The 57,671-nt window shown below is 60.0% G+C and carries 46 protein-coding genes and 4 riboswitches (2 of these 50 cut by a window edge); of the genes, 30 read left to right on the top strand and 16 right to left on the bottom strand.

The window, feature by feature from the left end:
• Together BAD_RS05190 and BAD_RS05185 are read right to left on the bottom strand one after the other, a co-directional pair.
• Positions 1-987, bottom strand: the 5' portion of a protein-coding gene (locus tag BAD_RS05190; RefSeq protein WP_011743336.1) for an ABC transporter substrate-binding protein. Its footprint begins 381 nt before the window's first position; the window shows 987 of its 1,368 coding nt (coding positions 1-987); its start codon is at positions 985-987; its stop codon lies beyond the left edge, outside the window.
• Positions 988-1,040: 53 nt separating this feature from the next.
• Positions 1,041-2,816, bottom strand: coding sequence for a glycoside hydrolase family 13 protein (locus BAD_RS05185; protein ID WP_011743335.1), 1,776 nt, complete (start codon positions 2,814-2,816; stop codon positions 1,041-1,043).
• A 256-nt stretch (positions 2,817-3,072) separates the two neighbouring features.
• Here BAD_RS05185 and BAD_RS05180 point away from each other — a divergent pair, with 256 nt between their 5' ends.
• From BAD_RS05180 to BAD_RS05160, 5 genes are all read left to right on the top strand, one after another.
• The gene (locus tag BAD_RS05180; protein WP_011743334.1) at positions 3,073-4,116 is read left to right on the top strand and encodes a LacI family DNA-binding transcriptional regulator; all 1,044 of its coding nucleotides are present in this window, start codon (positions 3,073-3,075) and stop codon (positions 4,114-4,116) included.
• 157 nt (positions 4,117-4,273) lie between these two features.
• On the top strand, positions 4,274-4,945 hold the full coding sequence (locus tag BAD_RS05175; RefSeq protein WP_011743333.1) for a hypothetical protein: 672 nt from the start codon (positions 4,274-4,276) through the stop codon (positions 4,943-4,945).
• A 17-nt stretch (positions 4,946-4,962) separates the two neighbouring features.
• Complete coding sequence (gene dtd, locus BAD_RS05170; protein WP_011743332.1) at positions 4,963-5,442, top strand: D-aminoacyl-tRNA deacylase; 480 nt, start codon at positions 4,963-4,965, stop codon at positions 5,440-5,442.
• A gap of 40 nt (positions 5,443-5,482) precedes the next feature.
• Entirely contained in the window at positions 5,483-6,475 is a 993-nt protein-coding gene (locus BAD_RS05165; protein ID WP_011743331.1) for a D-2-hydroxyacid dehydrogenase, read from the top strand.
• A 195-nt stretch (positions 6,476-6,670) separates the two neighbouring features.
• The gene (locus tag BAD_RS05160) at positions 6,671-7,396 is read left to right on the top strand and encodes a potassium channel family protein (RefSeq protein WP_041777338.1); all 726 of its coding nucleotides are present in this window, start codon (positions 6,671-6,673) and stop codon (positions 7,394-7,396) included.
• A gap of 139 nt (positions 7,397-7,535) precedes the next feature.
• Here BAD_RS05160 and BAD_RS05155 read toward each other — a convergent pair whose 3' ends face one another.
• Positions 7,536-8,501, bottom strand: coding sequence for a GmrSD restriction endonuclease domain-containing protein (locus BAD_RS05155; protein WP_011743329.1), 966 nt, complete (start codon positions 8,499-8,501; stop codon positions 7,536-7,538).
• Positions 8,502-8,662: 161 nt separating this feature from the next.
• Here BAD_RS05155 and BAD_RS05150 point away from each other — a divergent pair, with 161 nt between their 5' ends.
• The 5 genes from BAD_RS05150 to BAD_RS05130 all read left to right on the top strand — a co-directional run bounded on the left by BAD_RS05150 (position 8,663) and on the right by BAD_RS05130 (position 17,705).
• A complete protein-coding gene (locus tag BAD_RS05150; protein ID WP_011743328.1) occupies positions 8,663-10,078 on the top strand; it encodes a C1 family peptidase in 1,416 nt (471 codons plus the stop codon).
• Positions 10,079-10,154: 76 nt separating this feature from the next.
• Positions 10,155-13,994 carry a DEAD/DEAH box helicase gene (locus BAD_RS05145; RefSeq protein ID WP_011743327.1) on the top strand — a complete coding sequence of 1,280 codons (3,840 nt, stop codon included), beginning with the start codon at positions 10,155-10,157 and terminating at the stop codon, positions 13,992-13,994.
• 99 nt (positions 13,995-14,093) lie between these two features.
• Positions 14,094-14,246, top strand: a riboswitch (FMN riboswitch).
• A gap of 5 nt (positions 14,247-14,251) precedes the next feature.
• Positions 14,252-14,878: an ECF transporter S component gene (locus BAD_RS05140; protein ID WP_021913684.1), complete on the top strand. Its 627-nt coding sequence runs from the start codon at positions 14,252-14,254 to the stop codon at positions 14,876-14,878.
• A gap of 112 nt (positions 14,879-14,990) precedes the next feature.
• A complete protein-coding gene (locus tag BAD_RS05135) occupies positions 14,991-17,318 on the top strand; it encodes an energy-coupling factor transporter ATPase (protein WP_011743325.1) in 2,328 nt (775 codons plus the stop codon).
• A gap of 81 nt (positions 17,319-17,399) precedes the next feature.
• Positions 17,400-17,705, top strand: coding sequence for a YhbY family RNA-binding protein (locus tag BAD_RS05130; RefSeq protein ID WP_041777336.1), 306 nt, complete (start codon positions 17,400-17,402; stop codon positions 17,703-17,705).
• Between the two features lie 100 nt (positions 17,706-17,805).
• On the opposite strand, the gene tenA is transcribed toward BAD_RS05130, so the two are convergent.
• Positions 17,806-18,573: a thiaminase II gene (gene tenA / locus BAD_RS05125; protein WP_050731458.1), complete on the bottom strand. Its 768-nt coding sequence runs from the start codon at positions 18,571-18,573 to the stop codon at positions 17,806-17,808.
• Positions 18,567-18,673: riboswitch (TPP riboswitch) on the bottom strand. It overlaps the preceding gene by 7 nt.
• A 127-nt stretch (positions 18,674-18,800) precedes the next feature.
• On the opposite strand from tenA, the gene BAD_RS05120 reads away from it, so the two are divergent.
• From BAD_RS05120 to BAD_RS05110, 3 genes are all read left to right on the top strand, one after another.
• Positions 18,801-19,814, top strand: coding sequence for a glycosyltransferase family 2 protein (locus BAD_RS05120; protein WP_011743322.1), 1,014 nt, complete (start codon positions 18,801-18,803; stop codon positions 19,812-19,814).
• Between the two features lie 254 nt (positions 19,815-20,068).
• Complete coding sequence (gene ppgK, locus BAD_RS05115) at positions 20,069-20,836, top strand: polyphosphate--glucose phosphotransferase (RefSeq protein ID WP_011743321.1); 768 nt, start codon at positions 20,069-20,071, stop codon at positions 20,834-20,836.
• 111 nt (positions 20,837-20,947) lie between these two features.
• Entirely contained in the window at positions 20,948-22,114 is a 1,167-nt protein-coding gene (locus BAD_RS05110) for a pyridoxal phosphate-dependent aminotransferase (protein ID WP_041777335.1), read from the top strand.
• Between the two features lie 26 nt (positions 22,115-22,140).
• On the opposite strand, the gene BAD_RS05105 is transcribed toward BAD_RS05110, so the two are convergent.
• From BAD_RS05105 to BAD_RS05095, 3 genes are all read right to left on the bottom strand, one after another.
• A complete protein-coding gene (locus BAD_RS05105; protein WP_041777334.1) occupies positions 22,141-22,950 on the bottom strand; it encodes an ATP-binding cassette domain-containing protein in 810 nt (269 codons plus the stop codon).
• Complete coding sequence (locus BAD_RS09280; protein ID WP_050731457.1) at positions 22,919-23,260, bottom strand: hypothetical protein; 342 nt, start codon at positions 23,258-23,260, stop codon at positions 22,919-22,921. The genes BAD_RS05105 and BAD_RS09280 overlap by 32 nt, the downstream gene beginning before the upstream one ends.
• A gap of 117 nt (positions 23,261-23,377) precedes the next feature.
• Positions 23,378-25,516: a hypothetical protein gene (locus BAD_RS05095; protein WP_011743318.1), complete on the bottom strand. Its 2,139-nt coding sequence runs from the start codon at positions 25,514-25,516 to the stop codon at positions 23,378-23,380.
• 143 nt (positions 25,517-25,659) lie between these two features.
• Between BAD_RS05095 and BAD_RS05090 the strand changes: the two genes are divergently transcribed.
• From BAD_RS05090 to BAD_RS05065, 6 genes are all read left to right on the top strand, one after another.
• Positions 25,660-28,980 (top strand): tetratricopeptide repeat protein, encoded by a 3,321-nt coding sequence (locus BAD_RS05090; RefSeq protein WP_011743317.1) that lies wholly within the window; start codon positions 25,660-25,662, stop codon positions 28,978-28,980.
• 84 nt (positions 28,981-29,064) lie between these two features.
• Complete coding sequence (gene ligA / locus BAD_RS05085) at positions 29,065-31,737, top strand: NAD-dependent DNA ligase LigA (protein WP_041777333.1); 2,673 nt, start codon at positions 29,065-29,067, stop codon at positions 31,735-31,737.
• Positions 31,738-31,802: 65 nt separating this feature from the next.
• Positions 31,803-32,924 (top strand): P-loop NTPase, encoded by a 1,122-nt coding sequence (locus BAD_RS05080; protein ID WP_011743315.1) that lies wholly within the window; start codon positions 31,803-31,805, stop codon positions 32,922-32,924.
• A 118-nt stretch (positions 32,925-33,042) separates the two neighbouring features.
• Positions 33,043-33,145, top strand: a riboswitch (TPP riboswitch).
• A 31-nt stretch (positions 33,146-33,176) separates the two neighbouring features.
• Positions 33,177-33,791 carry an ECF transporter S component gene (locus tag BAD_RS05075; protein ID WP_011743314.1) on the top strand — a complete coding sequence of 205 codons (615 nt, stop codon included), beginning with the start codon at positions 33,177-33,179 and terminating at the stop codon, positions 33,789-33,791.
• 120 nt (positions 33,792-33,911) lie between these two features.
• A complete protein-coding gene (locus tag BAD_RS05070; RefSeq protein ID WP_011743313.1) occupies positions 33,912-35,405 on the top strand; it encodes an ABC transporter ATP-binding protein in 1,494 nt (497 codons plus the stop codon).
• A 1-nt stretch (position 35,406) separates the two neighbouring features.
• Complete coding sequence (locus BAD_RS05065) at positions 35,407-36,285, top strand: energy-coupling factor transporter transmembrane component T family protein (protein WP_003810327.1); 879 nt, start codon at positions 35,407-35,409, stop codon at positions 36,283-36,285.
• A 113-nt stretch (positions 36,286-36,398) separates the two neighbouring features.
• On the opposite strand, the gene BAD_RS05060 is transcribed toward BAD_RS05065, so the two are convergent.
• The gene (locus tag BAD_RS05060) at positions 36,399-37,766 is read right to left on the bottom strand and encodes a dipeptidase (protein ID WP_011743312.1); all 1,368 of its coding nucleotides are present in this window, start codon (positions 37,764-37,766) and stop codon (positions 36,399-36,401) included.
• Positions 37,767-37,948: 182 nt separating this feature from the next.
• On the opposite strand from BAD_RS05060, the gene BAD_RS05055 reads away from it, so the two are divergent.
• The 7 genes from BAD_RS05055 (at position 37,949) to BAD_RS05025 (ending at position 45,292) form a co-directional block, all read left to right on the top strand.
• Entirely contained in the window at positions 37,949-38,551 is a 603-nt protein-coding gene (locus BAD_RS05055; protein WP_041777332.1) for a DUF3043 domain-containing protein, read from the top strand.
• A 149-nt stretch (positions 38,552-38,700) separates the two neighbouring features.
• Complete coding sequence (locus tag BAD_RS05050; RefSeq protein ID WP_033499877.1) at positions 38,701-40,182, top strand: FAD-dependent oxidoreductase; 1,482 nt, start codon at positions 38,701-38,703, stop codon at positions 40,180-40,182.
• 95 nt (positions 40,183-40,277) lie between these two features.
• On the top strand, positions 40,278-41,066 hold the full coding sequence (locus BAD_RS05045) for a DUF4191 domain-containing protein (RefSeq protein ID WP_003810317.1): 789 nt from the start codon (positions 40,278-40,280) through the stop codon (positions 41,064-41,066).
• A gap of 262 nt (positions 41,067-41,328) precedes the next feature.
• Entirely contained in the window at positions 41,329-42,765 is a 1,437-nt protein-coding gene (gene glnA, locus BAD_RS05040) for a type I glutamate--ammonia ligase (RefSeq protein WP_003810315.1), read from the top strand.
• A gap of 606 nt (positions 42,766-43,371) precedes the next feature.
• Positions 43,372-43,806, top strand: coding sequence for a zeta toxin family protein (locus BAD_RS09275; RefSeq protein WP_231836948.1), 435 nt, complete (start codon positions 43,372-43,374; stop codon positions 43,804-43,806).
• An 815-nt stretch (positions 43,807-44,621) separates the two neighbouring features.
• Complete coding sequence (locus BAD_RS05030; protein WP_041777330.1) at positions 44,622-44,987, top strand: type II toxin-antitoxin system RelE/ParE family toxin; 366 nt, start codon at positions 44,622-44,624, stop codon at positions 44,985-44,987.
• Positions 44,984-45,292 carry a helix-turn-helix domain-containing protein gene (locus tag BAD_RS05025; RefSeq protein ID WP_041777329.1) on the top strand — a complete coding sequence of 103 codons (309 nt, stop codon included), beginning with the start codon at positions 44,984-44,986 and terminating at the stop codon, positions 45,290-45,292. The genes BAD_RS05030 and BAD_RS05025 overlap by 4 nt, the downstream gene beginning before the upstream one ends.
• Before the next feature lie 120 nt (positions 45,293-45,412).
• Here the strand turns inward: BAD_RS05025 and BAD_RS05020 are convergent, their stop codons facing one another.
• Positions 45,413-46,720, bottom strand: a complete 1,308-nt coding sequence (locus BAD_RS05020) for a tyrosine-type recombinase/integrase (protein ID WP_011743295.1) — start codon at positions 46,718-46,720, stop codon at positions 45,413-45,415.
• A gap of 120 nt (positions 46,721-46,840) precedes the next feature.
• Between BAD_RS05020 and BAD_RS05015 the strand changes: the two genes are divergently transcribed.
• Both BAD_RS05015 and BAD_RS05010 read left to right on the top strand, forming a co-directional pair.
• Entirely contained in the window at positions 46,841-47,167 is a 327-nt protein-coding gene (locus tag BAD_RS05015) for a Fic family protein (RefSeq protein WP_217268744.1), read from the top strand.
• Positions 47,168-47,519: 352 nt separating this feature from the next.
• Positions 47,520-48,449, top strand: coding sequence for an AEC family transporter (locus tag BAD_RS05010; protein WP_011743293.1), 930 nt, complete (start codon positions 47,520-47,522; stop codon positions 48,447-48,449).
• A gap of 13 nt (positions 48,450-48,462) precedes the next feature.
• Here the strand turns inward: BAD_RS05010 and BAD_RS05005 are convergent, their stop codons facing one another.
• From BAD_RS05005 to BAD_RS04975, 7 genes are all read right to left on the bottom strand, one after another.
• Positions 48,463-49,005: a TIGR00730 family Rossman fold protein gene (locus tag BAD_RS05005; protein WP_041777327.1), complete on the bottom strand. Its 543-nt coding sequence runs from the start codon at positions 49,003-49,005 to the stop codon at positions 48,463-48,465.
• Positions 49,006-49,064: 59 nt separating this feature from the next.
• Positions 49,065-49,859 carry an SDR family oxidoreductase gene (locus tag BAD_RS05000; RefSeq protein WP_011743291.1) on the bottom strand — a complete coding sequence of 265 codons (795 nt, stop codon included), beginning with the start codon at positions 49,857-49,859 and terminating at the stop codon, positions 49,065-49,067.
• Positions 49,860-49,913: 54 nt separating this feature from the next.
• The gene (locus BAD_RS04995; RefSeq protein WP_011743290.1) at positions 49,914-51,428 is read right to left on the bottom strand and encodes an acyl-CoA reductase; all 1,515 of its coding nucleotides are present in this window, start codon (positions 51,426-51,428) and stop codon (positions 49,914-49,916) included.
• A complete protein-coding gene (locus BAD_RS04990; RefSeq protein ID WP_011743289.1) occupies positions 51,425-52,567 on the bottom strand; it encodes a coenzyme F390 synthetase in 1,143 nt (380 codons plus the stop codon). Before BAD_RS04990 ends, BAD_RS04995 begins: the two co-directional genes overlap by 4 nt.
• A 49-nt stretch (positions 52,568-52,616) precedes the next feature.
• Positions 52,617-54,011: a solute carrier family 23 protein gene (locus BAD_RS04985; RefSeq protein WP_011743288.1), complete on the bottom strand. Its 1,395-nt coding sequence runs from the start codon at positions 54,009-54,011 to the stop codon at positions 52,617-52,619.
• Between the two features lie 73 nt (positions 54,012-54,084).
• A riboswitch (TPP riboswitch) is annotated at positions 54,085-54,187 on the bottom strand.
• A gap of 107 nt (positions 54,188-54,294) precedes the next feature.
• Positions 54,295-55,044 (bottom strand): ABC transporter ATP-binding protein, encoded by a 750-nt coding sequence (locus BAD_RS04980; RefSeq protein ID WP_231836936.1) that lies wholly within the window; start codon positions 55,042-55,044, stop codon positions 54,295-54,297.
• A 37-nt stretch (positions 55,045-55,081) separates the two neighbouring features.
• The gene (locus BAD_RS04975) at positions 55,082-55,813 is read right to left on the bottom strand and encodes a hypothetical protein (RefSeq protein WP_011743286.1); all 732 of its coding nucleotides are present in this window, start codon (positions 55,811-55,813) and stop codon (positions 55,082-55,084) included.
• Positions 55,814-56,024: 211 nt separating this feature from the next.
• Here BAD_RS04975 and BAD_RS04970 point away from each other — a divergent pair, with 211 nt between their 5' ends.
• Together BAD_RS04970 and pheS are read left to right on the top strand one after the other, a co-directional pair.
• A complete protein-coding gene (locus tag BAD_RS04970) occupies positions 56,025-56,897 on the top strand; it encodes a TrmH family RNA methyltransferase (protein ID WP_011743285.1) in 873 nt (290 codons plus the stop codon).
• A gap of 66 nt (positions 56,898-56,963) precedes the next feature.
• Positions 56,964-57,671: the 5' portion of a phenylalanine--tRNA ligase subunit alpha gene (pheS, locus tag BAD_RS04965; RefSeq protein ID WP_003810298.1), read on the top strand. Its footprint extends 360 nt past the window's final position; the window shows 708 of its 1,068 coding nt (coding positions 1-708); the start codon lies at positions 56,964-56,966; the stop codon falls past the right edge of the window.

Here is a 57,671-nt window from a genome sequence, read left to right as displayed (position 1 = left end):
GGCGTTCTTGTTCACCGCCCAGCTCGCGTCATACACTCCTACGGGGCCGCAATCCTCCTCGCCCTTGATGCCCATGTAGTAGGGGAGCATGCCCAGGTCCTCATCGGCCACGTCATTGCCCTTGATCTGCGAATACGCCCACACGCCGTTCGGGTAGAACGCCACCTGGCCGAGCGCGAATTCGGAGGTCACGTCATCGTAGGTCTTGGAGCTCACCATGCTTGCCTCGGTTGGGCTGGTCTTGAGCTGCAGGTCGAACATGTCCTTGTAGTTCTTGAGATACGTGCCCTTGATGGTCTTCGAGAACGTGGTGTTCGCGTCCCGATACTCGTAGTAGAGCGGCAGACGCGTCATATGCGCAGCGAATCGGTACGTGTCGGAGGCATCCAAGCCCGGGGTGGCGAACGCGCCGTCGACGCCGAGGTCGTCCTTGTGCTGCTCGATGGATTCCGCCACCTGCTTCAAGGTCTTGTAGTCCTTGATGTCATCGGCGGACTTGATCACCGCGTAGCTCTTGGCGCAATAATCCTTGATGATCTTCTTGTTGTAGATGATGCCGTACCATTCGGCGGCGTACGGCAGGGTGTACGAATTGCCGTCGATGGTGTACGAGTAAGCCTTGCCGGTATCGTTGAGCAGTTTGAACACGTCGGTGTCCTGCAGCGGTTCGACGTACTTCTGGTACTTGGCGAACTGGTCGAAGCCGGCGACGTTGAACATGGTTGGTGCGTTGTCCTTGGCCAATTCGGATTTCATGGTGGCATCGTATGTGCCGGCGGCTCCGGTCTGGATGTCCACCTGCACGCCGGTCTTCTTGGTGTACATGCTGGCCAGTTCCTTGTACTGGTCCACGACCTCGGCCTTGTTGTTCATGAAATACACGTGGCCCTTGCTGGAATCGGCGCTGCTGCCGCCGCAGGCCGCCAGCGATGTTCCCATGGCGAGTGTCGCCGCGATGGCGACGATTCGTGTGATGTTGCGGTTCATGATGTGCTCCTTTGTTTGGTTGTTGAATGCGAATTGCGGTTGATGGGGTCCGGTCAGCCGAGCGCGATCCACGCGGTGGTGTCCTGCGGCAGACGGCCGTCGTCGGTGAGGGGTCCGGAGACGAGCAGGATATCGCCTGCCGGCAGTTCGGCCGGTTCCGCACCGAAGTTGGTGACGCTGGCCCAGCCGTTGGCCCTACGGAAGGCGATGGTGCCGCCGGTGTGCCCCTCGGCGCCGTCCGGCTTGCCGGAGGACCGGTCGCAGTCGAGCCAGGTCAGGGTCGTGTCGGCCGTCATCCATTCGTGACGCAGTCCGAGCGCCTTGCGGTATAGGTTGAGCATGGAGCCGGAGTCCGTGTCCTCCCTGTCTACGGCGTAGTCGGCGAACCATTGCGGTTGCGGAAGATGCGGCTTCTCGCACGGATCGCCCGCCTGGCTCGCGTCCACGCCGGCGCCTTCATGCTTGGTGGCGGGGGAGAAGCCGAAGGTCGGCGTCCCGGCCTTCCAAGGCAGCGGGACGCGGCAGCCGTCGCGGCCCTTTTCGATCTGGTCTCGGACGCGGTTGAACGCGGTCGGATCCTCCAACTCGTCCCACGGGATGTCGGCGACCTCTGGCAGGCCGAGCTCCTCACCCTGGTAGATATAAGCGGAACCTGGTAGCGCGAGCTCCATCAGGATGGCCGCACGCGCACGCTTCGTGCCGAGCTCGCGATCCTCATGGTAAGAGGTACCGTTGCGCAGCAGCCAATCCTTGGCAAGTTGGTGGTGGGCTGCAGCCGGCACCTGCGGCAGCCCATAGCGGCTGACGTGGCGGGGGATGTCGTGGTTGCTCATTACCCATGTGGAGGTGGAGCCGGAGCGTTCCGCAGCGGCGATGCCTTCTTCGATGGCGAGGTGCATGTCGTTGCGAATCCAGTCTTTCTTGGCGAATTCGAAGTTGAACACTTGGCCGAGTTCTTCGGGCGAGGCATACCGGTATTGATGCTCCGGAGGTACCCAGGCTTCGGCGACGGCGAATGCCGGCGGATCATACTCGTTGAACACCTTGCGCCATTCGCGATAGATGTCGTGCACTTCGTTCCTGTCATACAGCGGATGCGTGCCGTCGGCGCAATGCATCTCGCCTCCGATGATTTTGAAATCATCGAGATCGTCACGGTCGAGATCCTTAGCCAGGCCGTGCGCCACATCCACGCGGAAGCCGTCCGCTCCATGGTCGAGCCAGAAGTGCAAGGTCTTGATGAAATCGGCGCGCACGTCCGGATTCTTCCAATTCCAATCGGGCTGTTCGACGGTAAACATGTGCAGATACCATTGTCCGTCGGGCACTCGAGTCCAAGCGGATCCACCGAAGCTGGCAATCCAGTTGGTGGGTGGCTCGTCGCCGTTCGGTCCTTTGCCGTCACGGAAAATATAACGGTCTCGCTCCGGTGAGCCGGGGCCTGCGGCAAGCGCGGCCTTGAACCATTTATGCTGGTTGGACGAGTGGTTCGGTACGATGTCGACGACTATTTTGATGCCTGCCGCATGTGCGGTTTTGGTGAGATGGTCGAAGTCGTCCATGGTGCCGAGTTTCGGGTCGACGTTGCGGTAGTCGTCCACATCGTATCCGCCGTCTGCCAGTTGAGACGGATAGAACGGGCTGAGCCAGATGGCGTCCACGCCGAGTCTTTTTAGATATGGGATTTGTTGTGCGACTCCTGCGATGTCTCCGAGGCCCGACCCGGTTGTGTCTTTGAACGAACGCGGGTAGACCTGATAGACGACCGCCTGCTTCCACCAGAGTGATGGATCGTCAGCGATGTGCCGCTCGTTGGCTTCGTTGCTCATTGGGTTGTCTTCCTTCATTGGATGCATTGTGATTTTGTTATGGCTTTTTATGGAAGCGTTTTCACTAGTTCATTCTGTTGAGAACGCTCTGTTTTGACGATTAGAATCACTTCGTTCTCGTCTTCGTATTGCTTAAAATGATAGCGCTTTCATTCTGTGAATGCAATAATTGTTTTGTTATGGCGTGTCTGCTTGTGAAATCAACGATTCTGCTAATATGAAAGCGCTGGATAAACAATGGGAAACTGGAGTGGATATGGCACGAGCCACCATCGCCGAAGTAGCGGAACTGGCGGGAGTATCTCAGGCGACGGTTTCGCGGGCATTGCGAGGTGTTGGCAAGGTCGCTCCGAAAACGCGTGCCAAAGTTGAGGCAGCTGCGGACCGGTTGGGCTTTACCTTATCTAAAAGCGCATCGTCTTTGGCGTCCGGGAAAACCATGCGGGTTGTCCTGCTGTTTTCCGGCAAACTCAACGAATGGTTCAACGCCAACGTGTTGCAGGGCGTGTGCGAAGTGTTGGAACCGGAAGGCTACGACGTGTCGCCCACATTTGTCACAGGCAGACAGGAGACGGAGCGTTACTTCGCACAATTGCCTAAAAATCGCAATGCTGACGCGATCATCATTTCGTCGTTCCAACTCGACGAATCCGCACGTGAGAAACTGCGTGTCACCGATATGCCGACGGTCGGTGTGAACATTCCAGCCGAATCGTTCTGCGACGCAGCCATCGGTGTTGACAACTACGATGGCATGTCCAAGGCGGTGCGTCTGCTCAAATCGCTTGGACACCAGCGCATCGCTTTCGTCGTTGATTACATTCCCGACGACATGGTCTACAGCACCAGCCAGCGTATGGAAGCGTTCTTGGAAGCGGCTGAACAAAACGGTTACGACGATGAGTATGCCTACGTCATAACCGCGGACGAGCATGATGCGCCATTGTCGAAAGCGGACCTTGCTGCGCAACTGGTGGCGAAATTACTGTCATTGCCACACATGCCAACCGCCATCTGTGCCGAAACCGATCAAGTGGCAATCGCAGTCATCAAGGAACTCGGCAAGCAACAATTGCATGTTCCTGAAGATATCTCCGTCATAGGGTTCGATGATGCCGACATCGCACAGGCGGCGAATCTGACCACCGTTCGACAGAATCCGCTGGAAATGGGACGCAACGCCGCCCGTAAGACGTTGTCCCTTCTGCGTGGACAGACGCCAGACGCATCCTATGAATCGCAGGAGGCCACGCTGATGTTGCGTGACACCACCAGACGCGTGGCGACCGACCGTTCGTGACGGTTCTTCCGTATTCTCCGAACGGAATGAACGCAATATGGAAGGATATGGGCCCATGTAGCCTATGTGCCCTATGATGCGTTGAAGGAAACCGGTCTTCGGAAAACCGAGACGGTGGTCGAACCATACGAAGACATCGAAAGACATTCGGCAGGGCATGGGCAAAATCAACGAAAACAGCGCAAAGTCAACGAAAACGAAGAATGTGACGCCCGCGGTCACGCCATGGGGCAAGAACCGTGTGAAGAACACCGAAACAGGCAAGCACGTACTCATCATGCCGGGCATTGGATACACCGTAGACCGACCGCTGCTGTACTGGGCAGCGCAGGCGCTTGCGGCCAACGGATGGTTCGTGGACCGGCTCGACCTGAAACTGACGGAAAGCGTCGAGTTTCCGGAAATGATCGCCTGCATGGAACGCGTGGTCGACGAATGGCGCAAGGCGGCACTCGAACATGCTGCCGAATCGGGTGAGGAGCCGCATTTGCTGGTCGTCACCAAATCGCTCTCCACACTCTCATATCCGCATTCCGCAAAGCTAGGATTGCGCGTGGTGCTGCTCACCCCGGTACTCAATCCGCCGCCATTCGACAAGCACAAGTCGGTCATTCCCGCGCCGCTGCCGGGAACTGCCGGCAGCCCGATGCCGCTAATCTGCGCAGGTGACGCCGACCCATACTACGATGACGCCAAAGCGCATCTGCTCACCGACCATGTGCGCACGTATGCTGGTGCCAATCATTCCATCGAAGTGCCGGACGATTGGCAGACATCGCTCGACTATCTGAAACAGGTCACGCAGGCCATCGTCGACTACGCCGGCTGAAAAGAACGAGACGGAATATGCGCATCGTATTGCAGAAGGTCAGCGAAGGATCCGTCGACGTGGTCGACGAGACAAGCGGAGAAGTCGACACCACATTCGAACCACAGCATATAGGCATCGGCTATGTGCTGCTTGTCGGAGTGGAAGATACGGACGGAGCGAAACAAATCGACTGGCTCGCCCACAAAATCGCCAACCTGCGCGTTTTCGAAGACGAGAACGGCAAAATGAACCGTTCCATCCACGACGTGGACGGCAGCGTGCTGTCGATATCCCAGTTCACGCTGTATGCGGACGTACGCAAAGGCAACCGGCCAAGCTTCGTGAAAGCAGGCGCGCCCGACCATGCCGAACAGGTATGGCATGCGTTCAACGACGCGTTGCGCGCGCAGGGACTCGACGTCAAAGAAGGCAGATTCGGCGCCCACATGCGCGTAAGCCTTACCAACGATGGTCCGGTCACCATCATTTTCGACACCGACGAGCTCGGCATCTGAACCGCGCCGCATATCTGATGGTTGACATAGGGTTGGGCGCATGGGAATAGAGAATGACCGCAAACTGGTCGTCAACTGCCTGCCGCTGACCGAGGCCGAACGCGCGCAGTTCACACGCGCCGCAAAAGGCATGCCGCAGGAATTCGTCGGCGACCCGGCACAACGAGGCTCCATGAACTGGACCGCCGAAATACCGGACGAACTCAAAGCGTATGCAACCGCGGTCATCGGCAACATCACGCCCGAAACATGCGCGCAATGCCCCAGACTCGAATGGCTGCAGACCTGGAGCGCCGGCGTCGACAAATACCAGCACCCCGGCATCCTACAGCCCGGATCCATGCTCACCAACGCCACCGGAGCCTACGGACAAAGCGTCTCCGAACACATGTTCGCCATGATGTGGGCCATCATGAAAAACCTGCACATCTACGCCGTCGGCAACCCGAACGCCGCATGGCAGGACGCCGGCCGCGTCATCAGCCCCGACGGCAAAACCGCGCTCATCATCGGCACCGGCGACATCGGATCGCATTTCGCACGCCTATGCAAGAGCGTCGGCATGTCGACCATCGGCATCCGCCGCAACCCCACCGTCGAAGCGCCGGGCATCGACCACATGGTCGGATTCGAATCGCTCGACGACGTGCTGCAATACGCCGACGTGATCGCCATGTGCGTGCCATCCACGCCATCCACACACCACCTGCTCAACGCGGAACGCATCGCAAAACTCAAAACCGACGCCACCGTCATCAACGCGGGCCGCGGTGACGCCATAGACACGCAGGCGCTCGCCGACGCGCTCGCCAACGGCATGATCCGCGGCGCTGGCCTCGACGTGACCGAACCGGAGCCGCTGCCGGCGGCATCGCCATTATGGAGCGAGCCGAAATGCCTGATCACCCCGCATGTGGCGGGCGGCAACCACTTGGAGTCCACCGAACGGCGCATCATCGCCATCGCATTGGGCAACGTGCGCTGCTACGCCAACGGACAATCGCTCGACAACCGCATGCCTCTCAAGGGCTGACGTTCATTAAAAGTGGGTATCCGCTCCTTCGGTCGTCGGCTGAATGGTCCGAATCGGACGGCCTCCGAGATGAACTCTGAAACGAACCACATGAGGAGGTCTATCTGGTCTGAAGGCACATGTACCGCGCCCGGAATACGTCACAAAAACGGGCAAACCCGTATGATGGCAGCCATGGGGAGAAAGGCGGGAGATATGACATTGGACAAATGGCAGCGGATGACCGAGTGGTTCATGACCGCATTGGCGTTGGTGTTTCTGTTCGCGTATTCGTGGGAAGTGCTGGCGAGGACGCATATCGTATTGTGCGAAACGGTGATCAACATCATCTGGATGGCGTTCATCGTCGACTACGTCGTTTCGATTCTGCTGGCGAAGGACAAGAAAGCCTGGTTCAAAGGCAATCTGCTGATGCTGGTGTCCATCGCCTTGCCCATCTTCAGACCATTGAGGCTGCTGCGATTGGTGGCGGTGCTCAACGTGCTCAACCGTACCGGTGGCATGGCGGTGCGTGGGCGCATCACACTGTACACATGCTGCAGCGTGACACTGCTGATGTATATCGGCGCCCTTGCCGAATTGGATGTGGAACGTGGGGTTCCAGGCGCTTCCATCACCGATTTCGGCGAGGCGATATGGTGGTCGTTCGTGACCGTCACCACAGTCGGCTATGGCGATTTGTCCCCGGTGACATGGCAGGGAAGATGCATCGCCATCGGGCTGATGATAACCGGCGTGGCCCTGATCGGCATCGTCACCGCGACACTGGCCTCATGGATAGTCGATCGTGTCCGTGACGAAACCGACAAGCGCGCGGACGAGGCGGAATCGGAAACGGAACAGTTGCGCCACAATGTGCGGGAACTGACGGACACCGTCAACCAGCTACGTGACGACATCGCGCGGCTGCGCAGACCATAGCGGTTCTCATGACTGTACTGCGGAAAATGCGGAAAGAGGCTGAGGCATAGGAAAAGCGCCGGATGAATAACCCGGCGCTTTTCCTATGCCTCACCGTCATACGTCTTACAACCGGAAAGGCGGAGACGCTGCATTGGATTTATTCGCAGGCGACTCCGTCATGGTCGCGATCCAGTTGTGAACGGTAGCCCGGCTGGCCCTGGTAGATAGGCGCGGCGCCAGCGGCTCGTGCCGCGGTGCAGTTCTGGTAGTAGACATCCTGCTGTGGCGCTGGCTGGGGCGCGGGAGCTGGAGCCGGAGCGGGTTCGGGCGCAGGTGCCTGTGTCGTTTGTTGAGTCTGCTGGGCCTGCTCAGCTGACTGTTCGGTTTGCGTCTGTTCGGTCTGCTCGGACTCGGTGGTCTTCTCGGCCGTGGAATCCTTGACCCCCGTGTAGTCGGGCACGGTTTGCGTCGGACAGGAGGACAGCACCTTGGCCATGGCTTCCTTTTCGGCCTGCGTGACCCACAGTGAGTATTTGTGCTTCACGCCGATCTGACGCGCCACGTATTCGCAACGGAACCCCTTGTTGGACGGCAGCCACGTGGCCGCATCGCCATCGGACTTCTTCTGGTTGGCACGCCCCTGCACGGCCAGCAGATTGTACGGATCGTTCGCCAATGCGGTGCGGCGCTCCTCGCTGAGCTTCTGCGCGCCCTTCTGCCACGCATCGCTCAACGCCACCACATGGTCGATCTGCACCGCGGTGGAAGTCTTCTTGCCCTTCTTGAACTTGATGTCCTTGCCAGTGTATGGATCATGCAGTTTTCCGGACTTCACCACGCAATTGTGCGTACGCCACTTGTGCCTCACGCCGGTCAGATCGCGGTTGAGGATATCATTGCGGGTGTCGCAGCCGTTGTGGTCCACGTCGGCCCACGCCTTGCCGAATTGAGTGCGCTTGTACCCGGTTTTCGGCGCGCGGCCCTTGACCTCCAACGAATCCAACACCTCCGTGGCGGACGTGCCGGCCCCGGTGCCATCCGTCGGCTCGTCCGCATACGCCGAACCGACCGGCAATCCGATGGCCAGACTCGCAGCCAGCAATCCGGACAAAACAACCATCATCGAACCATGACGACGCATGATACGCTCCTCACCCTAAAAACCCCTCAAGTAGTACAAGAATATCCCCGGAACGAATTCGAATCGCTTATTTACGGCAGATTTTTCGGCATGCCGAAACCAGTATTTCGCATCCGTCAAGACGTATGGCAAGAATCGGCCGTATGACCAACAGCATCACAGCAATCAAACCGGAACGTCTCGCACAATACGCCAAAGACTTCAACGCCGACCGGGCCAACCTTGTGGCCGCCAACGCCGCGGTGTCCTCGGGCGTGCTCGAAGCCGCCACCGACTACAAAGGCCAGCGCGCGCTGCCACGCGACTTCTCCATCGAACTGAAACAGGGGTCCATCACCAACCAGCGCCGATCCGGCCGCTGCTGGATGTTCGCATCCCTCAACACCCTGCGTTACGAGCTCATGCACCAGTGGGGACTCGACGATTTCGAATTCTCCGAAACCTACCTGTTCTTCTGGGATGCGATGGAAAAATCCAACACGTATCTCGAAAACGTGTTCGCCACGCTCGACGAGCCGACCGACAGCCGCCTGTTCCAGGAGATCAACTACGGGCCGGCCGATGACGGCGGTTGGTGGCAGATGTTCGCCGCCCTTGTAGACAAGTATGGTCTCGTGCCGAAGAGCGCCTACCCGGAATCCGCCAATTCCAAGGACTCCGACGCGTTCAAACAATACCTCAACAGCAGGCTGCGCCAGTTCGCCGCCGACCTGCGCGAACGTTACGCAGCCGGCGCCACGGTCGATGAACTGCGCGCGGTCAAGGACGACGACATGTCCACCGTGTACCGCATGTGCGCCATCTCGTTGGGCGAGCCGCCGGAGAAGTTCGACTTCCTGGCCCGCGTGAGCGACGATGACAAGAAGGACGATAAGAAAAGCGGCGAAGACGAGGCCGACAAGCCGAAAACCGGCAAGGACGAGCGCAGACAGATCCGCGAAACCGGCATCACGCCGATGGAATTCTACAAGAAGTACGTGCCGGTGGACGTCGACGATCTGGTGACGTTGTGCAACGTGCCGATGGCGTCCCGTCCGTTCAACAAGCGTTACCGCATCCGCTACACCGCCAATGTGGCCGAAGCGGGGGATATGGAATTCGTCAACGTGCCGCTCGACGTGTTCAAAAAGGCCGCGGTCGACCAGATTAGCGCCGGACACCCGATCTGGTTCGCCTGCGACTGCACCCAGTTCTCGCTGCGTGCGGCCGGCTATTTCGACTGCGACAGCGTGCGCGTGGACCAGCTGTTCGGCACCGATTTCGACTTCGACAAGGCGCACGGCCTCGAATACGGCGACAGTCCAAGCAACCATGCCATGACCCTCACCGGCGTGAACCTTGACGAGCAAGGCAAGCCGAACCGCTGGAAAGTGGAGAACAGCTGGGGCAAAGACAACGGCGAAGACGGCTACTACGTGGCCTCCGACAAGTGGTTCGACCGCTATGTGACCGAAATCATCATCCGCAAGGAATACCTCGACGACGCCACCCGAGCGCTGCTCGAAACCGAGCCGGTGGAACTCGACCCATGGCAGCCGCTGACCAAACGCTGCCGCTGACGCAACACGGGCGATAACATGCCGCGGTCCGGATCGGGCCGCGGCTTTTGCTGTTCCATCGCGCTGGTATGGTTGCATGAGAACAAACGTACGAACGATGGGGGTTCAGGTGGCGGACACTCTGGCATGGCTTTCCGACGAGCTGCGCAGCGAATGCAGCCAGCCGGTACTGCAGCGCGCCCGCGGCATCGCCAACCAATGGCGTTCCAAAATGGAGGACCTGCATTGCCTGAACGACACCGCATCCAACCGCATCACCCTGTATGCCACCATACGGGGCACCACCTCACCCTCCAGCCGTTACGAAGTGCAAGCCACGCTTGATTTCGCCGACGAGCTGTTTCTGGCACGCTACTGCTCCTGCCCGGCATTCAGCGGTTCGCAGCGCGGCTACGGTTCCTACCGGACCTTCGACTACCACAACAGTCCGAAATACCGCAGCTTCGACGATGACGACGACTACGATTACGTCGACGACTACGACGATTTCGGCTCCGGCAGCACGTACGGCCACGTCAACGATGATGACGACTCGGCTTCCTCCACCAGCCGCCGGTATACCGGCATGTGCAAGCACGTAGCCGCCATGCTGCTGCTGTTCCTGCAACAGCCGGAACGATTCCGGGGATTCCACGCCGCAGCCGCAACACCCCGGGCCCTCGCCGACTACATGCGCTCCCTCGATGCGAAAAGCAACAACGCCGGCGAGAATGCCCAACTCGACGTGCTGAAACGAATCATCAACGCGAAAAGCCGATTGATCGAGGAACAACGTGGCGCCTCCGGACAGGGAGCCGCCAAACCGAAACGCAAATCAAGCGCGCCGGTCGACGTCAAACCGGGAAGCGTGTACCTCGAGCCCACGCTGATCAACGGCCATGACGCCCTGCGCCTGTCCCTGCGCATCGGATGCGGCGACGCCGACTATGCGCTCAAAAACATCTCAAGATTCGTGGCCGACATGCGGACGGGAACATACGAGTCGTATGGCAAAAAACTCGCGTTCACCCACACTCCGGACATGCTCGACCCCTTCTCGCTGAAGCTATACCGCTTCCTGCAGCAGGTGATTGCATCCAGAACGGCGGCCCAACTGCAAAACGGATACTATTACGGCGAAGCGGTACGCGTCGACCGTGAACTCGTCCTCACCGATTGGGAGGCATGCGACCTGCTCGACCTGTTCCACGCCGTGACACAGGACGAATACAAGGAACACGAGTCGAAGGCCCGTGGTTTCCTGCGCACGTCGGACGGTGACGGGCTGAGACGATTGCTTATCGAGGATTTCCAACGCACCAAGAAATCCGGGCCAAGCCGCATCCACATGGCCAACGAAGGAGGCGAACCGTTCGGCCTTGACATTGTCGAAGGCGACCCCACCTTCACGTTCAAGGCGTCCTACGTGCATGAGGGCACCGCGTCGGGCGTGCGCATCACATCGAACCAAAGCATCTCCGATGTCATCAACGGACGCAACGGCTTCTACATTTTCAGCCGCGAACGTCCCGACGATTCCACGGAGACGGACAGGATAGGCATCGACGGGCTCTTCCGCTGCACCGATAAACTGCGCCCGGCATTACAGGTGCTGCCTGACCTGTGTTCCGACGATCCGGACGGCGTGTTCATCGCCGAAAACGACTGGCCCATGTTTGCCCGAACCATCGTGCCGAAACTCACCGAAGCGGGCATCGGATTCGACATTCCGCAGGAAGTGACCGAAGCGGTGGGAACCGAATGCCGGATCGAATTCTATCTGGACCGCGATTTGTACGGCATCACCTGCGAAGCGGTGGCGAAATACGGCGACTTCACCTTCCAACTGGTGCCCACCGCCAAAGAACTGCGCGGCGTGATCAACCCCGATTCACGTTCAAGAGCCTCGCAGGTCAAACGCGACCTGTCACGAGAATCGTTCGCCGTGCAGGTGGTACGCCAGCTGTGCCCTACATGGAGCTCCATCGACGTGGCACGCGTCAAAGAAGAGGACGAGCAGGCTATCCTGCTCATGCTCACCGACGGCGTGCAGATCCTCAAATCGGTGGGCCAGGTCTTCTCCACGGCGGCATTCGATGGCATGATGCAGCCCAACCCGCCATCGGTGAAGGTCGGCTTGTCCATCGACTCGAACCTCGTTGAAATCTCACCGATCGCCGACGAGGTGCCGATGAACGAAGTCGGCGCGCTGCTTGACTCCTACCGCAGAAAACGCCGCTACCATCGGCTCAAAAACGGCACGTTCGTGGATTTGAAGGAAGCCGACCTGCATGAGCTCGACCAAGTGTCCACGGACCTCGACCTGAGTGAAAAACAGCTTGACTCCGGCATCATCAAAATCCCCGGATACCAAGCGTTCCTGCTGGACTCCCAAGTGGACGACGAAGGCAAAAGCGCCTCGTTCGTGGACTATGTCAACGATGTGAGAATCATCGATCCGAAACGCTACGAAGTGTCCGAACGGCTCAAAACCGTGCTCCGCCCATACCAGGTGGAGGGCTTCCAATGGCTGTCCACCCTGTGGGACAAGGGCTTCGGCGGCATCCTCGCCGACGAGATGGGCCTCGGCAAATCCGTGCAGCTGCTCTCGCTCATCGAAGCGCGCAAGGGGAGCGGTCCGTCACTCATCGTCTGCCCGGCATCGCTCGTCTACAACTGGGCCGCGGAATGCGAGAAATTCGCGGGCGATCTGACGGTGGAAGTCGTCGCCGGTACGAAAGCGCAGCGACGCAAGGCCATCGCGACGGTGGCCACGCAATCGCAGGAGAACGACGGTGCTACGACGAATGGCGCCACGACGTACGACGGCACCGACGTGGTGATCACCTCCTACGATCTGCTGCGTCGCGACGTGGACGATTACGCAGCCTGCCATTTCGCGCTGATGGCGCTCGACGAGGCGCAATACATCAAAAACCACGCCACAAAGGTGGCCAAATCGGTCAAACAGGTCACGGCCGACCATCGCTTCGCTCTGACCGGCACGCCAATCGAAAACCGGTTGAGCGAACTGTGGAGCATTTTCGACTTCCTCATGCCCGGACTGCTCGGCACCTATACGAAATTCCGCGAAAAATACGAGCAGCCGATCATGGCTCCCGGTCCGGAACATTCCGTCATGGCCGACAAACTGCAGGCATTGGTGGGACTGTTCATCAAACGCCGTCTGAAAAAAGACGTGCTCACCGACCTGCCCGACAAATTCGAGAACGTGCTCACCGTCAAACTGGAAGGAGAGCAGCGCAAACTGTACGCCGCACACGAACAGCGGCTACGCGCCACGCTCACCAAGGCGTCGGACGCCGACTTCAACACCAAGAAGATCCGCATCCTCGCCGAATTCACCTTGCTGCGCGAAATCTGCTGCGATCCAAGACTCGTCTACGCCGACGCGAAGAACGCCTCCGCCAAACTCGACGCCATCGTCGAACTCGTGGCCACATGCATGGACGAAGGCAAAAAGGTCCTCGTGTTCTCGCAATTCACCTCGTTCCTCGAACTCATCGGCGCCAGACTCGCCGAACAAGGCGTGGAATACTACACCATCACCGGCGAGACGCCGAAGAAACGCCGTGTGGAACTGGTCGACGAATTCAACGGCAACGACGTGCCCGTATTCCTCATCTCGCTCAAAGCCGGCAACACGGGCCTGAACCTCGTGGGCGCGTCCGTGGTGGTGCACGCCGACCCATGGTGGAACGCCGCCGCGCAGAACCAGGCAACCGACCGCGCGCACCGTATCGGCCAAACCCAGGACGTGAACGTATACCAGATCGTGGCCAAAGACACCATCGAGGAACGCATCCTGAAACTGCAGGAAAAGAAAAACGAGCTGGCGCGCCAATTCACCGACGGCACCGCATCCGGCGGCGTCGGCACGCTCAGCAAGGACGATCTGCTCGACCTGCTGTCATAACATGCCCGCTGTCGCGGCGTGCGCAGACTGCGTTCCGAATCGCAAGACGAAAACGGAACGCAGGTTGCGCATATCGCATGGCGGGCGTATATATGGACAAGCAAGTTTCAGGGAAGGTGAAAATCCTTACTGGCGGTAACGGCACGACCGGCATTCATAACGGCCCCATACCGAAGCCCGCGACCCGCGAAAGCGGCTGATCCGGTGAGAATCCGGGGCCAACGGTTACAGTCCGGATGGAAGAAACGGAGCTCAACATGAGTGTATCCTCTCCTAGCAATACCTCCAATACCGCAGCTGATCAGGCCGCAGACAAACCGATGACCCGTCCGGACAACGCGCACTCCACAGGCGTCGCCGACTCCGGCCGCTGGTCCACCAAACGCATCGCCATGTACGCGCTGTTCGTGGCGCTGTCCATGGCCGTCAGCTTCATCGAATTCCCGATCATCCCAGGCGTGCAATGGCTCAAATACGACCCATCCGGCATCGTCTGCCTCGTCGCGGGCTTCGCGTTCGGCCCGGCCGCAGCCGTCATCGTCAGCGTGCTCGGCTTCGTGCCGCACCTGTTCACCAACCCATGGGGCACCCTGATGGCCGTGCTCGTGGCATTGGCCCTGTCCGTGCCGGCATCGCTCATCTACAAAAAGAACAAGACGCGCAAGGGCGCGCTGATCGGCATCATCGTCGGCGCTGTCGTGGCGCTCGCCGTCGCCATCGTCGGCAACATCATCGTCACGCCGTTCTACGCGCACATGACCACCGCGCAGGTCGTGGCGCTTATAGTGCCGGCGCTCCTGCCGTTCAACGCGTTGAAGTTCACCATCCACGGCGTGGTCACGTTCTTGATCTACAAGCCGATCTCCAACCTGCTGAACCGTTGAGCTTCGTTTGTTCCCATTGAAATGAACATGGAGGGGCCGTCCGCATCCGTCGGGGGTTCCTCCGTCTTGTTTTCCCCGAGAATTCCATACAGTGCTGGTGAAGGAAGATTTTATGGTTACGACCAATGCGCCGATCATAACGCTACGTGATGTGCGATTCACCTATGATGGCGGCGCGACATGGGCGCTTGACGGTATGAGTCTTGACATCCGCCGTGGCGAACGCATCTGTCTGACGGGGCCGAACGGTTCGGGCAAATCCACGCTGTCACGTGTCATCGCCGGACTGGTGGCTCCCGATGAGGGATATGTCGCATTGTCAGGCAATGTGGTGTTCGACGAGTCCGGTGCGCACGCCGACGAGTATCGAACCGCCCGTTGCGGCATCGGCGCGGTGTTCCAGCATCCCGAAGACCAAATCGTCACCACCGTCACCGAAGACGACGTGGCGTTCGGACCGGAGAATCTTGCGATTGAACATGATGAGATCGGACTGCGCATCTCCGGTTCGCTGGACGCCGTGGATATGAGCGACTATCGCGCTTCCAACCCGACGCGCATGAGCGGCGGCCAACAACAACGCATCGCCATCGCCGGCATGCTGGCGATGGATTCCGACGTGCTCGTGCTCGACGAGCCGACCGCCATGCTCGACCCGCAAGGGCGCGCCGACATCATGCGGGTGCTGGACGAACTGCAGGACCGCGGCACCACCATCATTCTCGTCACGCACCATGCGGACGAGTTGGAACATGCCGACCGTGTGATTCAGCTGGAAGCAGGCCACATCGTAGGCGATGGCCCCGCCGACGAGCGGCTTCGGATGCCGGTTCAATCGGTGGGCCTGCCGAAACGCATTGATGATGAGTCCGCCGAAACGCTCATCGAAGCACGCGACATATCGTATCGTTACGTGGACGCCGAACGTGACGTGTTCAACCACCTGTCGTTCAGCATCGGCAAAGGCGAGACAGTGGCGTTGATGGGACGCAATGGCGCCGGCAAAACCACATTGGCGCGCATGCTGTGCGCGTTGGAGAAACCCACGACAGGCTCGATCGTCATCGACGGCATCGCCGTGGCCACTGCGAAGGCGAACGGCGGAACGAAGCCCCTCAATCGCAAAAACCGTACGAGGCTGCGCCGTACGGTCGGCTACGTCATGCAGCATCCGGAACGGCAGCTGTTCGCCGACACCGTGGCCGAAGACGTCGCATACGGGCCTTCCAACCTGGGATTGGATACGTCCGAGGCGATGGAACGCGCCATGCAGGCCATGCGGCTGCTGCATATCGAACATCTGCGAGACCGTTCGCCGTTCGACCTGTCGGGCGGCCAGCAGCGACTGGTGGCGATCGCCGGCGTGATCGCATGCGAGCCGAAAGCGTTGATTCTGGACGAGCCGACCGCAGGTCTTGACGAGGAGGCCGCCGCACGCGTGCACGGGCTCATCCACGAGCTCAAATCACGCGGCGTGACCATACTGCTCATCTCGCATTCGCAGGATGAAGTGGACGAGCTTGCCGACCGTACCATCATGTTGGGCAAGCCGGCGAAACGTGCGGACTCTAAGGAATCCACGGAATCCACAGTGAAAGCCACCTGCGAAGCGGAACCGGATGCGGAACCATCCGTGGACGCCGCCGGCTCGGACACCGCGACCGTGGGGGAGCGGCGGACCCTGTTGGAACGCCTCGATCCGCGCGTGGGCATGCTGTCCGCATTGGCGCTCATGTTCTCCGCGTTCGCCATCGGCTCATTCTGGCAATTGCTGCTTGCCGTGGTGTTCGCCGGCGTGATCGCCGCGGCCGGACGCATCAATGTAGGCCGATTGGCCGCTTCCGTGCGTGTGTTCCTGGCATTGTTCGTTTTCTGCGGCCTGCTGAACATCTTCTTCGTACGCACCGGCACCACGGTGGCGAGCCTCGGGCCGATTCCCATCACCGATGACGGCATCCGCATCGCCATACTCTACGCATGTCGGTTCGCCGTGGTCATCGTCATCGGAGCGATGTTCCTTGCCTCCACCACACCGACCGCCATGACCGACGCGTTCGAATCATTGCTGTCACCGTTCGCCAGATTCGGCCTGCACACGCAGGAGACGGCATTGGTGATGAGCCTCGCCCTGCGTTTCCTGCCGACGCTTGGCATGGAAACGAAAGCGATCATCGACGCGCAGTCGGCACGCGGTGGCAGCGTCGAAACAGGTTCGTTCGTAGTACGCATCAAAGCGATGGTGGCGGTCGTCGTGCCGGTCTTCGCCGCAGCCATCCGCCACGCCGACAACCTGAGCCTCGCCTTGGACGCGCGCTGCTATGAGGAAGGTGTGACGCGCACGCATTGGCGTGTCATGCGCGTCACCGGCATGGACGTGACCGTGGCGATCGTGGTGCTCGTCTATCTCGTCGCACTGGTCGTGCCGGGCGTGCTGTTATGACCGGTGCGTTGCGGGCGGATGGGCAAATACCGTCCTCACGCTAGGCTTGAGCGGGTATTTGTAGATAGGAATGGAACACATATGGCACTTACCAAAAAGCAGGTCAAGCAGCTGCGCGGCCTGGCCACCAAACTCAATCCGCTCATCCAGGTCGGCAGGAACGATCTGAGCGAAAACGCCGTCAAACAGGCGGACGAGACCATCGAGAAGCGCGAGCTCATCAAATGCTCCGTGCTCGACGGTTCCGGTCTGACCGCCAAGGAGGCCGGCGAAGGTCTCGCCGAACAGCTTGGCGCGGAACTCGTGCAGGTCATCGGCAACCGTTTCGTGCTCTACCGTCGTTCCCAGCGTGACGACGTGGAGCACATTCGTCTCGTGCGCGAATAGCGATCCGAACGTTATATGAAGCGGCCCGCCCTCCGAAACCAATCGGAAGGCGGGCCGCTTCATATGGAAATAAACAATCGGAAGAGAGCGTGCCGGAGAATCAGCTCTCCTGATCCCATTCGGGCTTCCACGTGTACTGCATGTCGTACGCGCTGGACCAGAACATGTACTCGTTCTCAACGCCGGTCACAAAAATATCGACCAGCTCCTGCTTACGTTCCTCGCTCACCTCGGCGGCGAGTTTTTCGATATGCTCGATGAGCCAAGCCGAACCCTGCCAGAACTCGTCGGTCTTGTACATGTCCACCCAGCTCTTGTACTGGTTCACATCGAGCGTGTCTGCGAATTCATGGGCAAGACGATATCCGTAATCCGCATACACCCAGGCGCAGGGGAGCACGGCCACGAGAATGTCGAGGATGTCCTTGCCATAGGCGATGGAAAGGATGTTCGACGTGTACGCGCGGGCGAACGCCGACTGGCGCACGTTGTTCATCTGCTCGTCGGTGATGCCGTAGCTGGCCAGATACGTGCGGTGCACGGTCGACTCCACATTCAACGCGCCGTTCTGCACGTTGAGCATGAACGCCATGATCTCAGGATCGTCTGTTTTGGCCAGTCCCAAAGCATGCACTCTGGCGTAGTCGTTAAGATAACGGAAATCCTGCAGCAGATAGAACGCGAACTTCTCGCGCGGCAGAGTGCCTTCGCCCAGTTCGCGGATGAACGGCTGCTTGTAGCCTTCCTCCCATACGAGGTCGGCGGCTTTGCGCAGCCGCTGCGCGAATGGGGGAAGATTGGTTCGCGTGACGCCCTTCGAAGCGTCGAACGCGGAATCGGAATTGGTTACGGAAATCACATCAGCCATATGGCCATGCCTCCCTACGCTGGTGTCAACCATCAGGTTCAAAGGGTTCGGACGTCCACGCCCATCTCAATCCGTCATACGGATTCCCCTGCATACGCGGTTCATTATGGCAAACAAGTTCGTGCCGTGCAAGGTTCTGTCCATATTTGTCGCGGATTATGCCCGTGCTCGGCTCCATATCGAACATGGCCGATGTGTGGTTGAGGGCCGGTGCAAGAATGGAACGTATGACTGAAAAGCAAGTTGCGAAGAAGCCCATCGAAAAGCTGGCTATCGTCGTGGTGACCTACAAGCGCCAGCAGCTGCTCGCCACCCTGTTCGAATCCATCGAGAAGCTTACCGTCGCCCCGTGGCGCATCATCGTCGTGGACAACGAGCACAGTGACAAGACCCATGGCATGGTCGAAGAATTCAGCGCCAAGCTCACCGCGCAGTGGGGCACCACCGTGGCCGACCTGTCCGGCAACGAGAACCGCGTGGTCTACGCGCCGCAGACCGACAACCTCGGAGGCGCGGGCGGTTTCTCCGCAGGCGTGAAGAAGGCGTACGAGCTGGGTGCCGAATGGTTCTGGGTCATGGACGACGACGTCGCCGTCATGCCGGAAGGCATCGAGCGCTTGGCCAAGTGGACCGATCGGCACGACGTGATTCAGGGAAGCCGCTACGACTATGATGGCGGTCCGTTCTACTGGCAGTACGATTTCATCGTCCCGCTCGGCATTCCGAACCCGATCGCACCGGCTGCGTTCGGCCCGGCTGGCTATCGCGTGATGGACACGTTGTGCTTCGAAGGCGGCCTGTTCCGCCGCAACATCGTCGAGAAGATCGGTCTGCCCGACCCGCGTTTCTTCATCTATTGGGACGACACGATGTACGGCTATCGTGCCAGCAAGGTCACCAATCCGATCGTCGTGCCCGACGTGGTGCTGCGCCGTACGCGCGAGATCGGCAATTGGGACATCGCCGGCGTGCGCCAGCTCAACTCCACTTCCGACATGAACCGCTACCACATCATGCGCAACCGCGGCTACATGGCCCGATACTTCATGACGTACGGCGATTACCGTCCGCTGTTGTTCGGCCTGGGTACGGCGCTGACCGCGGTCAAGGAAGTGATTCGACTGACGATGGTGGACCGCGAGCATTTCAAGACAGGCATCGTTCAGATCGCCAAGGGATGGTGGGATTCGCGCAAGCTGCTGCATGATCCGGAATGGCAGCCGATGCCGCCGCTGAAGTAACACCGTGGCCCACGCGTTTCCCAACGCGCGGCGATCACGCGATTGACGATTCGTCCCACGTCGGAGCCTCTACCGACGTGGGACGAATCGTTTGCAAAACAGGCGATGAAATATTTACTCGGTTAAGTATTACAATTTGTGCAATCGTTCTCACCATTTGTGCATGTCGCGCGCGATTTTGGGCATGTTGCGAGTTACCATAACACGTACCGGTTCGAATACACCCATAACATACCTTGATAGAGAGGTTGAAGATGATTGAGACTGCACAGGCATTCGGCGTTGACATTGGTGGCTCCGGAATTAAGGCCGCCCCGGTTAACCTCGAGAAGGGCGAGTTCGCCGAACCGCGTCTGAAGATCCTCACCCCGGAGGTGTCCACTCCGAAGGCCGTCGGCGAAATCGTTCGCCAGCAGCTCGAGCATTTCGAGGTTCCGGAGTCCGCTCCGGTCGGCATCGCCTTCCCGGCTCCGATTCATGTGGGCGAAAAGCTTGGCTACATGGCCAACCTGGACCAGTCCTGGGTCGGCGTGGACGTCACCGAAGTGTTCTCCGAAGCTTGCGGTCGTCCGGTCACCGTGGTGAACGACGCTGACGCCGCCGGTCTTGCCGAGCAGCAGTTCGGCGCCGCGAAGGGCCAGGATGGCCTCGTCATCGCCACCACGCTGGGCACCGGCATCGGCACCGCGCTGATTTTCAACGGCGAGCTCATTCCGAACACCGAGCTCGGCCATCTGGAACTGCTCAAGGGCAAGGGCGACGCGGAGAAGTACGCCGCATCCTCCATCCGCGAGAAGCTCGACATGGGCTACAAGAAGTGGGCGAAGCGCCTGACCAAGTACTACTCCCTCATGGAGTTCTACTTCGACCCGCAGCTGTTCGTCGTCGGCGGTGGCGTGTCCCGCGTCTCCGAGAAGTTCCTGCCGTACATCGACATCAAGACCCCGATCGTCGCAGCCAAGCTGCACAACGAGGCCGGCATCATCGGCGCCGCATACTACGCGAGCACCAAGCAGAAGTGATGTGTTGACCGATTAGGTTGTCACAAGGCCGTCCGATTCGTCGGACGGCCTTTTTCGTTGTTCCATGTGCCGCAGATGGAAGACGGCAGTCCATGGAGTAGGGTGGAGAGCATGCGTTTTTCCTCAAGAGTCGACATCAGTGAGCCCAATCCCATCGCCAAGGCGGAAGCCACCGCCAAAACAGCCGGCAGACCGCTCGGCAAGCTCAACGACTCCAATCCGACACGGCACGCGCTGGCTCCGGATCTTGTTCCGGACATCTACTCCGCCGACCCGCGCGGCCAACGCTACGCGCGTGAGGCGCTGGCCGCGTTCCTTGACATGCAGGAAATCGGCCATTGCTCGCCGGACGACCTGTACATCCTCAGTTCAACTTCCGAAGCCTACTCGTGGCTTATCAAACTGCTGTGTGATGCCGGTGACGCCGTGCTCGCACCGAAACCCGGCTATCCGCTCATCGAATCGATCGCACGCCTCGAATGCGTCGACATGATCGAATACCAACAACGATTCGACGGCTCCTGGTACATCGACGTGGCCGAACTGAAAACCGCGCTGGAAGGCCCGGACGGCAATCGCATCCGCGCGCTGGTGCTCATCAACCCCAACAATCCGACCGGTTCGTACGTCAAACCGTCGGAACGCGAGGCGATCGTCCGCCTGTGCCGGGACCACGACGTGGCCATCATCGCCGACGAAGTGTTCTACGATTACGATTTGGAACCATTCGAAGGCAATGCACGACTCGCGGGGGAGCGTGGCGCGCTCACATTCGCGTTGGACGGTTTTTCGAAAATGCTCGCCGCACCGCATGCCAAAGTCGGCTGGATCCAAGTGTCCGGACCGGCAGAAGACGTGGCGGAAGCCAAGCGTCGTCTCGACGTGATCGCCGACGACTATCTGCCCATGAGCGAGATCGTCGCAAAACAAATTCCCGCACTGCTTGAAGCGGCGCCATTGCAGACCGCGCGCGTGCAGGAACGTGTGCGCGGCAATCTCAAAGCACTGCATGCCATGCTCGACGCGGACGAGCAAGGTCTCGTCAGCGTATTGCGTGCCGAAGGCGGATGGAACGTACTGCTGCGCGTGCCCAGCGTGCTCGACGAGAACGAGCTGGTGCTGCACATGATCGAACGCCACGGCGTATCCGGACAGCCCGGCTACTTCTTCGACATGACCTCCAACGGCTATCTGGCCATCTCACTACTGCCCGAACCGGACGATTTCCGGCATAACGTGTACGTGGTGATCGACACCGTCAACGAACTGATCGGCTGAACGGACTGCCGAGTCCGAAATCTCTTCTACGCCCTGTCGCCCTTCGCCGCCTCATACTTCGAACGAACCAAATCCGTGTAAAAATCGACCGCCTCACGAGGCACGCCGTCGAACACCACACGATGGTCGTCGACAACGAGCACGCGGTCGATCGCATATTCCGGACGGACGATCAGATCCGTGTCATGCGTGGCGAACACCACCTGCTTGTCATAGCTGAACAGGGCCTTCGCCACGCGTGCCGATGCCACCTCGTCCAAGCCCTTGGTCGGCTCGTCGGCGACGATCGCAGCGGGGGAGAAGCTCAACGCGGCCGCGATCGCCAGCAGATGCCGCTTCTCGCTATCCAAAGCGGAGGCCGGCTCGCGGGCCACGGAAGCCAAGTCGAAATGCGCGAACAGATTGCCGATGATCGCCTGACGTTCGCTTTCCGGCACCTTGTGCTTCTTCAACGGCAGGTCGATCGCCTCACGAATCGAAGCCGCCTTGTAGTAGGCGTTCGGAATCTCTTCGCGCCGCACGCGGCCGACCAGATCCTCGACATGCTTCAGATCGCGTTTCACGGCGGGGTCGTATGCGGTACCGTCCGCTTCGATGCGGACCGTTCCGGACGTGGCGGCCAACGCGCCATCCAACAATTTGAGCAGCGTGGTCTTGCCGGCACCGTTCAAACCTATCACCGCCACACGCTTGCTGTCAGGTGTGATATCAAGCGTGGTGGCTTCCAAACCGATATTGCCGTCCTCGTACATGTGGGCGGCCTGGTCGAGATGGAACGTGACGGACGAAGCCGGTGTGGAACGTTTACCGGCGAACAGCAAATCGAAGAAACCCATACCGTCGATTGTAACGAACCGCAGGCGCAACCGCGCGCAGGTTCACCGGCAGTTCATCCGAATCGTCCGTGCCCGCATGCGTGGCGGACGCCTTGTAATCGGCGAACAGGCTGCCGAAATCCAACAGTCGCATCACACTGCTGGTTTCGGCATCGAGTTTGACGACCTGGTCCTGCACGGCGTTGTCGTCGCGGCCCAGTTCGGTGGTGAGCAGCACGATGTCGCCTTTGGCATCCAACGTGCGGCCCGAGGATGGTTGCGTGGCGGCGAAAGCGGTTTCATGGTTGGCGACCCCCGGAACATAATTCAAAGCAACAATGATGACAATCGTTATGATTGCCGATGAAACTCAGAGCAAACCGGAAAAACTGCTATATGAATCAGGAAAGAAACCTGATTTTTTACTGGATGTAGCTTATGTCGGACGTCAACCCAACATGAACCAGGACTGCACGTCGAGATAGAGGGCGGGATTGTTACGCAACATCTCATCGTCACGCCCGGGCAGGAACAACGACATCAGCGCGACAACCAGCGTGAACAGCAGCAGTGCGAGGAATCCGGCACGACATACCCAACGCAGACGCGGCTTGCCGCAATCAAGTACGATCAGCAACGAAGGCAACGCGGGCAAGGCAAACAGCCATCCGAAATCGGCGATGTACCGCCATCCCAAACCAGCCATGCGGGAGTCAATCACCACAAGCAGCAATCCCAATGCCAGGCTGGATGTCAACAACAGCCATGTGTTCGTGCGCCCGGCCTTGCGCATACGCCGGTAGAGGAACGGGCAGGCCAGCGCGGCCAACGTCAACGGAGCTATCGTGAATAAGCCGCCAGGCATTGCCTCGGTAAATCCCCAAGTGGGAAGAGGCGCCGGATTGACGGCGAGGAACGGAAACGCATCCGTGAACCGCAACGGCAGGAACAGGTAATATGCGACGGTCAGCGCAAGATTCGACAATGGCTGCCGATAACTGGTCATATCCGTGACCGTCATCTGATATGAGGTGCCGAAGTCGAGCGGTGATCCGAACCGGACCACGTTGTACGCCAGCAGAGGAACGATCACAATCAACGCGGGAAGCAATGCGGCCAACGGCGCGCGCATCAGACGCCAGACCGACATATGGGGAAGGGAGGAATCATTGGGGGCGTGACGGAAAATCGACTGAATCTGCGGCCAGAATATTACGAAAGCCAGCAACGCCACGAGAATGAACTGCGGACGGCACCCCAGATTGGCCGCAATGCACATCGAGCCTGCAGCCAGATGGGGCAACGACAACGACTGCGTGCCATCAACCTCACGAATCCGATCGCCTGACACCGGCACCTGCTTGGCGGCGCCCAACCACAGCCACAATCCCAACACGCTCAGAAACAGGGAGGCGGCGATCGGCACCGAATAGAAATTCGTCCGATACCACAGATACAAACCATTGGAAGCCAACAGCATGAACACGCACAGCATACTGACCGCAGCCAACGGCGCATTCGGACGAATTCGGGATATCACACGAATCACCAGCAGACATCCGAATACCAGAAAACCAAGCATCAGCAGCGGCACGGCCGCGCCGCAGGGCATCATCAGCCCGCCATCGACGAACAACGATGTGACCGCCCGATACGGCAGGAACAACAACAACGCGGGAACCACACCGAAATACGAATACCAGTGCCCCTGATAGAGCGCGTAATCCCAATACACTGGGCTTACGCCATCGGCAAGCAACCGCTGCCGGGTGGCCACATCATACGGATCCGCCGCGTCACGCAACGCATCCGGCACATCCAAATCCAACCACGCGTGACCATCAAGCAGCGCCCTTGCCACGTAATCGTACTGGTCGAAATCATACGTGTACGTGCCTTTCGTATGGAAGCTCAACGGAGCCGCCTCCACCAGCTGCCACACCACAACGGCACAAGTGACCACAACAGGCACCGCCAGCAGCGCCCCCAGCCACGCACGCTGCCTCACACTCGTCGTATCCAACGGCATCCGCCACAACCGCGAACCAGGCCTCCACACCAGTACCATCGCCAACACGGCCACCATCACGCCGATACGCAACGGATTCAACGCGAACGGTACACGCACATTCGCACGCACCGCATCAAACGGAATCAGCGAACCCTTCGGCTCGACAATCCGCACGCACACCGAACCACCTGCAGCCGCCGCATGCACATACAGCGAACGTGGCGAAGACACCGACACCGAACTGACCGTACCGGCCCTGCGATTGACATCAGGACGGACACGAACCGTGCGCAACACCTGCTCCGATTGTCTGGCTGCCTTATCCAACGCCTTCGAAGACACCGGATCCATACGAACATATTCCGACGAGCCATCCGCATCGACCTGCATATATGCCTGCGTCGGATCGGTGACCTTCAACAACCCCTCGTCAGTACGTTCGAGCCCAGGGCCCATCACGTTGTACGCGGCGGCGGAATCACCTGATGCGGCCAAGGAACGCCAAAACGGCATATTACACAACACGCACTCGACCACCACCATCACCGCGAAAGCGACTACAATGGCTGCGCACATACGACGACGTGCCTGAAAACGCTGCTTCGAAAAAGTCACGTCATTATTCTAATAGCTTCATGTCGCGTTGGATTGAAAGAATGGCACACATGTCTCACCGCACACCATCAGACCCGGCCAGCCAACCGGAACATAACCGGACCATGCTCGAACGCGTCAGGCAAAATGTGCGGCGACTCGTCAACCAGGCCACGCCGCGCCATATCCACGCCAACCCCTTCGGCAAGGCGCTTGACAAGCCCGACGACATCGTCGACGAACTGACCCGCAACGCCATCCGGCTTAATCCGCTCATCAAACGACACGTCATCGACGGATTCGAAGGCGTGCCCGGAGGATTCCGCCTCGGATGGGCCCAACTGCCGCAGACCCACGGCCATGCCTTCTCCATCGGATTGTTCACCGACAGCGACCACTTCGCCCAAATCGCGCTCGCGGACGGCAAAGCGCGTGTCTTCGCCGGCACCGATCCGGACATGGACACGCAGGAACTCGAACCGCGGTTCGTCTTCGTCAAAGAGGAAACCCTTACGTTGGCGGACGGTCTAAGACTCGGCCATGCGGCCAGCCGCAATCCGAAAACGGTGCGCGCCACGCAAGGCGGCGTCGTGGGACGCATGCCGGGCGGTCGCATGATGTGGCTCGCCTCATGGCTCAAAACCGGCAACCGATACACGCTTGAGCAAATGCGCGCCATCCTGCCAGCGAATATGCGGTTCGACCTCGAATACCGGGACGCCATCACCATCGCCTTCTTCGCCGCCTACATGCTTCCACAGATGAACGGCCTGCTCGTCGGCTTCGGTTCCGGCAACATTTTCCGCAGGCTCAACCGCGAAGCGCCCATAGGCGCCATCCGACGGTCCATCAGAGACACCATGAGCGCCCGGTCGCATGGCATGCGCGCCTCCGGCCTGGAAGACTACTTCGCCGATCTGATGCGCGAAGCCCACGTGCTCGATACTGATCAAGGGCTCGAAGCTGTGCACGGAGCGGAACCGCTGCGCCTGTACACATCCAGCTATTCCGGATGCTACTTCTTCGCATGGGATTCCTCCCTGCCGTTCTCGGCAGTGCTGTGCGCCCTCAACATCGAGGGCAACCTCAACCGCTTCGCCGCCGTCAGCTCATGGCTGGAACGTAACGCACGCATCGGCGCTCTCCCCACGGAGGACACGGTGACGCGTGCCGAAGCCGCGCAGATCGACTTCGCCCTGCTGGAGAATCCGGCGCTGATCGCGTTGAAACCGGACGACCGGTTCGGCGCGATCCTCGACCCGAACCGGGAAGACGGCATCCAGGCCGCCAGCCGACTGGCGGATATCGCGGCCGACTTCCGGCGTGAAGTCGCCGAATCAACCAAGGACAACGTGTTGGAAGGCGATTTCGGCGCCGACGGAGGTTCCGAATGGGTGTACCGGCAGACCATGTCCCGTCTGCTGCGCAGCCTGCGTCTGCCATACCGTTTCGACGTTGACTTCCGGTGCGACCTCAGCGACGGCGAAGTCGCAATCGGCTTCACTTCTGCTGGAGTGTCCATGATGCCGTTCACCCGATACGACGTATCGCGCCGCGCGTGGATCGACCTGACCGACGTCGAACGCACGCGTATGAGCGTCGATTACAATCTGCGCGTCGGACTCATGATGGCCGCGCTGAGCTTCGGAGCCGATCCGAATGTCAAACGCGTGTCGATGCACATCGATTCGATTGGTCTGGAAGAGGCCGTAGCCGAACAGGATTCCGCCATCAGCGAGTTGATGAGCGAGGCGTTAAGCGCCTTCGAACGCATCCGTACCGGAGACATGAGGCCATCCGGATCCAAAGCCGCTCCAAAGGACGGCGACTACCATGGCGATCCGGCTCGGCCCGTCACTCCGAGAACCACCGATATCTCATCCGAATCAATCGATTCCGACGATTCGGCTGGCTCGGATAGCGTTGGCACTGGAGACGATACGGTGGACGGCCAGTTCGAAGACCTGATGAAAGACATCGACTTCGACGAAATGGCGTTCGCGGTACCGGACGGCCGCGCCGATGATGACGACGCCTCCATGCGGGACGACGCCAGCGACAAAACGGAGTACGACACCTACCTCGATGATGATGACGACGATCCGATGGCGCAGCTGCGCAAAAACCCGACCGTACGCAACTTGGTGACCGTCACCTTCGCCCGCGACGAGTTCCTGAAGCGGCTCGACACTGACGGATTGGCCCATCCAACCGCCACATACCGCATGTTCGACGCCGAAATGGACGTGGACGGCAAAGGCGCGCTCAAACCCATCGATGCGGCCTTCGACCTTCGTGACAGCCGATTCTCACCGGCGGGAAGCCAAGAAGAACCCGAACTGTCCGACATTCGTTTTGATGACGGCACGGCGCAGTTGTTCGGCTGTGAGAACATGATGGGCCTGTCTATCCAGCGTGTCGACCTGTTGCAGCGCGCCGTGGGGGAGTTCCATCGTCTTGCGCAAAGCGACGGACTCGAATCGGTGGCCAAAGCCAAACAGGCCATGGACATCATCAATTCCATATCCGATCCGGAATTGACCGAATTGGCACCGCAGGTCACCAGCGCGCTGATCGACGGCGAAGACACGCCCGACTTCTCATTCGAACTGGCACAATCCCTCGATGACGAACGTCTGAAGGCACGAGACATGCTGTTCTCCGGAGACGTCGAGCGGGCCATCGAATCCGCCCAGTCCACACTCGAACGCATGGACCGGATCTTCGCTGAAAATCCGGGCGTGCCGCGGTACTTCAATTCATATGCGGAACGCGTCATCTACAACCGCATGTTCGCCACCGAAGGCGAAAGAACGGTGCTCATTCCCGACAACCTGTTCTACATGCATATGGAGCTTGCCGACCTGCTCGCCCAAGTCAAAGGCGTCGATGCCGCGCTGCCGCATCTGAACGCCATGGTGCGTTACGCCCCCGCATACCCGCTGTCGCACCTCAAGCTCGCCGTGCAGCTGGGGCGTGCCGAGGACTGGGATCCGGCACGTGCGGCATGCCTCAACGCGCTGAACGTCGCGCTTGACCGGGAAGACGCCTCATTCGCCTACTATCGCCTCGCCTATGCGGAATGGATGTGCGACCACTTCGACCTTGCCGCCGCCTCATACATCATGAGCGAGGAGATTGCCCCCGGACGTATCGCCATGCTCGAAAGCGAACTGCAGGAACTGATCGGAAGAGCGCAATCGCAGTGCATTCCGGTGCCGACCAACGTGCAGGAAGCCATCCACGTGCTCGCCGACGCCGGACTGCCGGTATGGCCGAACACGCCGGTCGCGCCCCTGATGCACCAAGCGGCCCGCGTCTGCGTGGACAAAGGCATGTTCGTGCCCGCACGCACCCTGTCGGTGGCCGCGATGCGCATGGATTACGAAGACCATGACGGTGCCGACGTGGTGCAGGTGCAGTTCCTGCGCTCTCTGAACAACTAACAAAACGGTCGAACATTTGTGCGATAATCGGTGCTGGCGTGGACATCCGCGCGGCATGGCGGAAATGATGGGAAAGCGGTGACAATGACGAATCGTGATGATTCCGAACAGTTGGCATGGGATTTCGACGCGCCGGAGAGCGACGGTAGTTCCGCGGCCGTCGTGGCCGATGAGGGGCTGGCTTCGCTGACTCCGGGCAGCGAACGTTGGATTGCCGCGTTGCAGCCGACCGATGCCGACGCCATGCGCCTCGACAAGGTTGATGTGGCTTCGATGAGCGCCGAAGCCGCGGCCAGGCTGTGGGCGCGCGTGGCCGCATGGGTGGAATCAGACCAGATCGCATACTATATCGACGATGCCCCCGTCTCATCCGACGCGGCATATGACGCAAGATTGCGCTGCCTGCAATCGCTTGAGGCGCAGTTCCCATCACTTGACTCACCGCAGTCACCGACCCATCGCGTGGGCGGCACGTTCTCCAACGACTTCGCTTCCGTACGTCATCCATCGCGCATGATGAGCCTCGATGACGTGTTCTCCATCGAGGAGCTGCGCGAATGGTACGACGGCGTGCTCAGGGGATTGGATTGGCCCGAATCGAAGCCACTGCCCATGACCTGCGAGGTGAAAATCGACGGTCTTGCGCTGAACCTCATCTACCGCAACGGCGTGCTTGAACAGGGTCTGACCAGAGGCGATGGCGTGACCGGCGAGGACATCACTCTCAACGTGCGCACCATCTCCACCATTCCGCAGAACCTTGCCGGACCGGAGGAAGACATTCCCGAATTCGTGGAGATCCGCGGCGAAGTGTTCATGCGATGGGACGATTTCAACAAGCTGAACGCCGAGAACGAGGACGCCGGTCGCGCGCCATTCGCCAATCCCCGCAACGCGGCCGCAGGTAGCCTGAGACAGAAGGATCCGCGTATCACCGCAACCCGTCGCCTGAGCTTCTACGCGCACGGCATCGGATCGCTGCGTTGGGGTGCGGGGCACGCCGGCAACGGCCATGATGTGGTCAACGACCAATCCGAAGCCTACGAATTGTATAAGAAATGGGGTGTGCCCGTCTCTCCGCACAACCGTGAGGTCACGTCGTTCAAGGAAATCCTCGACATGATCGACTATTACGGCGAACACCGAGGCGACATCGAACACGCGCTTGACGGCATCGTCGTGAAGGTCGACGATTTGGGATTGCAGCGTTCCCTTGGCGCCACATCGCGTGCGCCGCGCTGGGCCATCGCCTACAAATATCCACCGGAAGAAGTCAATACCGAGCTGCTTGACATCACTGTGCAGGTGGGGCGCACCGGACGTGTGACTCCGGTGGCGGTGTTGAAACCCGTGTACGTGGCCGGTTCCACAGTATCCCGTACCACGCTGCACAACCCCTTTGAAGTGGAACGCAAAGGCGTGCTCATCGGCGACACCGTGGTGGTGCGCAAGGCGGGAGACGTGATTCCCGAGCTCGTCGGTCCGGTGCTGGAGCGACGCAAGGGACGCGAGGGCGAGCTCCGCCGGTTCGTGATGCCCACGCGTTGCCCGAGCTGCGGCGCGGAACTCGCTCCCGCCAAAGAGGGAGACAAAGATATACGCTGCCCGAACGTGGAATCCTGCCCGGCGCAGCTGACCGAGCGGATCATCAATCTGGCGTCCCGCAAGGCGTTCGATATCGAACATCTGGGCGACCAATCAGCCATTGCGCTGACGAATCCCGAAGAGGACAGGCCCGATTCCATCGACACGTATGCGCCGAACATCACCGAAATCGTGGTGAAACCCGGTGAGGAGCCTGAACCGTACGAGCCGGTGGCGGGACTGGAACTGCCGCCCATGCAGACACCTGTGCTGTCCAGCGAGGCCGGGCTGTTCTCGTTGACGTCCGCAGACCTCAAGGATGTGCGCGTCTGGCGCGAGGCTCCAATCATCGAAATCCACGAGACCGTCGGGTCAAACGGCAAGATCAAGAAAGTGCGCAAACGTGTGGGCGGATCCGGATTATGGCATCAGGTGCCCGCATTCTGGACCGCGCCTACCGCCGCCCGCAAACGCAAGGAAGCCGACATCGACGAGACCGCGGAATATCCGCAATACGTGGTGCCGGATGACGCCGTGGTGATCCGCGAGGAAATCAAGGTATCCCGTGGAGGCACGTCCAGCGTGCAGCCGGTGTACATTCGTCCGGCGGAAAACACCCGCAAGATGCTCGACGAAATGGACAAAGCCCGCCATGCCGACCTGTGGCGCGTTCTGGTGGCCCTGTCCATCCGCAGGCTCGGACCGCCCACCGCACGCACCATCGCCAGCGCGTTCGGTACGTTGGATGCCATCGAACATGCCAGCGTGGACGAATTGTCCCAAATCGACGGTATTGGTTCGGAAATTGCGGAATCCGTAGTCACATGGTTCACCGCGGCCCGTGAGCCGGGCAATTGGCGCGGTGCCGTGCTTGACGCATGGAAGGCCGCCGGCGTAGGAGTCGGACAAGCCCAAGCCAGCGGACTACCACAGACATTGGCAGGCAAAACGGTCGTGGTCACCGGCTCGTTGGAAGGATTCTCCCGCGATTCCGCCAAAGAGGCCATCGTTCTGCGCGGAGGCAAAGCCGCAGGATCTGTCAGCAAGAAAACCGATTGGGTCGTCGTAGGCGAGAATGCCGGCTCAAAAGCCGCAAAAGCCGAGGAACTGGGCATCCCCATGCTCAACGAAGACCAATTCAAACAGCTGCTCGACACAGGAACAGTTGAATAATCGCCACACCATCTGGCGAGCCGTGCCGCGAACCGCTACCGTGGTACGCGGCATAAGGAGGAAGCATGAGCGACGAGCGCACCATCGAAGCGCGCATCTACGAACGGCTAAGCAAAGTGATTGACCCCGAACTGGGCAGGTCCGTCACCGACTTGGGCATGATCGCAGCCATTGACGCCACGCCAGTGGCAGGCGAAACCAACACGTACGACGTACGGGTGCGGGTCGAACTGACCGTGGAAGGCTGTCCGCTGTCGCAGACCATCACCAACCAGATCAACGGCGCGGTCGCCTCCTATCCCGATGCCACGTTGATTCCCAGCATCGAAGTCGGCTCCATGAGCCAAGACAAACTCACCCAGCTGGTGGCCGGCCTCAAAGCGGAACGTAAACAGAACCCGTTCAACAAACCCGGCATCAGAACCCGCATCTTCGCCATCGCCTCCGGCAAAGGCGGCGTGGGCAAATCGTCTGTCACCGCCAATCTGGCAGCCACATTCGCGGCGCTCGGCTACGATACCGCCGCCATCGACGCCGACATCTACGGTTTCTCGCTGCCCAGGCTATTCGGCGTGCAATCACAGCCCACGAACCTCAACGGCATGCTCATGCCCGTCACCGCATGGGGTGTGAAACTGATCTCCATCGGCATGTTCGCCGGCGCGGACAGAGCCATCCTATGGCGTGGTCCAAGACTGCAACGCTCCTTGGAACAATTCCTATCCGACGTATGGTGGGGCGAGCCGGACGTATTGCTGCTCGACCTGGCGCCCGGCACCGGCGACATGGCGATTTCCGTGGCACAGGCACTGCCGAACGCCGAACTGGTGGTGGTCACCACACCGCAGCCATCCGCCTCCGACATCGCGGTACGATCCGGCCTGGTGGCATTGCAGGTGCCGATGAAAGTTCGCGGCGTCGTGGAGAACATGAGCTACTACGAGCACAAAGGCGAGAAGCTACGTATCTTCGGCGAAGGTGGCGGCGCACGCGTATCCGAACAGCTGACCCACAGCCTCGGCTATGAAGTGCCACTGCTCGCACAACTCCCATTGGAGCCTGAACTGCGCGAAACCGGCGAAGCAGGCCGGCCCGCAGTCCTAACCAAAGAGGGCGCGTTGCGGTCGGACGGTATCGGAGAAACATTCAAGAATCTTGCCGAATCGCTGATGAGACTGCCTCAATAAAATCACCATACGGTTGGAGCGTTCCTCCAAAACAACACATCGGAATGCGACTCAGCCACGGAATACGGAATCCGTTATGAGACAAAACTGACGTAAATCGTGGGTCCTGTGTAATATCAGGCGCAGACACGGGGGCCGAATGGCTGAGAGGAAGCAACCGCTTCAACCGTATGAACGTATACCGGGTAATGCCGGCGCACGGACGTCTCTCTATTTCCCGTGCCTTGACGAAAAGAGAAAGGCACATATCCCATGACTGAAGAAAACCAGTCTTCCGCAGTTCGCAAACACAACAACAAGTGGCGCGTGGTCGATATCGTCGTCGCAGCCATCATCGCCGTCGCATCCGGCGTGATTTTCTGGGGCTGGGACATCGTCTGCACCGCGCCGCTGGCCCTCTTCGAGGCGGTGACTCCAGGCTTCGAAGGCCTGCTTAACGCTTTCTGGCTGTTCGCAGGCCCTCTGGCCGCCATCATCGTGCGCAAGCCTGGAGCCGCACTGTTCGCGGAAACCCTCGCGGCCGCGCTCGAACTCACCATGGGCAACCAGTGGGGTGTCGGCGGCTCGCTGATCGTCGGCATCGTGCAGGGCCTCGGCGCCGAAATCGGTCTTGCCCTCTTCGCCTATAAGAAGTGGGACCTGCTGTCCACCACGATCTCCGGCGCACTTGCAGGCGTCGGCTGCGGCCTGTACTACTGGCTTACCAATCCGGCTTGGAGCGCGCTACGCGTCAGCATCTACCTGATCGCCTCCGCCATTTCCGGCGCGGTGCTCGCCGGCGCGGTGATGTACCTCCTGCAGGTGGCCATCGCCAAGACCGGCGTGCTCGACCGCTTCGAATCCGGTCGTACGCAGGAACTGGTCTGATTGTCCGATGCAAGCAAATCCCGCATCACATCAAGGTGGTGCGGGATTTTCTTGTGATGGCGCATCGCATGACAACGGCATACGAAACAACAGCATGACAATCAGAAGAAAGAACGACGAATGACCACTGACGTTCAGAACACAACAGCGGCCGGCGTGACCGCACATGATTGGGGATGGAGACACGCCTCACGTAAGGATTTCGCGCTACGACACGTCGACTTCGACATCAAACCGGGGGAGCGGGTACTGTTGCTTGGCGCTTCCGGCGCAGGCAAATCAACCCTGATGTCCGGTTTGGCCGGCGTGCTCGGTGGAGATGACGAAGGCGAGCAGGAAGGCGAGCTGCTCATCGACGGCGTCGACGCCAGACAAGCGCGCGGACGTTGCGGGCTGGTGCTTCAGGACCCGGACTCGCAGACGATTCTCGAACGTGCCGGAGACGACACCGCATTCGGCTGTGAGAACCTGAACCTGCCGAAAGATGAAATCTGGAACCGGGCACGAGCCGCCCTTGACATCGTCGGGCTCGACTACATGGCGTTCGACCGCTCCACACGAGGACTTTCCGGCGGGCAACGTCAGCGCCTCGCCTTGGCGGGCGTGCTGGCCATGCACCCTGGCCTGCTGCTGCTTGACGAACCGACCGCCAACCTTGACCCGGACGGTGTCAAGGAAGTGCACGACGCTGTCCGCCACGTCCTCGAACAAACCCATGAGACGCTGGTTGTGGTGGAACATCATATCGACGTGTGGCTCGACCTGGTCGACCGCGTCATCGTGCTGGGCAAGCCCGAAGTCGATTCGAACGTCGGCGGCGTAATCGCCGACGGCACTCCAGACGAAGTGTTCGGCCACATGGGTCAGGTGCTTGCCGACGGCGGTGCGTGGGTGCCGGGCCGCACCATCGAAAGCCACGCGCCCAAACCGGAACAAATCCGGCAACCGCAGGACGTCGTGCTTTACACGCGGGATCTGAGCTTCGGCTATGATTTCCCGCTCGGCGAGCATATCGACCTCGAATTCCATTCCGGTGAGGTGACCGCGTTGACCGGCAGAAACGGCGTGGGCAAATCCACATTCGGACTCACTCTCGCAGGACTGCTCAAACCGATAGCAGGACGTGTATGCATGGCGGACGATCTGGTACCTCCCCATCGCGAAAACAATGTGATCACATGGAAAAGCCGCGACTTGCTGGGACGTATCGGCATGGTGTTCCAAGAGCCGGAACACCAGTTCGCCGCATCCACCGTGCGAGACGAGGTAGCCATCGGCCCCAAATCCATGGGCAAAACCGACGAGGAGGCGTATTCCATCGCCGACAGGCTGTTGGAACGCCTGAATCTTTCCCGCTTCGCCAAAGCGAATCCATTCACCCTATCGGGCGGTGAGAAAAGAAGACTGTCCGTGGCGTCCATGCTGGCTGCCGCGCCAAAAGTGCTGGTCATGGACGAGCCGACATTCGGACAGGATTTCACCACGTGGACCAGCATGGTCCAATTGATCGCCGGTGCGCGCGACCAAGGTTGCGCGGTCATCATGATTACGCACGATGAGCCGCTCATCGAAGCGCTGGGCGCACGCCGTATTTTGGTCAGAGAGGGGGAGTGACATGCTCGAAACCAACAAAAACAGTGGGCGCGACGGCAATGAAAAGCTCGAAACCATTACCGTGGTGCCACACAAGGAACGTCGTAACGAAACGAAGCCGGCGTCACCGTCATGGTTCGTGGCGAAAATCAACCCGGTAAGCCGTTTCATCGGTGCGTTGATCCTGTGCATTCCGATGTTCTTCACCCTCGATGTCGTTTCGGCATCCGTGGCGTTTGGTTTGGAAATGCTATTGTTATGGATCGGCGGAGTGGCTCCCTGGACGGTCTTGCGCAAGACATGGCCGGTATGGATAGCGGCCACAGGCAGCTTCGTTTCCGTGGCGTTGTACGGCAAGACATCCGGCACGGTGCTGGCCAATCTGGGCGGCATCATCGTCATCTCCCAAGGATCGCTCTATCTGGCGTTGGCCACATTCCTACGTGTCGCCGCAATCGCCGTGCCGGGTGTGATTCTGGCTTTGGGACTCGACCCGACCGATCTGGCCGACGGACTCGTGCAGATTCTGCGCCTGCCGCAACGTTTCGTATACGGCGGCCTTGCCGGCATGCGCATGTTCACGCTGCTGCAGGACGATTGGCGTGCACTCGGCCAGTCACGCCGCTCGCGTGGCCTCGGCGACGGCAGCACCATCAAACGCGTCTTCTCGCAAGCATTCAGCCTGCTCGTCGTATCCATCCGACGTGGAACGAAACTCGCCACCGCCATGGAAGCGCGCGGATTCGGATCCGACGCGCCACGAAGCCAAGCGCGTGAATCGAAACTGCATGCGGTCGACTGGCTGTTCTACGCCATCTGCATCGCGGTGCCGGCAATCGCGTTGGCCACCGCATACTACACCGGCTACTGGCATTGGGCGTTCAGCAACGTGTCCAACTAATGGATGATGATTCCCCAATCGGCAGCTAAATGAAAAAGCTCTCTGTCATACGTTCCAATCGGAATCGTATGACAGAGAGCTTTATCCTATTTCGGCAAGCCTTACACGGCTTCTTACTTGGCGAGCTTATCCAGCAGCAACGCTTCGGTGATGACGTTGTTCTTCAACGCCGGCAGACTGATGGACTCGTTCGGGCTATGCGCGTTGGCCTTCGGATCCTCCGGACCGGTGACCAGCACCTGCGCCTTCGGGAAGATGCGCTGCAATTCCGGAATGAACGGGATGGAGCCACCCTCGCCCTTGTTGACCGGAGCCACACCGAACGCTTCCTCCATGGCGTCCATGGCGTCCTTGGTGGCCTCAGCGTTCGGATCCATGGCCCAGCCCATGCCGTTGTCGAGCTTGTCGACCCACACTTCGGCACCGAACGGCGCATGCTCCACCATGAACTTGGCCAACGCCTCCTGGGCCTCTTCCGGGCGCTGGTTCGGCGCGGTGCGCAAGCTCAGACGGAACGTGGTTTCAGGAGAGATGACGTTGAAGGATCCTTCCACCGGATGCGCGTCGAACCCGATGACGGTGACGCTGGGCTTCGTCCACAGACGCGCGGCGAGCGAACCGGTGCCGGCAAGACGATACGATTCGACGATGCCCGCGTCGGCACGCACAGTCGCCTCGTCCATATCACGCTGCAGGCCGCCAACCGGTTCCTCGGACGCAACGCCCGGCACGGCCAAATCGCCATTGGCGTCGTACATGGAGGAAATCAACATCGCAGCCAGCGTGTTCGCGTCAAGAATCGGGCCGCCATACTGGCCGGAATGCACCGGATGTTCCAACGCCTTGACATGCACATCAATATCGGTGTTGCCACGCAGCGACGTGGTCAGCGACGGAATCTCAGCGGACCAGTTGCCCGAATCGGCCACAATGATCACATCGGAAGCGAACTCGTCCCGGTGCTCTTCGATGAACGGAATGAAGCTCGGAGAACCCATCTCCTCCTCACCTTCGATGAACACCTTGATGTTCACCTTCAGATCGTCTTCAAGCGCTTTCAGCGCACCGGAATGAATGGCGATTCCACCGCCGTCGTCCGCGGCTCCGCGGCCGTACAGACGCGTGTCGATTTCAGTGCCGACGAACGGGTCGGTGTTCCATACGCTCGGATCCGGCACCGGCTGCACGTCATGGTGCGCGTACAGCAGCACCGTCGGCGCATCCTCGCTGACGTTTTTGGAACCGATGACCTCCCAAGCGCCCGGCGTGCCGTCAGGGTTGTGCGACTGCACCACCTTCGTATCGACGCCGACCTCGCGCAGCAGGTCCGCCACGAATTGCGCGGAACGCTTCATATGATCGGCGGTGATGCCTTTCGCGGAAATCGACTGCAAGGCGATCTTCTGGTTCAACACGTCGACGATGCGGTTGAAATCCGACTCGACGCGCGTGCGGATCTCTTCGGCTCCTAAAGCTGTCATAATCCTTGATGCTCCCTATATATGCGTGTGTATTACGCGGATTGAATATCGTGTGACGAATGTCCATTGTATCTGTTCTTTGCAGACCGTCCGACCGCAGCTTGAATCGCAGCTTGAACCGCAACGCAGACGGCACCGCGGGCGGCATCGAGCGTCGATACGTCACCTTACGCTCTATAGGCATGAGTTTGTTTACCAAGAAGGAAGAACCGGCGCAGGAGAACGTCGAGAGCAAGGCTGCACAGCCGACCTCCGGCAAGGGCCGTCCAACCCCGAAGCGCAAGGACGCCCAGGCGCAGAATCTCCGTCCGCTGGTCCCCAAGGATCGCGAGGCAAGCCGTAAAGCCGCCAAGGCTCGTATGCGTGAGCGTGAGAACGCCGAGTACGATGCCATGCAGAGAGGCGACATCAACCACATGCCGAAGTCGGAACGTCTGCCGTGGCGCATCTACATCCGTGACTACGTCGATGCCCGCTTCAATCTGGGCGAGTTCTTCATCCCGGTCGCGTTCATAATCCTGATCGGATCCATGGTCGTCACCTACAAGTGGCCTGCATTGGCGTTGCCGCTCATGCTGATCATGTATGTCTACTTGTTCGCCGTGATTATCGACGTGGCGGTCATGTGGCACAAGCTCAAGAAGAAGCTCATCGAGAAATTCGGTGAGCAGTCCGTGGCCAAGGGCATGCGTTCCGGTTCCTATGCGTGGAGCCGTGCCCTCCAGATTCGCCGTTGGAGGCTTCCGAAGCCTCGTTACCCGAAGCGTGGACACTGGCCGGAGTGATCGGTATCGAGAACCGCCGGTGATTTTTCAAGCCGTCAGCGAACAACTGACGGCTTTTCCATTACCATGGAAAACGATTGCTCGCATCGAACAAAAGCTCACTTCACGTGCGTGCAAACGAATCAATGAGGAACGAATTGGGATTCAATATGGTTCAACAGCATTTCGACATCGCTATCATCGGAGCCGGCCCCGGCGGTTACTCTACGGCACTGCGTGCCGCGGAACTCGGCAAATCGGTGGCGTTGATCGAACGTGACGGTACGCTCGGTGGCACATGCCTCAACCGCGGATGCATCCCATCGAAGGCATTGTTGACTGCCGTGCATAGCGTCGAAACCATCCATAACGCCGAACGCATGGGCATCAACGCCACGCTGCAGAGCATCGATTTCGGCAGATTACGTGATTTCCGCGTCTCCACCGTGGAAACGATGACGAAAGGGCTGACGGGCCTGCTGGCGCATCGCGGCGTCACCGTATTCCGCGGTTGCGCGGCATTGCAGAACGCGCATACAGTACGTGTCACGCCGGCTGAGGGGGAGACGCAGGTATCGCGGTCCGTGGAAGCCGGCGTGTTCGAACCGGTTGAAACGGAACTTGCGATTGATGCCGACGACGTCGTGTTGGCAACCGGATCGCGTCCGCTTGCGTTGCCTGGAAATCCGTTCGCCGGCGCGCTGATCGATTCCACCCAGGCGTTGGAGCTGAATACCTTGCCCTCCAGCGCGGTGATTATCGGTGCGGGTGCGGTGGCATTGGAATTCGCGTCGCTGTGGAATGCCGCCGGTTGCGAAGTGACACTGCTGATTCGTAAGGACCGCGTGCTGTCCACATGGGAACGCCGTGCTTCGATGACGCTGACACGTGAGCTGAAACGCAGGGGAGTGAACGTGATCGCACGCACCGCGGTGGACCGTGTCGACACTGGCGCGAACCTAGGGGCCACTGTGCACTATCGGCAGGGCGATTCCGATGAGGACCGCACCGCTTACGGCGAAGTGGTGCTTGCCGCCATCGGACGTGTGCCCAATACCGACGCCGACTGGTTCCGCTCCAGCGGCCTGAAGCTCGACGAACGAGGATACGTGACCGTCGACGGATACGGACGGACGAACCTTGATGGCGTGTGGGCGCTGGGAGACATCACTCCAGGTCATGCGCTGGCCCACCGCGCCTTTGAACAAGGCATCACCATCGCTGAGAAAATCGCCGGAGCCGATCCAAAACCCGTGCTTGACGACACCGTGCCACAGGTGGTGTTCTCTTTCCCCGAAGCAGCAAGCGTCGGATTGACGCTCGACCAGGCAAAAGCGCGCGAAGACGTGGTCGAGCCGAAGGAGACGGCATACCCGATGCTGTCCAACGCGCGCATGCTGATGAGCGGGGAAGGCGGATCGATGACCGTCGTCAGCGGTGCGTTTGCGAACAATCCTGATATGCAGGTGGTGTTGGGCGTGCACATCGTCAGCCCAATCGCCAGTGATTTGATAGCGGAAGCCGAACAGTTGGTCGGCAACCGTGTCCCGCTTGCCGATGCGGCACGGCTCATCCACCCGCATCCCACGTTCAGCGAGACGCTCGGTGAGGCGTTGCTGAAAGCGGACGGACGCCCGCTGCATACGAGATAGGCGGAGTAGAATAGCGCAGTCGCACCATAAATGGCATGGTTCCTGATAAACTATCGTCCCAGTGTGTGTAACCGAACCGTCAAGCGAGGAAGTCGATGGCAGATAAAGCAGAGAAAAAGAAGCAGAAGAAGCAAGGCACCATCAGCCAGATCATCCAGATCTTCAAATACACCCAAGCTGAGGATAAGGCGCTTCCGTGGCTGTGCGGTGGCGTGTTCGTGGCACCGATTGTCGTGTTCGTCGTACTGGGCGTCATATTCAAGTGGCATGTGTTCAGCTGGATCCTGTTCATGATTCTTGCCGTCATGCTGGGCGTGCTGTTCGCCACCATGATGCTCACCAAGCGTGCCGACAAGGTCGGCTACGCCAAGATCGAAGGTCGTCCCGGTGCCGCAGTAAGCGTGCTCGGCAACATCAGCAAGGCCGGCTTCAACTTCCCCCAGGAACCGGTGTGGATTGACCCGAAGACCAAGGACGCCATCTGGCGCGGTACCGGTTACAACGGCATCTATCTGCTGGGCGAAGGCGATTACAATCGCGTCAAGCGAGCCATGGATCGTCAGGAGCAGCGCATCAAGGGCGTGACCGCCGGCTCCGAAATCCCGGTCTACCGTATGTACGTCGGCACCGGCGCAAACCAGACCCGCCTCAAGGACGTGCGCAAGACGCTGCTCAAGTTCAAGAGCTACCAGCCGACCCATCACAAGAACAAGCTGATGGCCGCCATCCATCCGAGGACTCGTTTCGTGCTCACCAAGACCGAGCTCACGGTGCTCAACGAGCGTCTGCGCACTCTGCAGCTGAAGAACGGCATGAGCGTGCCGAAGGGCGTCGACCCGATGCATCCGCAGCGCGTCAGCCGTCGCGCCATGCGCGGCCGCTGACGGTCATAGCACCCGCATGATGTCACGGAAGGTTCCGATCGTATTCATACGATCGGGACCTTTTTCATGCTGCCTGTCCATTAAATGAACGCTTCTGAAGGGGCGGACGTGGCTGTTCGTAACAATCGAATCGTGATTTTCCGCGAAATCACACCTCGAATATGTCATTACGAAACATTCTCGTAACCCAAATGGCGAGTGAGCGAAACTCGCGACCATAGACTAATAGCCTGTAAGTAACTTATTCGAAAGGAGCGGTCCCGTGACTGCACTTGAAACCAAGGCTGATGCTGAGGCCCTTATCAACAAGGAAGGCATTGAGTATGTCTCCGTTCGCTTCACCGATCTGATCGGTGTTCAGCAGCACTTCACCGTGCCGGCAAGCGAATTCCTGAAGGACGCCTTCACCGACGGCATGCCGTTCGATGGCTCCTCCGTGGAAGGCTTCCAGGCCATCAACGAGTCCGATATGAAGCTGGTGCCGGACGTTTCCACCGCATTCATCGATCCGTTCCGCAAGCACAAGACCCTCGACGTGGCATTCTCCATCGTCGACCCGCTGACCGACGAGCCGTACTCCCGCGACCCGCGTCAGGTTGCCGGCAAGGCCGAGGCTTACCTGAAGTCCACCGGCATCGCCGATACCGCTTCCTTCGCTCCGGAAGCCGAGTTCTTCATCTTCGACAAGGTACGTTTCGAGAACAGCATGCAGCGCTCCTTCTACGAGGTGGACTCCATCGAGGCTCCGTGGAACTCCGGCATTGACACCGAAGATGACGGCACCCCGAACATCGCCTTCAAGAACCGCGTCAAGAAGGGCTACTTCCCGGTTCCGCCGATTGACCACACCCAGGACCTGCGCGACGACATGGTCGCCAACCTGCAGAAGGTCGGCCTGATTCTCGAGCGTTCCCACCACGAGGTGGCAGGCGCTGGCCAGCAGGAGATCAACTACCGCTTCAACTCCCTGCAGCACGCAGGCGATGACCTGATGAAGTACAAGTACGTCGTCCACGAGACCGCTGCCCTCGCTGGCAAGGCCGCCACCTTCATGCCGAAGCCGATCGCAGGCGACAACGGTACCGGCATGCACTGCCACCAGTCCCTGTGGAAGGACGGCAAGCCGCTGTTCTACGATGAGAAGAACTACGGCGGTCTGTCCGACCTCGCCCGCTGGTACATCGGCGGCCTGATCAAGCACTCTTCCTCTGTGCTCGCCTTCACCAACCCGTCTCTGAACTCCTACCACCGTCTGGTCCCGGGCTTCGAGGCTCCGGTCAACCTGGTGTACTCCGCTCGTAACCGCTCCGCCGCCATCCGTATTCCGCTGGCCGGCACCTCCCCGGCTGCGAAGCGTATCGAGTTCCGCGCTCCGGATCCGTCCTGCAACCCGTTCCTCGCCTTCTCCGCACAGCTGATGGCAGGCCTGGACGGCATCCTGAACCACATCGAACCTCCGGCACCGGTCGACAAGGACCTGTACGAGCTGCCGCCGGAAGAGCACGCTGGCATCAAGCAGGTTCCGAGCTCCCTGGCTGAGGCCATGGACGCCCTTGAGGAAGATCACGACTTCCTCACCGCAGGCGACGTCTTCACCGACGACCTGATTGACACCTGGATCAGCATCAAGCGCGGCGAGATCGACCAGGCTCGTCTGGCCCCGACCCCGCTGGAGTACGAGCTGTACTTCCACATCTGATAGTCGGAACCCCTGAGCCCTACTGCCGACTACGTTTCAGGGTTCAGTATAGGTACTAGGTGTACTTAAGGTGTACTTACGTCCGGAAAAGACACGACCCCCGCACGACTCGAAGGAGCCATGCGGGGGCCGTGTCGTATCCGTCGGGCCCGTCTATTGGGGCCGTTCGGGCAGGGATGAGATCCAGTCGTCGAGGTCACGCCGGCGGATGCGTTTGGTCGACGAATGGGCGTAGCAGGCGATGAGCTCGCCTTGGCGTATGGCCTGGCGGACGATCTTCTCGTCCCCAGTCCGGTCAGGGCGGCCGCTTCGGACACGCCCAATAGCGGGCGGTGCTCGATGGGCACGTAGGGTTTCTCCTTGGGGCCGGCCGTGGATGGTTTCCTCGAATCTGTCATGCCATGTGGCTATGCGTCGCGGGACCGGGCGCCATCGACGGGAAAGTCTTCTGGAACGCATGGAGGCCGGCATGGACGACGGCATCGAAAGAAAACCAACCAGACCGTATATCTCTTCCAACCCGGGCTTCTACCGCGAGGCCGGTCCCGTCGACTGGCTTCGCACGCAGGAGGGCGTTTGGCTCCGTTCCACGTTCCCGTTCAATTCATGCTGGACGCTGGACGTCTCGCGTATGGGGCCGCGCTGGCCGTGCCGCCGGTCCTGTCGCGGCTGGCGATGCTGGAACGCTACTACCGGGACCGTTCGGTCGGATTGCCGGCGCGTTGGACGCCCGCGGAGGCGCATGACAACGCGGTGGCGAACCTGCCCGCCACGGTCCGCGCCGTCGCCGCGTCGCTGCTGGTCGACAGGCTCACCGTGATCGACCGCGACGGCGGCGTCCTGTACGACGGCGCCGATCCGGACATGTTCGCCGGACAATGGGAGCGCGGATTCCACAGGCCGTTGTCCGCCGTGGAGACGGCCGACGCGCGCATGCGGCTCGCCAGGATCGGATCGTTGCGAAGCGTGCCGGGCGTCGGCACCGCATTGTCCGACCCGGTGGTGGCGTCCATCCGCCGGAGCCTCGACGACTTGGCCTAGAACCCGCCACTGGCGGCACACGTCCGCGAACGCCGCCAACCGCTCGCGTTCGCAGAGCGCCGCGAATGTGGTCGGCATGATGGCCTTCGACCGCCTCTCGGCGCGTGCGCGTTCGGCGTCCAAGCCGTGCGGCCGTTCCGGCATCGCCGTGCCGTCGCATGCGGCCGACATCACATCCATGGCCCAGTCGTAGAGCGTGGCGGACGGCGACAGGGACGTGACGCGGGGAAGCGTGGCCATGGCGTCGGCCATGCCCCGCCAGTTGAGCGTTTCGGCGGCTTGGGCGAACGCGTACCGCGTCTGCCGGTGGAGGAGATGGTCCGGCGCGTCGGAGTCGGGTTTGTACGCCTCGAACAGGCGTTGGAACGCGCCGTCGTCCACGGCCGTCGCGGCGAACCGGCGCGCGGGCGTGGCGTCCGGGCCGAGCCGGTGGGCCAGTGTCAGTCCCGCGGGTACGGGGTGGACCTCGGCGGCGGTCAGGTGCTTGCAGAGCAGTCGCGGCGTCTGTATGCCGTAGGAGGCGCCGTGGTAGTCGATGCTGACGATGATGCCGACGCCATGGCGGTCCGCCATCGCGCGGCCGAACATTGCGAAGTCTCCCATGCCGTCCACTCTAGCGTTGTTTCGGTCTTTTCTCCCATGCGTTCGCCCGTGATGCCGTCATGCCTTGTCGTCCGCGGGGCCGGTGCCGGATGCCATGTGGCCTCGGGCGTGGGGCGTCGCCTTTGGCGATGTGTTCTCGCGTGTTTTTTGCGGTATGCCCTTGCTGTTTCGCCGATTTGCGGGGACATACCTTATATGGTATATTTGCGGGTGTGTGGAAAGTTGAATTGGAACCCATAGCCGATTGGCTGAACACGCTCGACCATAAATCGCGGGTGCAGATACTCGCCGCCGTGTCATTGTTGGAGGAGCAGGGGCCTGACCTCAAACGTCCGATAGTCGGCAAGATAAAAGGGTCGAGCCTCATCCCCTCGATGAAGGAGCTCAGGCCCGGATCTTCCGGTAGAAGCGAGATACGCATACTGTTCGTGTTCGATCCGAAGCGGAAGGCGATCATGTTGGTGGGCGGAGACAAGCAGCGGAAATGGGACAAATGGTATCGGAAGGCCATACCTGAAGCCGAACGGCGCTATCTCGTATGGCTGGAGGAGCGGTACGGAAAGGAGACGGACCGATGAGCTACACACCGGAGCGGTTCATGGCCGACAGCGGCATCACCCGCGACGAGGTCGAGGCCGAGAAACGGCGCATGTTGGAGGAGATCCGGCTCTACGAGCTCAAGGAGGCCCGCAAGGCCGAACACGTCACCCAGAAGCGATTGGCGCAGGCCCTGGGGGTCAGCCAGAAGAGGATAAGCGTCATCGAGTCGGGCGACGTGGACCATATCAAGGTGGACACGCTGAAACGCTATCTCGAAGGCATCGGCGGAACATTGCACGTCACCGCCTCCCTGCCCGGAGGCAAGGAGCTGCGGCTCGTCTGAGACCCGCATCCGGCGTCATCCCCGGTTGGTCGGCGCGCGACGGAAGATCATGAAAGTCCCCATGCCATTCCGCGCCCATGGCCCACGGCCTTGCCGAATAGGCCGCGGGTCTTTTCGCGCCTAGCCCTCGATGGCCCTCTCCACGCCGTCGGTGGCGGCGACGAGCCGGTCGAGCTCGACGTGCGTGTAGATCTCGTTCGTCGTGCTGACCCTGCTGTGGCCCATGATGGCGGTGCGGGTCACGTCGTCCAGTCCGAGCCGGTTCAGGATGGTCGCGGTGGTGTGGCGGGCGGAGTGGGGCACGTACTCGTGGCCCAGGCCGACGCGGTCCAGGGCCCGGTACCAGCGCCTGCGTTCCACGCAGCCGGTCAGGGGCAGTCCCCGGTCGTCGTGGAACACGAGCCCGTCGCCGTTCACGCCGTGGCGTTCGATGTAGGCGAGCAGCTGGTCGGCGAGGGCCTCGGGCAATGGTATGGCGCGGCGGCCCTTCTCGGTCTTGGGGCGCGTGCGGTACATGCCGTTGCCGAGCGGCGTGCATTCGACGCCCTTGGGCAGTCCCTCGACCTCGCGTTTCGTCAAGTGCTGGGCCTGCCATTCGACCAGGATGATGAGCCGGTCGCCGTCGCGCCTGAGTTCGTCTTCGGTCAGGCCCAGCCGTTCGCCCTGGCGCATGCCGGTCATGAAGGCCAGCATCCACATGAGCCGCCAGGTGTCGTCGGTCTCCGCGGCGATGAGGTCGGCGGCCTGTTCGGGCGTCAGGGCGGCGCGTTCCTTCAACGCCACGCGGGGCGCGGTGCCCTTGACGGCGGGGTTGCGTTCGATGACGCCCTCCAATACGGCGTCCTCCAGAGCCTTGTGCAGGGTGCGCCACGCGCTGCCCGCGGTGCCGGAGCTTTTGCCCTGCTCGTCCATGACGTAGCGTTCCATGCGGCGGAAGTGCGCGGGCTTGAGCTCGTCGAGCCTGACGGCGCCGATGGAGGGGACGATGTTGTTCGCGATGACGGACGCGTACGTGCCCCAGGTGCGGGGCTTGAGGCGCGGCTTGCACACGTCCGTCAGCCAGTGGTCCATCCATTCGGCCACGGTGGGCGGCCTGACGTAGCCGACGCGGTGGGTGCGGTCGAACTCGGCCAGCTTCTCCTTGAGTCGCGCCTCGGCCTGCGAGCGTGTGCGTCCGAAGCCGGACACACGGTGGTCCTTGCCCGTCAGCGGGTCGGTCACCGTCGAGTACGCCCTGTAGCCCTTCGGCGTGGCCGATATGCCGCCGGTGCCGCGTGGCCGGCGCCCGCGCGTCTTGGCCGACACCCTCCCTTCCAGCTTCGCGGCGATTGACTTCAGGTCGTCGTCCATGAGTATCAGCGGTTCCATGGCGCCGGTCGAGTCGACCAACGTCAGCGTGTATCTCGGCATGTGTTCCGTTTCGTCCATGCCGTTTCGCTATGCGGCCATCCGCCAGGTGTACTTATTGGTGTACTTACGTCTGCCGGAGATAGCCGGATATAGCAGGAAAACGGCTTCCGGTTTCATCCTCGAAACGAGCCGATTTCGTTGGAAAATAGCCAAAAACGGCGGTTTTCCAACGAAGTGCGTTGGAGGTCGGGGCTACTTCCCGATCTGTTCGGACAGGTGGCGCATTTCGTCTTCCATCTTGCAAAGGACCACTCGTTCGCGGATGGCAACAAGCGCACCGCGATGTCGGTATCCCTCGCCCTCCTGGACAAGGAGGGAATCAATCTGGCCATCGACGATGACGCGGATCCTGCGGAGAACACGTTGTACAAACTGATTTCCGCACTGGTCACCGAAATTATCACGGAGGAGACATTCGTCTCGGAGTTCAGGAACGCGGGACGTGTTTCCGGACTCCGAGAGTAACTAGCGTACGTCATCCGGTTCCGACCACCGTGCCGCCGCGGCACGGTGGTCGGCCGCATCGCCCTTGAGTCCTACTGCCGACTACGTTTTTATTTCGACAGAATAGCTTAGGCCACTTATAGGTCACTTATGCGGTGGCTTTGAACGTATGACTCCCATACGAACCGTCACGGTTCGTGTGGGAGTCATACGTTATCTCGCGGCGTTTATTCGGGATTCTCCGGTAAAGCTTTAAGCTAGTCGTTTAGTTCGAGGCGTGCGGCATGGACATGCAAGTATCTTTGTGCGTCGTACGGTCACATTGTGTCGGGTGGTTCCATGATGCGTCGGCGATGCTCCTATACTCGGCCGTATGTTGTTCCAAGCTGGGTCATTGCTGCTCGTCATCATCAGCGTCTATCTACTTAAGCGCATCCATATCTTCTCTGACAAATCCTACAAAGTGGTGCAGGGGCTGGTGTTCAACCTCACCCTGCCATGCGCCATCATCATGAGTTTCGCTACGAATAAGCATCCGATGAACCTGTTGTGGCTGGTCGTGTTCGGCTTGTTCGCCTGCCTTATTCCGCTGTTCGTCGTGTATTTCGGCTCACGTGGCGACGAGCCACGCTACCGTGCCTATCAAATGCTCAACGCGTCGGGATTGAATATCGGCGCGTTTTGTCTGCCGGTGGTGCAGACCTTCATGGGACCGAGCGCAGGTCTGCCGGTCATTATGCTCGATATAGGCAACGCCATCATCGCCACTGCCGCATCCCTGACCATTACCCGCTCGCTGCTGCACTTGGGAAGCCCCACCAAAAACCTGCCATTGAGCCTGAAGATCAAGAATATCGCGCACGATTTCTACTCGTCCATTTCGTTCGACTGCTATATGCTCATGCTGGTGATCATGTTCGCCGGATGGAGTGTGCCGCATTGGATCGTCACGCTCATCACTCCGTTCGCCAACGCCAACGCTTTCGCAGCAATGGCCATGATCGGCCTGATGATGGAGATCCCTGACAGTCATAAGGATCGTTCGGAACTAGGCAAAGTTATCGCATGGCGATTCCTGTTCAGCATCATCATCGCATTGTCCGCATGGTTCCTGTTGCCGTTGGATGAACGTGTCCGAGAAATCATGGTACTGGCCGCATTCGCACCGGTAACGATTTTCTCCACAAAATTCACTGATTCGCTGACCGGTAACGCCAAACTCGCAGGCTTCTCGTTGACCGTCACGGCCGTTATCGGGCTGACGTTCATGACGATTCTGCACGCTGTTCTGCCGGTGGTCTGACGTTTGCCGATTCCTATGCGTTATGCGCTGCAATGACGCGTTCGATTTCGGTCAGATTAGACGCGAAATAGATACCATGCTGACGTTCTGCGGTGGAGAAGCCCGCATCGATCATGTGCTGTAGGAATGCCTTCATATCATCATAAAAGCCGTTGAGATTATAGAAGATGCAGGGTTGGGTCAGTTGGTCAAGACAAATTTTCGACACCACCTCACTGATTTCCTCCAACGTTCCCGTGCCGCCAGGGAAAGCGATGAACACGTCGCCAAGCTCAATCATGCGGGTCCGGCGTTCCACGATATTCGGCACGACAACCAGTTGGGTTAGGTTATGGTGTGCAACGCCTCTGTCCACAAACATCTGCGCCTCGATACCGGTCACGTCGCCGTCATGGGCGAGTACGGTGTCGGCGATCACGGCCATCAATCCTTCATCGGAGCCGCCATACACCAGCCTGTTGCCATTGTCCGCAATCCATATGCCCAATTCCTCAACGGCTTTCTTGTATATGGGATCGTTTCCCTCATGCGCACCGAGATACACGGTGATATTCATAACCATCCTTCTTTGCCGACGAATATGCTGGCGCCACAAACCAAAGTCAAAACCACGCTTTAACGCATCACCAAGCCCCCGTCGACGTGCAGTGTCTGGCCAGTGATGAATGATGCGTCATCGCTGGCCAGCATAGCCACGGCTCCGGCGATATCATCGGCGGTGGCGAGTCTGCCCAACGGGGTGGATGCGATGATACGCTCGCGTACATCCTCGGTGGTGGCACGGCTCGATTCGGTGCCAACGGTGAGCCCGGCCGCGATGGCGTTCACGGTCACGCCCCATGCCCCAGCCTCCTGCGCCAATGATCTGGTGAAACCTACCAACGCACCTTTCGCAGCGGTGTAGTCATGATACGGCACAATCGGGGAGTCGACGAGGTTACTAGAGATGTTGATAACGCGTCCTCCGGTCTGACGCCTCATCTGCGGCAGCGCTGCTTCGCAGGTGTTGTATGCGCCTTTGAGGCATCCTTCTAGCTGTGCCGCGTAATCGGACCATCCGATGGTACCGAAGGTCTTGCGATTGCGTGGGTCGAACGAATAACGGGCGAATGCGTTATTGACGAGAATGTCCAATCCGCCGAACGTTGCGACCACCGTGGATACCATGTCGTGCACCTGTCCGGCGTCGGTGACATCGGCCTTGCAGGTGATCACACGACCGGCCGCCTCACAATCGTCCATAATGCGTTGCGCACACCGCTTCGCACGCTCGTCATCGCTGACGTAGTTAATAGCCACGCATGCGCCGGCGCGAACCAGACGTAACGCGATCGCCGCGCCGATGCCGCGGCTCGCGCCAGTCACCAATGCGACACGTCCCTTCAACGGCAGAGAATCGGACTGCTGCATGGAAATTCCTTTCGTTTTTGGGTATACGTATTTCGTGGGATTGCTTGAATGTGATTATTCGACATCCATATCGAAACCATCACAGTACATATCGGTGTTACGTTCGATATCGACGGCATGCACCAGATCAAGCAGATTGAAGCCGCCGTCGTGATGCCAGCCGGATTTCGCGCGATTCATCTCGCCTACCGGGCAGATGCGGTCGATGCCGGTCTCGCCGACGCGTTGCGCCACGTCGAACAGCCGGTCCGGAGCGAGCGCCACACCGCAGGTCTGCAACCATTGCGCGTAAGGGCGCAGCGTGGGCAGCGCGTCCTCGACATGGTCCACCGCCACGATGTTGACGGTGCGGTTCAGTGGTGTGGACAGCGAGTCGGCCATGCCGATGGACGGATAGTACAGCACCGTCCAGTCGGTGCCCGAACGCGACTGCACCACGAACGGGTCGTCGGACGGCGCATCATCCGCGTTGCCGGCCGCGGCGGCCATCGGGCCGGCGCCCAGCATCAGCGCTTTCATCTGCGCGGTGGAACGCAACCGCTGAATCGCCATGGACTCCTCTTCGGACGGTGTGGAACGGGGATATTTGCGCTGCTGCCCGTCCAATTCGCTGGCAAGCAGTTCGGCGACCTGCGCCGGAGACATCGCGCCGCCACGTTCCACGAACATGGTTTGCGGCGCCAGACAGCTTTGCTGGTCGTATGTGGCCACGTCGATCGCCATACGATGCACGGTGCCGGCATACAGGTCGGCGCGAAGCGCCTCGCGGCCGATCAGCGAGAAGCCGATTTTCGCGCCGTAGCTGAGGAAAGGCTTTCCGGCACGTACGCGCGGGCGAATCGCCTCGGTGGTGTGCGACGAACCGTACGCGACCACCGCATCCGCCTCGCCAATCGCGGCATCCTCCAAATCCACGGTGCCGCCACGCCAAGGCACAATCGCCAAAGCGTCCGCCATATCGGGGTCGACGCTTGCCAGGGAACGGGCGAACAGCACCGGCATCAGCGGCTCGTCGAACGACGATTTGCCGAGAATCGCGCTTTTCGTCAGCAGACCCATCGTCATGCTCCACACGGGAATGCCCGGCACATTGCTGGAAAACACGTGGAACGACAATTCCGGACCGTACAGCCGCGTGTATCCGCCCGAACGGTTCGGGCGATACTCGTCAAGCATCTGCGGGCAATTCAACTCGTCATCCACGAAACGCAGCAGCTCACGCCGACGGAACATGCGCATGTACCGCTTCAATTCGATACGCACCATGGACGCGTCATAGCCGGTGACCGCGGGAATGAGCCGCTCCGCAAGCCGACGTTCCGGATATTCCGGATCCGTCCACAATTCTACGGCGCGCGCGATCACGTCGACGATCCCGTCCGTGGAATACCGCGCCAGTTTCTCGGCGCGATGCCGCCGCACCGACGCCGCCAGCGCATGCACGGCATCGGCGTCGAGACGGGGGAAACACAACGTCGCCGTGCCGCCATCGGACGCCGTGACGTTGCGTGTGTCGAAATCATGGAACTCGAAATCCCGCGGCGCGTGGAAAATGTCGACGTCGCTCATGCGTTGGCCGCCATCACCTCGTCGACGGTGATCGAACAGCCACGCGCCTCGGCGCCTTTCGCACGACCGTTCAGCACATAGCCATGTTCGGTGCGCACACCCAGATCCTCCGTCAGAATAGCCAGGCACGAATTCCAATTCGCCAGATCGTAATGCGCGATCACACCCTGCTCGCCATCGGCGACCGGCGTAAGCGAAGCCGGATCGAGGAACACCGAACGCACCCACGACGGCGTGGCTTTGAGATAATTCGACGAACCATCCGTGTAATAGGACAGGATGTTCTGATCGTAGATCTGCGAACTCAACTCCGTCATGCCATACATGTTCACGCAATGCGAGCGCTTCACGCCGAACACTCGTTCGAACGCCGCATACAGGTCGTCGACCGTCATGTCGGTGCGCGTGCTTTTGAAACCGCCCGTATCGAACACGCGGGAATCGGCGGCCAGAGCGTAGGTCTTGCCCTGCTTGTCCAGATAATCCAGCAGATACAGGTAGGCGGAGGAGGCGCCCATAAGCATCACCGGTTCGCCGTCGGTCGCGGCCTCGTCGAGGAAGCGCTCGACACCTGTGAAATCAAGGCCATCCTCATGGAAGAAGAAGCCGCTGCCTTCGGCGCCGCACTGCTCCACGGCGCGGGTCAGATATCGGGACAGCGACGAATGCTCGTTCATGTCCCATGCGGGGGAGAGGACTGCGATGCGGATGCGCTCGCGGTCGGGCATGATGAAATGCCTGAACGGCACGATCATCGACTCGTCCCACACTTGCAGGTCGGGGTGGAAGTTGCGCCCGCGTTGACCGGGATGCGTGGTACCGCTGGTGGTGAACACCGCTTCGCAATCCTGTTCGGGCACGGAGGTGAGCGTCAGCATTTTGAAGCCGTCCACCGGCATGGGGGGAATCTGCATCCAGTTGGCGAGCGTCTGCGGCGTCACGCGTTTGGACATGCAGTAGGCGCGGTATGGGAGGTTGTGCTCGAATTGAAAGGCGAAGATATGCTTCGCCAGCGTGTCGAACGCCTCATCGGGCGCCTTGCCGCAGCCGTATTGTGCGATGAAGTCGAGCACCTCCCGTTTGATGGTTTCCTTCGTCTCGTCGATGTTCGTGGATTCCTGCGATTGCCCCATGCTCATGCCATGTCCTTTCCGTCGTATGGTTGTCGGATTATTCGGATGCTTTCGATTATTCCGCTTGTTTCGTCCGCTCGTCTGCGTGTTGTGCGATAAAGTTCGGCAGGTCGATGATGAGGGCCTTGAGAATCACGACGCTGAACGCGCCGACCAGAATCGAATTCGAGAAGAACACGTGCGCTCCTCCTTCAAGACCACTCAACGCGTTCGGCAGGGCGATGCCAAGCAGCAGGGAAAGGCCGATCACCACTTGGGTGCGGTCGTCGCTTTCCACCTTGCGCAGCGTGTTGAAGCCGGTGCTGATGAGGCTTGCGGCGGCCGGCAGGAAGATGGCGCCGATCACGGGAGATGGGATGAGCGACAGCACTGCGCCCGCCTTCGGAATGAAACCAAGCACCACGAACACCACGCCGGCAATGATCACCGGCACGCGGGTGCGGGTCTTGCCTTCGTCGGTGACTTTGAGCAGCGCCACGTTCTGCGGATACGCGGTGGTGGTGAAACCGCCGATCAGCGAGGAGATCGCCGAACCGGCGGCCTCTCCGGCAAGACCGTAACGCACCTGGCGGTCCTGGAGCTTCGTGCCTTGGATCTCCGTGGCCGCCTGATACACGCCGAGGGCTTCCATGATGGCCACCAGATAGGCGATGAAGAACGGTACGAAAATCGCCGCGTTGAAATCGAAACCGCCATACGGCATGAACTTGGGCAGGCCGAGCCACGGCTTGGAGGCCACCGCGGAGAAGTCGGCCATGCCGAACGCCAGAGACAGCGCGGTGCCCACGACCAGTGCGATCAGATACGACAGCGCCTTCACCATGCCCTTGCCGAACTGGGAAAGCACCACCACCAGCACGCAGGTGATGATGGAGACGGCCAGCGTCTTCGGATCGGCGGAGCCCTTGTCTCCCGGCGCGCCGCCAAGGAACTCGCTCAATGTGAATCCCGACAGGGAGACGCCGACGAGGAAGATGATCACGCCCGATACGATCGGGGCGAACAGGAACCGCAGCTTCTCGATCACACGCGTCAGGCACAGCACCAGGAAAATCAGCGAGCTGATGAAGATGGACGTGCCGGCCGCGGCAAGTGATCCGGCGGTGCCGGCGGCGATCATCAGCGCGTCGAACGCCGCGGAAGGACCCTGAACGATGGGCAGGCGCACCAGTTTCGTGGCCTGGATAAGCGTGACCAGGCCGGAGACGATGAAAATGGCGTTCACCATGTTCGACGACAATGCCAACGGCAGACCGATGGCGCCCGCCACGAACACCGGATCAAGCCACACGTTTGATACGAGCACATGCTGCAATCCCAGCAGGGCGTTCTTCGGCGTGACCTTCTTTTCGGCTGACGAACCGGCTTCCGCCACGCTCGTTTCGGTTTTCTTTCTGGTTGCGGCATCGCCGTGCGGCTGCGTCTGTGTCGATGGCTTTTCGTTGGCCATGGTGTCCCTTCTCGACTTCCATTGGGTATGTGCACAAGCCGAAATACAACGGAGATCGTCTCTACGGGACGCGACGCGTTTTGCCGGTACTGTTCCTACGCAAGCATTACCTTGATCAGGTCAAGGGTCCGGGCGGTCGCCCGTCTCAGCCGTATTCGGCACCCCTGTACTTCGACGCGCCCAATCATAACGCCACCGTCCAACCGAAACAGGAAAAAATACGGCATGCGTGTCCGTTGCATGGGGACGCATGCCGTATTTCTTTTCGAGAAGCTGCCGACGCTTATCTGCGACGCCTGATGGGAGCCAGCTCGAACACCTCGTCGGACGTCTTCGCCACTTCCGGACTGTGCGTGACGATGATGACGCAACGATGCCCATCATGCGCCAACGTTCGGGAAATACCCATGATGTCGTCCTGGGTGGCCAGGTCGAGATTGCCGGTCGGCTCGTCAGCGACGATGATGGAAGGGCCGTAGCTTAGCGCGCGGGCGATCGCCACACGCTGCTGTTCGCCGCCGGACAGGTGCAGAATCCGCTCGTTCGCGTATTCCTTCGGCAGATGCACCTGTTTGAGCAATTCTTCGACGATTGCTTTCTTCGGCTTGTCGAACGATTTGCCGGACGCGTCCATCGACAGGATGATGTTCTCCGCCACCGTAAGGTTCGGCAGCAGGTTGAAGCTTTGGAAGATCACGCCGCTGTCATGGCTGCGAAAACGGTATCGGTCTCGTTCCGACAGGTCGGTGCCGTCGACCAGCACCATCCCTTCCGTGGGATTCGCCAGTCCCGAGATCAGTGATAGCAGCGTGGTTTTGCCTGCTCCGGACGGTCCGGTGATGGCATGCACTTTGCCGGCTTGGAAATCGTGGCTGATGTTTTTCAGCACGCGTTTGCCGCCTTTGGTGTAGGCATAACTGACGTTATCCAGCTGCAGCGTAGGCGGGCCGGTCTGCTGCGATTGTGCGCCGTTGGTCTCGACGGCTTCTTTTGCGATTGCCGTATTGGCGGTATCCGCGGAATTCGTTGTCATGGGAGGTCCTTTCCAGAAAAAACGTGCGATTGGATTGTCAGGAACGGTCGGCGAGCGATTTGGAGATGATGGCATCGCCATCACTGCTCGCGTCATAGCCGAACACCTTGCCCTTCACCATGGTGAAGCTGCCATTGGAGGCGTTGGCGATGGCCTCGTCGCTGGAGAAGCCGATTAGGGAGAAATCGCCGCTGACCATGCCCGCGCCGTCTTTGCTGCCCGCGACGTCGCCCATTTGTCCGTCGGGGACGCCGGGCTGTTCATCCTGACGGTTGCCGTTATCCGTACCGGCGGTATCAGACGAATCCTTCATATTGGACGAGCCGGACGAGCTGGAGGAATCCGAACCGGACGAATCGGTGACCGGCTGGAAATCGTCGGTCGCCGCCAACCCCGTGGTCTCCATATAATATGTGGATTTCACCGCGGATGAAGCCTTCGCGTACTTCTGATAGTCGGCAAGCGAAAACTGCTTGTCGGCCAAAGCGGAACGCATGGCGTCGAAGTCAGGTTTGGCGGAAGCATCGGACGAATCGGAATCCGACTTGGACTGCTCGCGCGATTCGGAAATGAGTTTGCCGCGATCAAGGCTGATCTGCGCGGTGACGGTGGTGTTATCTAATCCGCTGCTTCTTGCGGTGGCGGCCGCCTGCCGGATGGATAGGCCGATTGTGGCGGCAGCGGCGATGATGGTCACGATGACGATGATGAGCATATTGCGTCCCTTGTTGCGGGTGACGCTTTTCCATGCGTTTTTGACGACGAACATGGCTGTTTCCTTATGTGTTTCGATAGATATGAGCGATTGATGGTTCCGCGCCGCTCGCGATCGGCGTTTATGCTGATGGTAAAAGTTGTATCTTGGCATACAACAGAAAGACGCTTTGTTCGCGCTGGGATGTGGCTGGATGTTTTCTGGACGCCTCGAAACATGACATGGCCGCGTCGCCAACCGCTTCGAAGGTGTTAGGCTAACGCGTATGCCTATGAAATCCGAAGTCATTGCAAACCCAAGGGCCGAACGCGTCCGCAGGGTCTCCGAACTTGCCGACAGGAAAGGCCGCAAGCGGTCCGGCAGGTTCATGGTGGAAGGACCGCAGTCGGTACGTGAACTGCTCTCCTGGCATCCCGACATCGTCGAGGATCTGTATGTGGAGGTCGTCTCTGCCGAGCCGGACGCGGCTTTCATCACGCCTACCGTGGCGCAGATGGCCGGCAAGGCCATGCAGGCCGGTGCTTACGTGCATAAGGTGACGCATGCCGTCATGCAGCACATGAGCTCCGACGCGCAGGGAGTGCTCGCCGTCGCCGACATGCGCGCTTTCCTCGATTCCGCCGTCATTGATGGCGATTTCGACGAACGCACGATGGTCGCCGCGTTCTGGCAGGTGCGCGATCCGGGCAACGCCGGCACCGTGATTCGTTCCGCGGATGCGGCCGGTTGCGCGGGCGTGGTGCTGGTGGACGACTGCGTGGACATCTTCAACCCGAAGGTGATTCGTTCCACTGCTGGCTCGCTGTTCCATCTGCCGGTCGTCTCCATGGGTACGGACGAGTATTTCGATTGGTGTGCGGAACGTGGACTCGCCGTGTACGCCGCCGACGTGTATGGTACCGATGCACGGCCGCCGGAACCGCTTACGGACGTGCTTGCCGTACCGCAATCACTTGCGCAAGCCAAGACGGTGCTGTTCGGCAACGAGGCGCGCGGGCTGACCCAGGATGTGTTGGAACGCGTCGACAGAATCGTGTCGATTCCCATCTACGGCAAGGCGGAATCGCTCAATCTCGGCACCAGTGCGGCGGTGATGCTGCTGAGCTTGGCTATGTCGAGTCATGTTGAAAGAATGTGAAGTCGTAAAAACGTTGGAATTGCGCGTTTTATGCGTAAAACAAACGGTTGATAAGAAAGGTATCTCGTGGCAGAGGGTGCGGTATTCGACGCCCAAGCGGTAACCGATGCGGTTGCCGAGGGCATCGCGAAAATCGAAAACGCCTCCACAATGGAGGAATTGAAAGCCATCAAGACGCAGTACGCCGGAGCGGAATCCGCGATGACGCAGGCCAGCAAGGCCATCGGCGCGTTGCCGAAGGACCAGAAGAAAGACGCCGGTAAGCTCATGGGCAAGCTTCGCGCCGACTTCGGTCGTGCGTTCGGCACCAAGGAAAAGCAAGTCAAGGCCGAAGAAGAGGCCCGCGAGCTTGCTGCCGAAACCGTGGATATGACCTTGCCGGTCAACCGCAAGCCGCTTGGCGCCCGCCATCCGCTGCCGAAGCTGATGGAGGATGTCGAGGACTTCTTTATCTCCATGGGCTGGCAGATTTCCGACGGTCCGGAAGTGGAAACCGAATGGTATGACTTCGACGCGCTGAACTTCGGTCCGGACCATCCGGCCCGCCAGATGCAGGACACCTTCTACGTCAAGGGCAATCAGGCCAAGGACGCCGCGGGCTTTGTCGGCTCCAACATGGTGCTGCGCACCCAGACCTCGTCCGATCAGGTCCGTGGACTCATCACCCGTGGCGTGCCGCTGTACATCGCCTGCCCGGGCCGTGTGTTCCGTACCGACGAACTTGACGCCACCCACACCCCGGTGTTCCATCAGGTGGAGGCCCTCGCCGTGGAC

This window comes from Bifidobacterium adolescentis ATCC 15703 (assembly GCF_000010425.1).
Classification (GTDB): Bacteria; Actinomycetota; Actinomycetes; order Actinomycetales; family Bifidobacteriaceae; genus Bifidobacterium; species Bifidobacterium adolescentis.
The sequence above is the reverse complement of the archived record's forward strand: the minus strand, read 5'-3'. Positions and strand labels throughout refer to the sequence as shown.

What these genes read in the sequence shown, in the direction of transcription:
- BAD_RS05105 (WP_041777334.1), bottom strand. Translation starts at nt 22,950, where the DNA reads ATGGGTTTCTTCGATTTGCTGTTCGCCGGTAAACGTTCCACACCGGCT.
- BAD_RS05010 (WP_011743293.1), top strand. Translation starts at nt 47,520, where the DNA reads ATGTTGTTCCAAGCTGGGTCATTGCTGCTCGTCATCATCAGCGTCTAT.
- BAD_RS04975 (WP_011743286.1), bottom strand. Translation starts at nt 55,813, where the DNA reads ATGTTCGTCGTCAAAAACGCATGGAAAAGCGTCACCCGCAACAAGGGA.
- BAD_RS05020 (WP_011743295.1), bottom strand. Translation starts at nt 46,720, where the DNA reads ATGGACGAAACGGAACACATGCCGAGATACACGCTGACGTTGGTCGAC.
- BAD_RS05145 (WP_011743327.1), top strand. Translation starts at nt 10,155, where the DNA reads ATGAGAACAAACGTACGAACGATGGGGGTTCAGGTGGCGGACACTCTG.
- BAD_RS05075 (WP_011743314.1), top strand. Translation starts at nt 33,177, where the DNA reads ATGACTGAAGAAAACCAGTCTTCCGCAGTTCGCAAACACAACAACAAG.
- BAD_RS05055 (WP_041777332.1), top strand. Translation starts at nt 37,949, where the DNA reads ATGAGTTTGTTTACCAAGAAGGAAGAACCGGCGCAGGAGAACGTCGAG.
- BAD_RS05140 (WP_021913684.1), top strand. Translation starts at nt 14,252, where the DNA reads ATGAGTGTATCCTCTCCTAGCAATACCTCCAATACCGCAGCTGATCAG.
- BAD_RS05065 (WP_003810327.1), top strand. Translation starts at nt 35,407, where the DNA reads ATGCTCGAAACCAACAAAAACAGTGGGCGCGACGGCAATGAAAAGCTC.
- BAD_RS09275 (WP_231836948.1), top strand. Translation starts at nt 43,372, where the DNA reads ATGCTGGACGCTGGACGTCTCGCGTATGGGGCCGCGCTGGCCGTGCCG.
- BAD_RS04980 (WP_231836936.1), bottom strand. Translation starts at nt 55,044, where the DNA reads ATGACAACGAATTCCGCGGATACCGCCAATACGGCAATCGCAAAAGAA.
- ppgK (WP_011743321.1), top strand. Translation starts at nt 20,069, where the DNA reads ATGATTGAGACTGCACAGGCATTCGGCGTTGACATTGGTGGCTCCGGA.
- BAD_RS04985 (WP_011743288.1), bottom strand. Translation starts at nt 54,011, where the DNA reads ATGGCCAACGAAAAGCCATCGACACAGACGCAGCCGCACGGCGATGCC.
- BAD_RS05005 (WP_041777327.1), bottom strand. Translation starts at nt 49,005, where the DNA reads ATGAATATCACCGTGTATCTCGGTGCGCATGAGGGAAACGATCCCATA.
- BAD_RS05175 (WP_011743333.1), top strand. Translation starts at nt 4,274, where the DNA reads ATGGGCAAAATCAACGAAAACAGCGCAAAGTCAACGAAAACGAAGAAT.
- BAD_RS05000 (WP_011743291.1), bottom strand. Translation starts at nt 49,859, where the DNA reads ATGCAGCAGTCCGATTCTCTGCCGTTGAAGGGACGTGTCGCATTGGTG.
- tenA (WP_050731458.1), bottom strand. Translation starts at nt 18,573, where the DNA reads ATGGCTGATGTGATTTCCGTAACCAATTCCGATTCCGCGTTCGACGCT.
- BAD_RS05050 (WP_033499877.1), top strand. Translation starts at nt 38,701, where the DNA reads ATGGTTCAACAGCATTTCGACATCGCTATCATCGGAGCCGGCCCCGGC.
- ligA (WP_041777333.1), top strand. Translation starts at nt 29,065, where the DNA reads ATGACGAATCGTGATGATTCCGAACAGTTGGCATGGGATTTCGACGCG.
- BAD_RS05090 (WP_011743317.1), top strand. Translation starts at nt 25,660, where the DNA reads ATGCTCGAACGCGTCAGGCAAAATGTGCGGCGACTCGTCAACCAGGCC.
- BAD_RS05160 (WP_041777338.1), top strand. Translation starts at nt 6,671, where the DNA reads ATGACATTGGACAAATGGCAGCGGATGACCGAGTGGTTCATGACCGCA.
- BAD_RS04990 (WP_011743289.1), bottom strand. Translation starts at nt 52,567, where the DNA reads ATGAGCATGGGGCAATCGCAGGAATCCACGAACATCGACGAGACGAAG.
- BAD_RS04995 (WP_011743290.1), bottom strand. Translation starts at nt 51,428, where the DNA reads ATGAGCGACGTCGACATTTTCCACGCGCCGCGGGATTTCGAGTTCCAT.
- BAD_RS05130 (WP_041777336.1), top strand. Translation starts at nt 17,400, where the DNA reads ATGGCACTTACCAAAAAGCAGGTCAAGCAGCTGCGCGGCCTGGCCACC.
- BAD_RS05150 (WP_011743328.1), top strand. Translation starts at nt 8,663, where the DNA reads ATGACCAACAGCATCACAGCAATCAAACCGGAACGTCTCGCACAATAC.
- BAD_RS05060 (WP_011743312.1), bottom strand. Translation starts at nt 37,766, where the DNA reads ATGACAGCTTTAGGAGCCGAAGAGATCCGCACGCGCGTCGAGTCGGAT.
- BAD_RS04970 (WP_011743285.1), top strand. Translation starts at nt 56,025, where the DNA reads ATGCCTATGAAATCCGAAGTCATTGCAAACCCAAGGGCCGAACGCGTC.
- BAD_RS05165 (WP_011743331.1), top strand. Translation starts at nt 5,483, where the DNA reads ATGGGAATAGAGAATGACCGCAAACTGGTCGTCAACTGCCTGCCGCTG.
- BAD_RS05095 (WP_011743318.1), bottom strand. Translation starts at nt 25,516, where the DNA reads ATGTGCGCAGCCATTGTAGTCGCTTTCGCGGTGATGGTGGTGGTCGAG.
- BAD_RS05080 (WP_011743315.1), top strand. Translation starts at nt 31,803, where the DNA reads ATGAGCGACGAGCGCACCATCGAAGCGCGCATCTACGAACGGCTAAGC.
- BAD_RS05110 (WP_041777335.1), top strand. Translation starts at nt 20,948, where the DNA reads ATGCGTTTTTCCTCAAGAGTCGACATCAGTGAGCCCAATCCCATCGCC.
- BAD_RS05135 (WP_011743325.1), top strand. Translation starts at nt 14,991, where the DNA reads ATGGTTACGACCAATGCGCCGATCATAACGCTACGTGATGTGCGATTC.
- BAD_RS05070 (WP_011743313.1), top strand. Translation starts at nt 33,912, where the DNA reads ATGACCACTGACGTTCAGAACACAACAGCGGCCGGCGTGACCGCACAT.
- BAD_RS05045 (WP_003810317.1), top strand. Translation starts at nt 40,278, where the DNA reads ATGGCAGATAAAGCAGAGAAAAAGAAGCAGAAGAAGCAAGGCACCATC.
- BAD_RS05185 (WP_011743335.1), bottom strand. Translation starts at nt 2,816, where the DNA reads ATGAGCAACGAAGCCAACGAGCGGCACATCGCTGACGATCCATCACTC.
- BAD_RS05180 (WP_011743334.1), top strand. Translation starts at nt 3,073, where the DNA reads ATGGCACGAGCCACCATCGCCGAAGTAGCGGAACTGGCGGGAGTATCT.
- BAD_RS05155 (WP_011743329.1), bottom strand. Translation starts at nt 8,501, where the DNA reads ATGATGGTTGTTTTGTCCGGATTGCTGGCTGCGAGTCTGGCCATCGGA.
- dtd (WP_011743332.1), top strand. Translation starts at nt 4,963, where the DNA reads ATGCGCATCGTATTGCAGAAGGTCAGCGAAGGATCCGTCGACGTGGTC.
- BAD_RS05120 (WP_011743322.1), top strand. Translation starts at nt 18,801, where the DNA reads ATGACTGAAAAGCAAGTTGCGAAGAAGCCCATCGAAAAGCTGGCTATC.
- BAD_RS05025 (WP_041777329.1), top strand. Translation starts at nt 44,984, where the DNA reads ATGAGCTACACACCGGAGCGGTTCATGGCCGACAGCGGCATCACCCGC.